Annotated in this window: 50 protein-coding genes and 2 pseudogenes (2 of these 52 only partly in view); 21 read left to right on the forward strand and 31 right to left on the reverse strand. The window is 72.1% G+C overall.

What is annotated here, in order from left to right:
* Positions 1–161, reverse strand: partial view of a sensor histidine kinase gene (locus tag OG276_RS33010; RefSeq protein WP_266910977.1) — the start only. 1,132 nt of this gene lie to the left of the window's left edge; 161 of the gene's 1,293 nt are visible here — the first part of the coding sequence; its start codon is at positions 159–161; its stop codon lies off the left edge, out of view.
* A 228-nt stretch (positions 162–389) separates the two neighbouring features.
* On the opposite strand from OG276_RS33010, the gene OG276_RS33015 reads away from it, so the two are divergent.
* A complete protein-coding gene (locus tag OG276_RS33015) occupies positions 390–1,082 on the forward strand; it encodes an ABC transporter ATP-binding protein (RefSeq protein WP_266910979.1) in 693 nt (230 codons plus the stop codon).
* Positions 1,083–1,159: 77 nt separating this feature from the next.
* Complete coding sequence (locus OG276_RS33020; protein WP_266910981.1) at positions 1,160–3,511, forward strand: ABC transporter permease; 2,352 nt, start codon at positions 1,160–1,162, stop codon at positions 3,509–3,511.
* Between the two features lie 68 nt (positions 3,512–3,579).
* Here OG276_RS33020 and OG276_RS33025 read toward each other — a convergent pair whose 3' ends face one another.
* A complete protein-coding gene (locus OG276_RS33025) occupies positions 3,580–4,524 on the reverse strand; it encodes a glycoside hydrolase family 16 protein (protein WP_266910983.1) in 945 nt (314 codons plus the stop codon).
* 346 nt (positions 4,525–4,870) lie between these two features.
* Positions 4,871–5,527, reverse strand: coding sequence for a hypothetical protein (locus tag OG276_RS33030; protein ID WP_266910985.1), 657 nt, complete (start codon positions 5,525–5,527; stop codon positions 4,871–4,873).
* A 74-nt stretch (positions 5,528–5,601) separates the two neighbouring features.
* On the opposite strand from OG276_RS33030, the gene OG276_RS33035 reads away from it, so the two are divergent.
* A complete protein-coding gene (locus OG276_RS33035; RefSeq protein WP_266913325.1) occupies positions 5,602–7,677 on the forward strand; it encodes a bifunctional polysaccharide deacetylase/glycosyltransferase family 2 protein in 2,076 nt (691 codons plus the stop codon).
* A gap of 2 nt (positions 7,678–7,679) precedes the next feature.
* The gene (locus tag OG276_RS33040; protein WP_266910987.1) at positions 7,680–8,942 is read left to right on the forward strand and encodes an acyltransferase; all 1,263 of its coding nucleotides are present in this window, start codon (positions 7,680–7,682) and stop codon (positions 8,940–8,942) included.
* Between the two features lie 90 nt (positions 8,943–9,032).
* Here OG276_RS33040 and OG276_RS33045 read toward each other — a convergent pair whose 3' ends face one another.
* Positions 9,033–10,082: a heme A synthase gene (locus OG276_RS33045; protein ID WP_266910989.1), complete on the reverse strand. Its 1,050-nt coding sequence runs from the start codon at positions 10,080–10,082 to the stop codon at positions 9,033–9,035.
* A 203-nt stretch (positions 10,083–10,285) separates the two neighbouring features.
* On the opposite strand from OG276_RS33045, the gene OG276_RS33050 reads away from it, so the two are divergent.
* Positions 10,286–11,323 carry a PP2C family protein-serine/threonine phosphatase gene (locus OG276_RS33050; RefSeq protein ID WP_266910991.1) on the forward strand — a complete coding sequence of 346 codons (1,038 nt, stop codon included), beginning with the start codon at positions 10,286–10,288 and terminating at the stop codon, positions 11,321–11,323.
* 23 nt (positions 11,324–11,346) lie between these two features.
* On the opposite strand, the gene OG276_RS33055 is transcribed toward OG276_RS33050, so the two are convergent.
* From OG276_RS33055 to OG276_RS33110, 12 genes are all read right to left on the reverse strand, one after another.
* Positions 11,347–11,979, reverse strand: coding sequence for a TIGR03086 family metal-binding protein (locus OG276_RS33055; protein WP_266910993.1), 633 nt, complete (start codon positions 11,977–11,979; stop codon positions 11,347–11,349).
* Between the two features lie 179 nt (positions 11,980–12,158).
* Positions 12,159–14,237 (reverse strand): calcium-binding protein, encoded by a 2,079-nt coding sequence (locus OG276_RS33060; RefSeq protein WP_266910995.1) that lies wholly within the window; start codon positions 14,235–14,237, stop codon positions 12,159–12,161.
* 220 nt (positions 14,238–14,457) lie between these two features.
* Complete coding sequence (locus OG276_RS33065; protein WP_323182386.1) at positions 14,458–14,835, reverse strand: FKBP-type peptidyl-prolyl cis-trans isomerase; 378 nt, start codon at positions 14,833–14,835, stop codon at positions 14,458–14,460.
* Positions 14,836–14,972: 137 nt separating this feature from the next.
* Positions 14,973–15,800, reverse strand: a complete 828-nt coding sequence (locus OG276_RS33070) for a siderophore-interacting protein (RefSeq protein WP_266910997.1) — start codon at positions 15,798–15,800, stop codon at positions 14,973–14,975.
* Between the two features lie 60 nt (positions 15,801–15,860).
* Positions 15,861–15,983: a hypothetical protein gene (locus tag OG276_RS33075; protein ID WP_266910999.1), complete on the reverse strand. Its 123-nt coding sequence runs from the start codon at positions 15,981–15,983 to the stop codon at positions 15,861–15,863.
* Between the two features lie 29 nt (positions 15,984–16,012).
* A complete protein-coding gene (locus tag OG276_RS33080) occupies positions 16,013–18,076 on the reverse strand; it encodes a SpoIIE family protein phosphatase (RefSeq protein WP_266911001.1) in 2,064 nt (687 codons plus the stop codon).
* A 169-nt stretch (positions 18,077–18,245) separates the two neighbouring features.
* Positions 18,246–18,752 carry a hypothetical protein gene (locus OG276_RS33085; RefSeq protein WP_266911003.1) on the reverse strand — a complete coding sequence of 169 codons (507 nt, stop codon included), beginning with the start codon at positions 18,750–18,752 and terminating at the stop codon, positions 18,246–18,248.
* 2 nt (positions 18,753–18,754) lie between these two features.
* On the reverse strand, positions 18,755–19,012 hold the full coding sequence (locus tag OG276_RS33090; protein WP_266911005.1) for a hypothetical protein: 258 nt from the start codon (positions 19,010–19,012) through the stop codon (positions 18,755–18,757).
* Complete coding sequence (locus OG276_RS33095; RefSeq protein WP_353963464.1) at positions 18,987–19,226, reverse strand: hypothetical protein; 240 nt, start codon at positions 19,224–19,226, stop codon at positions 18,987–18,989. The genes OG276_RS33090 and OG276_RS33095 overlap by 26 nt, the downstream gene beginning before the upstream one ends.
* A gap of 36 nt (positions 19,227–19,262) precedes the next feature.
* A complete protein-coding gene (locus OG276_RS33100) occupies positions 19,263–20,456 on the reverse strand; it encodes a zinc-binding dehydrogenase (protein ID WP_266911009.1) in 1,194 nt (397 codons plus the stop codon).
* Complete coding sequence (locus OG276_RS33105; protein ID WP_266911011.1) at positions 20,453–21,958, reverse strand: NAD(P)/FAD-dependent oxidoreductase; 1,506 nt, start codon at positions 21,956–21,958, stop codon at positions 20,453–20,455. The genes OG276_RS33100 and OG276_RS33105 overlap by 4 nt, the downstream gene beginning before the upstream one ends.
* A 47-nt stretch (positions 21,959–22,005) precedes the next feature.
* A complete protein-coding gene (locus OG276_RS33110; RefSeq protein ID WP_266911013.1) occupies positions 22,006–23,337 on the reverse strand; it encodes an MFS transporter in 1,332 nt (443 codons plus the stop codon).
* A gap of 171 nt (positions 23,338–23,508) precedes the next feature.
* On the opposite strand from OG276_RS33110, the gene OG276_RS33115 reads away from it, so the two are divergent.
* Positions 23,509–24,711 carry a CdaR family transcriptional regulator gene (locus OG276_RS33115; protein WP_266911015.1) on the forward strand — a complete coding sequence of 401 codons (1,203 nt, stop codon included), beginning with the start codon at positions 23,509–23,511 and terminating at the stop codon, positions 24,709–24,711.
* 515 nt (positions 24,712–25,226) lie between these two features.
* Here OG276_RS33115 and OG276_RS33125 read toward each other — a convergent pair.
* A pseudogene (locus tag OG276_RS33125) lies at positions 25,227–25,490 on the reverse strand (NAD-dependent epimerase/dehydratase family protein); the annotation flags it as partial.
* Between the two features lie 42 nt (positions 25,491–25,532).
* Here OG276_RS33125 and OG276_RS33130 point away from each other — a divergent pair.
* The 5 genes and pseudogenes from OG276_RS33130 to OG276_RS33150 form a co-directional block, all read left to right on the forward strand.
* The gene (locus tag OG276_RS33130; RefSeq protein ID WP_266911017.1) at positions 25,533–26,210 is read left to right on the forward strand and encodes a class I SAM-dependent methyltransferase; all 678 of its coding nucleotides are present in this window, start codon (positions 25,533–25,535) and stop codon (positions 26,208–26,210) included.
* Positions 26,211–26,316: 106 nt separating this feature from the next.
* On the forward strand, positions 26,317–26,748 hold the full coding sequence (locus OG276_RS33135; protein WP_266911019.1) for an NfeD family protein: 432 nt from the start codon (positions 26,317–26,319) through the stop codon (positions 26,746–26,748).
* A 3-nt stretch (positions 26,749–26,751) separates the two neighbouring features.
* The gene (locus OG276_RS33140) at positions 26,752–27,777 is read left to right on the forward strand and encodes an SPFH domain-containing protein (protein ID WP_266911021.1); all 1,026 of its coding nucleotides are present in this window, start codon (positions 26,752–26,754) and stop codon (positions 27,775–27,777) included.
* Between the two features lie 548 nt (positions 27,778–28,325).
* The gene (locus OG276_RS33145) at positions 28,326–28,928 is read left to right on the forward strand and encodes a DUF6529 family protein (RefSeq protein WP_266911023.1); all 603 of its coding nucleotides are present in this window, start codon (positions 28,326–28,328) and stop codon (positions 28,926–28,928) included.
* 90 nt (positions 28,929–29,018) lie between these two features.
* Positions 29,019–29,595, forward strand: a pseudogene (locus OG276_RS33150) (alpha-L-fucosidase); the annotation flags it as partial.
* 198 nt (positions 29,596–29,793) lie between these two features.
* Here OG276_RS33150 and OG276_RS33155 read toward each other — a convergent pair.
* The 4 genes from OG276_RS33155 to OG276_RS33170 all read right to left on the reverse strand — a co-directional run bounded on the left by OG276_RS33155 (position 29,794) and on the right by OG276_RS33170 (position 37,243).
* Positions 29,794–31,317, reverse strand: coding sequence for an aldehyde dehydrogenase family protein (locus OG276_RS33155; RefSeq protein WP_266911025.1), 1,524 nt, complete (start codon positions 31,315–31,317; stop codon positions 29,794–29,796).
* Positions 31,318–31,373: 56 nt separating this feature from the next.
* Positions 31,374–32,774, reverse strand: a complete 1,401-nt coding sequence (locus OG276_RS33160) for a GAF domain-containing protein (protein ID WP_266911027.1) — start codon at positions 32,772–32,774, stop codon at positions 31,374–31,376.
* A gap of 138 nt (positions 32,775–32,912) precedes the next feature.
* Positions 32,913–34,214, reverse strand: a complete 1,302-nt coding sequence (locus OG276_RS33165; RefSeq protein WP_266911029.1) for an SWF or SNF family helicase — start codon at positions 34,212–34,214, stop codon at positions 32,913–32,915.
* Positions 34,211–37,243: a DEAD/DEAH box helicase gene (locus tag OG276_RS33170; protein WP_266911031.1), complete on the reverse strand. Its 3,033-nt coding sequence runs from the start codon at positions 37,241–37,243 to the stop codon at positions 34,211–34,213. The genes OG276_RS33165 and OG276_RS33170 overlap by 4 nt, the downstream gene beginning before the upstream one ends.
* A gap of 268 nt (positions 37,244–37,511) precedes the next feature.
* On the opposite strand from OG276_RS33170, the gene OG276_RS33175 reads away from it, so the two are divergent.
* Both OG276_RS33175 and OG276_RS33180 read left to right on the forward strand, forming a co-directional pair.
* Positions 37,512–37,694, forward strand: a complete 183-nt coding sequence (locus OG276_RS33175; protein WP_266913329.1) for a hypothetical protein — start codon at positions 37,512–37,514, stop codon at positions 37,692–37,694.
* A 20-nt stretch (positions 37,695–37,714) separates the two neighbouring features.
* A complete protein-coding gene (locus tag OG276_RS33180) occupies positions 37,715–38,287 on the forward strand; it encodes an MOSC domain-containing protein (RefSeq protein WP_266911033.1) in 573 nt (190 codons plus the stop codon).
* Between the two features lie 149 nt (positions 38,288–38,436).
* On the opposite strand, the gene OG276_RS33185 is transcribed toward OG276_RS33180, so the two are convergent.
* From OG276_RS33185 to OG276_RS33200, 4 genes are all read right to left on the reverse strand, one after another.
* Positions 38,437–38,823 (reverse strand): hypothetical protein, encoded by a 387-nt coding sequence (locus tag OG276_RS33185; RefSeq protein ID WP_266911035.1) that lies wholly within the window; start codon positions 38,821–38,823, stop codon positions 38,437–38,439.
* Positions 38,824–38,985: 162 nt separating this feature from the next.
* Positions 38,986–39,465, reverse strand: coding sequence for an SAM-dependent methyltransferase (locus OG276_RS33190; protein WP_266911037.1), 480 nt, complete (start codon positions 39,463–39,465; stop codon positions 38,986–38,988).
* Positions 39,466–39,553: 88 nt separating this feature from the next.
* Positions 39,554–40,342, reverse strand: a complete 789-nt coding sequence (locus tag OG276_RS33195) for a hypothetical protein (protein WP_266911039.1) — start codon at positions 40,340–40,342, stop codon at positions 39,554–39,556.
* Positions 40,343–40,526: 184 nt separating this feature from the next.
* Entirely contained in the window at positions 40,527–41,222 is a 696-nt protein-coding gene (locus OG276_RS33200) for a class I SAM-dependent methyltransferase (protein WP_266911041.1), read from the reverse strand.
* Positions 41,223–41,389: 167 nt separating this feature from the next.
* Here OG276_RS33200 and OG276_RS33205 point away from each other — a divergent pair, with 167 nt between their 5' ends.
* The 5 genes from OG276_RS33205 (at position 41,390) to OG276_RS33225 (ending at position 46,468) form a co-directional block, all read left to right on the forward strand.
* Entirely contained in the window at positions 41,390–42,187 is a 798-nt protein-coding gene (locus OG276_RS33205; RefSeq protein ID WP_266911043.1) for an MHYT domain-containing protein, read from the forward strand.
* Between the two features lie 108 nt (positions 42,188–42,295).
* Positions 42,296–44,989 (forward strand): nitrate- and nitrite sensing domain-containing protein, encoded by a 2,694-nt coding sequence (locus tag OG276_RS33210; RefSeq protein WP_266911045.1) that lies wholly within the window; start codon positions 42,296–42,298, stop codon positions 44,987–44,989.
* Positions 44,989–45,432, forward strand: coding sequence for a roadblock/LC7 domain-containing protein (locus OG276_RS33215; protein ID WP_243340590.1), 444 nt, complete (start codon positions 44,989–44,991; stop codon positions 45,430–45,432). Before OG276_RS33210 ends, OG276_RS33215 begins: the two co-directional genes overlap by 1 nt.
* A gap of 71 nt (positions 45,433–45,503) precedes the next feature.
* Positions 45,504–45,830: a DUF742 domain-containing protein gene (locus tag OG276_RS33220; protein ID WP_254381858.1), complete on the forward strand. Its 327-nt coding sequence runs from the start codon at positions 45,504–45,506 to the stop codon at positions 45,828–45,830.
* A complete protein-coding gene (locus OG276_RS33225; protein ID WP_266913332.1) occupies positions 45,830–46,468 on the forward strand; it encodes an ATP/GTP-binding protein in 639 nt (212 codons plus the stop codon). The genes OG276_RS33220 and OG276_RS33225 overlap by 1 nt, the downstream gene beginning before the upstream one ends.
* A 59-nt stretch (positions 46,469–46,527) precedes the next feature.
* Here the strand turns inward: OG276_RS33225 and OG276_RS33230 are convergent, their stop codons facing one another.
* The gene (locus OG276_RS33230) at positions 46,528–46,956 is read right to left on the reverse strand and encodes a PPOX class F420-dependent oxidoreductase (RefSeq protein WP_266911049.1); all 429 of its coding nucleotides are present in this window, start codon (positions 46,954–46,956) and stop codon (positions 46,528–46,530) included.
* Between the two features lie 106 nt (positions 46,957–47,062).
* Between OG276_RS33230 and OG276_RS33235 the strand changes: the two genes are divergently transcribed.
* Together OG276_RS33235 and OG276_RS33240 are read left to right on the forward strand one after the other, a co-directional pair.
* The gene (locus tag OG276_RS33235) at positions 47,063–47,461 is read left to right on the forward strand and encodes a roadblock/LC7 domain-containing protein (RefSeq protein ID WP_243340556.1); all 399 of its coding nucleotides are present in this window, start codon (positions 47,063–47,065) and stop codon (positions 47,459–47,461) included.
* Positions 47,462–47,691: 230 nt separating this feature from the next.
* Complete coding sequence (locus tag OG276_RS33240) at positions 47,692–48,474, forward strand: DUF6397 family protein (protein WP_266911051.1); 783 nt, start codon at positions 47,692–47,694, stop codon at positions 48,472–48,474.
* On the opposite strand, the gene OG276_RS33245 is transcribed toward OG276_RS33240, so the two are convergent.
* The 3 genes from OG276_RS33245 to OG276_RS33255 form a co-directional block, all read right to left on the reverse strand.
* A complete protein-coding gene (locus tag OG276_RS33245) occupies positions 48,438–48,848 on the reverse strand; it encodes a YchJ family protein (protein WP_266911053.1) in 411 nt (136 codons plus the stop codon). The genes OG276_RS33240 and OG276_RS33245 overlap by 37 nt on opposite strands.
* A gap of 33 nt (positions 48,849–48,881) precedes the next feature.
* A complete protein-coding gene (locus OG276_RS33250; RefSeq protein WP_266911055.1) occupies positions 48,882–49,784 on the reverse strand; it encodes an acyl-CoA thioesterase II in 903 nt (300 codons plus the stop codon).
* 106 nt (positions 49,785–49,890) lie between these two features.
* Positions 49,891–52,413, reverse strand: a complete 2,523-nt coding sequence (locus OG276_RS33255) for an RNA helicase (protein ID WP_266911057.1) — start codon at positions 52,411–52,413, stop codon at positions 49,891–49,893.
* Between the two features lie 145 nt (positions 52,414–52,558).
* Between OG276_RS33255 and OG276_RS33260 the strand changes: the two genes are divergently transcribed.
* Positions 52,559–53,350, forward strand: coding sequence for a metal-dependent hydrolase (locus tag OG276_RS33260; RefSeq protein ID WP_266911059.1), 792 nt, complete (start codon positions 52,559–52,561; stop codon positions 53,348–53,350).
* Between the two features lie 207 nt (positions 53,351–53,557).
* Here the strand turns inward: OG276_RS33260 and OG276_RS33265 are convergent, their stop codons facing one another.
* Positions 53,558–55,339, reverse strand: a complete 1,782-nt coding sequence (locus OG276_RS33265; protein WP_266911061.1) for an ABC transporter ATP-binding protein — start codon at positions 55,337–55,339, stop codon at positions 53,558–53,560.
* On the reverse strand, positions 55,336–56,984 hold the 3' portion of the coding sequence (locus OG276_RS33270; protein ID WP_266911063.1) for an ABC transporter ATP-binding protein. 193 nt of this gene lie beyond the right edge of the window; 1,649 of the gene's 1,842 nt are visible here — the last part of the coding sequence; its start codon lies beyond the right edge, outside the window; its stop codon occupies positions 55,336–55,338. The genes OG276_RS33265 and OG276_RS33270 overlap by 4 nt, the downstream gene beginning before the upstream one ends.

The following is a 56,984-nucleotide window of genomic DNA, read 5'->3' on the forward strand; positions in this document are numbered from 1 at the left end:
GCCTCCACGTACGACCGGTTGAGGTCACCGATGACCGTGTACACCGCGAGCACCAGGGCGATGACCGAGTCGAACGCCCACGACGGGCGCGAGAGCCGCGGCGGCGCCCCGGCGGGTCGCAGGTCGCGGGCCCGGCGGACGAGGGCGTCTCTTGTGCGCATCGGACCAGTGTGCCCAGAGCCGGGCGGCCGCGGATCAGCCGCGGGTACCAGTGGCCTCCGCCTCCCGACTACATCGCGGGGATGACGCCGCGGGGCGTCGTCCGGACACGGTACGGAAGGTCCCCACCGGTGCCGACGCGGCGCCGGGAGCCCGGCTCCTAGCGTCGGGGCGGCGACCGGGCAGCGGATCCGGGCGCCGCCCGAGGACGCAGGAACCGTGGAGGATCCATGACCGACGACCACCTCATCGACGTGCGCGGGGTGAGCATGACGTACGGCGCCGGCCCGCCCGTGCTGGCCGGGATCAGCCTGCGGGTGCGGGAGGGGGAGGCGCTCGCCGTGCTCGGCCCCTCCGGCAGCGGCAAGTCCACGCTGCTCAACCTGATCGCGGGTCTGGACCGGCCCGGCGAGGGCAGCGTGAGCGTCGAGGGGGTGCGGGTGGACGGGCTGACCGAGACCGCGTCCGCGAAGTACCGGCGCTCCCGGATCGGCATGGTCTTCCAGTTCTTCAACCTCCTGGACGACCTCACCGTTCTGGACAACGTGCTGCTGCCCGCCCAGCTCTCCGGGATGCCCCGCACCGAGTCCGCGGCCCGGGCCGCCGAACTGCTGGCACACCTGGGCATCGACCGGCACGCCCGGGCCTTTCCCGGCCGGCTGTCGGGCGGCGAGCGGCAGCGCGTGGCCGTCGCACGGGCCCTGATGAACCGTCCGGCGCTGCTCCTCGCCGACGAGCCGACGGGCGCCCTGGACAGCGCGTCGGGCGCCGACGTACGCGACCTGCTGCGCGAGCTGAACGCGGCCGGCCAGACGATCGTGCTGGTCACGCACGACCTGGCGCTGGCCGAAGCGTGCGCGACCCGCACCATCGAACTCGTCGACGGGCGCATCGCGCGCGATGTCACGGCGGTACGGCGATGAGCCGGCCGGGGTACCGGCGACGCGGTGGACGGACGGTCCCCGGGAGCGGCCGGCGGCGCGGCGGAGCACTGGGACGGGTGGTGCGCGCCGGGGTGGGGCGGCGCCGCGCGCAGACGGCGGTGATGGTCCTCACGGCGCTCATCTCGGTCGCCGCGTCGGTCCTCGCCCTCGGATTGCTGGTCGCCTCCCGGGCACCCTTCGACCGGGCCTTCGACCGGCAGCAAGGGGCGCACCTCACCGTGCAGTTCGAGGGTTCCGCGGTGACCGCCGGGCAGGTGGCGGACACCGCCCGGATACCCGGGGTCGCAGATGCGGAGGGGCCGTTCGCCGTCACCTCCGTACGCTTGAGACCGACGGGCGACAGGCCGCCCGGCTTCCAGCCGCCGCCCCTGACCGTGGCGGGACGGGCGTCCGCCGGGGGCGGGGTGGACCGCGTCGCGCTGGTGGAGGGCCGGTGGGCCACCGCGCCCGGCGAGATCGTGCTGGAGGCCGGCTCGCGGCAGCCCGGAGTGCGGCCCGGGACGCGCCTGGAGACGGGAGGGACGGGGGACTCCGGCGGCTCCGGCGGTACGGTGCTCACGGTGGTCGGCGTCGCCGAGTCGGTGGGCGAGAGCGCCGACGCATGGGTTGTGCCCGCGCAACTGGGCGGCCTCGACGGGGGTCGGGCGGGCCGCCAGATGCTGTATCGGCTCACCGACGCCGGCACCGCCGCCGCCGTCGGGCGTGCCCGCGACGCGATCGCCGGGGCGCTGGCGCCGGGGGCCGTCACCGGATCCCAGTCCTACCTCGACGTGCGGCAGTCGGCCCAGGAGAACACGGCGGCCTACGTCCCCTTCGTGACCGCGTTCGCGGCGCTGGGCCTTTGCATGTCGGTGCTGGTGATCGGCATCGTGGTGAGCGGCGCGGTCGGCGCCGCGACCCGGCGCATCGGCATCCTGAAGTCGCTCGGCTTCACCCCGCTCCAAGTGGGCCGGGCGTACGTGGCCCAGGCGCTGATCCCCGCCGCCGCCGGAGCCGTGCCGGGCGTGCTGCTGGGCAACCTCCTTGCCGTCCCCCTGATGGCGGAGGTGGCGCAGTCGTACGGGACCGGGGCCGCGCTCATCCCGCTCTGGGTGAACCTCGCGGTGCCCGCCGGCGCCCTGGCCCTGGTGGCGCTCACGGCTTCGGTGCCCGCGCTGCGGGCGGCCCGGCTGCGCACCGCGCAGGTGCTCGCGATGGGCCGGGGCGCCGGGGGCGGGCGGGGGCGCCGGGTGCGGTACCTGCTCGGCCGGCTGCCGCTGCCGCGTGCGGTCGGCCTCGGGCTGGCGAGCCCGTTCGCCCGCCCGGCACGCTCGGCGACGATGGCGGCGGCCGTCGCGTTCGGCGCGCTCGCGGTGACCTTCGCGGTGGGGCTGGGCAGCACGCTCGTCGCGATCCAGCAGGACGGGGACCCGGACCGGGGCGGCGAGGTGACGGTCCGTTCGCTGGCCCGGCCCGGTGAGGGCCCGGCGAGCACGCCCCGGACGCCCGCCGACCCCGCGGCGATCTCCGCCGTGATCGGAGCCCGGCCCGGGACCGCGTCCTCGTACCGGACCGCCAGGACACAGGTGTCGGTGGCGGGGCTGAAGGGCGGCGCGCCCCTGGTGGCGTACGAGGGCGACGCCCCCGGCGCCGACCACACGATGGTGTCCGGCCGCTGGTTCGGCGGCCCGGGCGAGGCGGTCGCCGCGACCCGCTTCCTCCGGGCCACGGGCATTGAACTGGGCGGCACCGTGGTCCTGTCGGAGCAGGGCCGCACCGTCCGGCTGCGGATCGTCGGGGAGGTTTTCGACCTCGGCGACCAGGGGATGGCCCTGCGCACGGGCATGGACTCGGTCGCGGGGCTGGGGAGCCGGTACCTGCCGAGCGACTTCACCGTCCGGCTGACCTCCGGGACGGACACCGGGCGCTACGTCGAGTCCCTGAACGCCGCGCTGAAGCCGCTCGGCGCGGAAGCCGAGGCCGCCGGGCCGGGCAAGTCGAGCGTGATCCGCGCGATGCAGGCCCTGATCGGGATGCTCACGCTGATGCTGGTGGCCGTGGCCTGCCTGGGGGTGCTCAACACCGTGGTGCTGGACACCCGGGACCGGGTGCGCGACCTCGGGGTGTTCAAGGCGCTGGGGATGACGCCCCGGCAGACGGTCGTGCAGGTCCTCACCTCGGTGGGCGCGATCGGCCTCGCCGCAGGGGCGGTTGGCGTTCCGCTCGGGGTGGCCCTGCACGGCTGGGTGATGCCGGAGATGGGTCGGGCCGTCGGCACCACGATCCCGCCGGCGGACGTGGACGTCTACGGCCCCCTGCTGCTGGGGGCGTTGGCGCCGGCCGGGGCGCTGATCGCGGTGGCGGGAGCGCTGCTGCCGGCCGCGTGGGCGGCGCGGACGCGGACGGCGCGGGCGCTGCGGGCGGAGTGAGGTGCGGGCGGAGTGAGCCGGGCCGGCCGGGGGCGGCCCGGCCGGCCCGGCTCACTCCGGGCCGGGGGTCAGGACTTCGGCACGGTGTTGATGTGGTGGGTGCCGGCGCTGTAGAAACCGTCCACGGTGTTCTTGACATCGGCGTGGGAAACGGCCTCATCGGCCTTGTAATAGAACCAGTTGACCTTCATGTTCCACGTCCGTGAACCGCCGGTGAAGGGAAGGTCGATGAACCAGTTGCTGAAATGCATGTCCATCTTCTCGCGCGGGACGTATTTGCCGGAGCTGGTGAACAGATCCTTGCCGTCCAGCGAATAGGTGGCTTTCCCGTCCATGAAAGTGATCATCATGATGTGCCAGCCCTCAAGGCGCTGCTTCTTGAGCGCGCGGGTGACCCGGTCCGGCGGATCGGCCTTGAACCAACTCGTGGTGTCGAGTTGCGGACCCACCGAACCCCAGCCGCCGTTCGGCAGGTACTCGTAATCGAGCTCGCTGTAGTTCGGCGAGGAGTCCGAGGCGGAGATCGGGAAGAAGGTCTCGACGACGTGATCGCCGTTGCGGCCGCTGACGGGCTTGTCGCTCAGGTAGACCCGGGCGGCGAAGGTGCCGGTGAAGAGCGGGGTGCCGGTGGTCTGCACCTCGGCCTGCTTGGTGCCCTGCTTGGTGCCGTCGGTGGAGGACTGGAGCTGCAGTACCCGGCCGCCCTGAGCGGTCGGGTCGGTGGGGAAGCCGGCGCCGCCGCCGGACCAGGTGTCCTTGATCCCCGGGCCGCCCCCACCTGCACGGACCTCCCAGCCGTTGGCGGCGAGCGAGGGGTCTTCGGGACCGCTGTACCGGAAGTCGTCGAACAGGGTTCCGGGCGGTCCGGACGGGGTCGGCGAGGCGCTGGGGGTGCGCGACGCGGCGGCGTCACTGGTGGGACTGCCCGAACACGCCGCCAGTACGCACAGGAGGGCGGGCAGTGTGAGCGCGGTCCACGCGCGGTGTCGAGAGGTGCGGCGGGGCTGACTCACACGGGCTCCTTGGGGGTGGGCGTAGAGGCGGTACCTGGACACGCCCTGTGCATGAGGATCAATGACTGATCACATGAGGGGGTCATCTTAAGGTTCGCGGCGACCCGCGGAACCCCGGCCACCGGGTCCCGGCAATGGGGCCTCGGTGAAATGGTCTAGACGAATTTGGTGCGGCCGATCATGCTCCGGTCGGCTATCGGGGACCGTGCGTGGGAATCTACTGACTGGTACTGCCAATTGGCATTTCAATCCGATTACGGAGCCTGGTCAGAACGCTCCAAAAGCAGACATCGAGCCCAAGTCGATTCCGCCCGGTGCACTAGCGTTCGCCCTGCCATCCCGCGGTCTACGTACCCTGCCCTGAAAGGCCTCGCAAGGTGCGCTCAGTCATACCTTCCATTGAACGCGGGTCGGCACGGCAGGCACAGCCTGAAATGTCAGAGCCGGGCTTTGACGAGCCCGCACCCGCACCGGTTTTCGTCGACCAGTCGGGTCTGCGCGGCCGTCTGCTCCGGGGCCTCGGCTGGCCGGTCTCCGTGGTCGGCGCGATCCTGGCGATCGCCATGGGCAGCAGCCTGATCGGCATGCAGGCGGAAGCCCCGGCGATGGGCATACCCGTGCAACCCTCGCGGTCGCCCGCCTCGCCGGGCTCATCCGGGACCGCGCCGTCGCCCACCCTGTCGACCGCGCGATCCGCGCCGTCGGCGCCGTCCGGGTCATCTTCACCCGGGACGGCCACGCGGTCCGCCTCACCCCGGACGAAGCCCTCGCCCACTCCGTCGAAGACTCCGGTCACCAAACCGAAGCCGTCGGCCGCTTCGTCGGAGCCCTCGGCCGCCACCTCGAAGCCCCCGGCCACCAAGCCGAAACCCCCGGCCGCCACTCCCCGTCCGGTGGCGATCACACCGAACCCCACGGCCACCGCCCCGCCCGGGGCAGGCTCTTCGGACCGGCCGTCCGAGAACCCCTGATCGTCCGCACCACCCATCTCCAGGAGCGTCATTGTCCCGCCATCAGCGCCGCCGGCAGTCCCTGCTGAGGCCGCGCCGACTGGCCGCGCCGCCGCTGCGCTTCGTCATGCCGCTGTCGCTGTTGGCCTGCCTGCTCGCGCTTCTCGTCCTGCGCGGCCTCGCCACCAACGAGGCGTTCCACGACGATCGGATCGCGATCTCGGTCGACAAGACCACCGTGCCGAACGACCTGCTCAAGGGCGGTCCGGTCATCGACGCGCGCGGCAGCAAGAACGCGAAGCCCGTGAGCTATCACATCCCCGACCGCACCGCGGTCCTGAGCTTCGACGACGGTCCCTCGCCGCAGTGGACTCCGAAGATCCTGGACGTGCTCGCGGCCCGTGACGTCCGTGCGGACTTCTTCGTGACCGGCGCCATGACCACGCGCAACCCGGAGCTGATCCGGCAGATCGTCGCGGGCGGCCACGAACTCGGCGTCCACACCTTCACCCACCCCGACCTGGTGTACCAGTCCAAGACCCGGATCAGCTGGGAGCTGGCGCAGACACAGCTCGCGCTGGCCGGCGTCGCGGGCGTCCACAGCGCGCTGTTCCGCCCGCCGTACTCCTCCGACGCCACGGCGATGGACGACTGGAACTATCCGGTGATCAAGTACGTGGGTGCGCGCGGCTACCTCACCGCGTTCATCGACCGGGACACCGACGACTGGAAGCGGCCCGGAGTCGAGGAGATCGTCAAGGCGGCCATGCCGGCCAAGCCCGGTGCGGGCGCGCTGATCCTGCTGCACGACGCGGGTGGCGACCGTACCCAGACCATCGCCGCGCTCGAGCAGATCATCGACAAGCTGCAGGCCCAGGGCTACCGCTTCACCACCATCTCCGACGCACTCGGCGCCTCCAGCGCCACCGTGCCGGTGACCGGATACCAACTGTGGGCGGGCAAGGGCTACATCTGGGCCACCCAGTTCGCCGTGCAGACCCTGCCGGTGCTGGTCGGGCTGCTGGCCCTCGTCGGCTTCCTCAACTTCGGCCGGTTCGGGCTGATGCTCGTGCTCGCACCGCTCCACGCCCGCCGCGCCAAGAAGCGGGACGCCTGGGGACCGCCCGTCACCGGGCCGGTCACCGTGCTGGTCCCGGCCTACAACGAGCGCGAGTGCATAGCCAACACCCTCAACTCCCTTGCCGTCAGCGACCATCCGATCGAGGTGATCGTCATCGATGACGGCTCCTCGGACGGCACCGCCGACATCGTCGAAGCGATGGGCCTCCCGTTCGTCCGGCTGATCCGCAAGGTCAACGGCGGCAAGTCCAGCGCGCTCAACACCGGTATCGCGGCCGCCTCGTACGACATCATCGTGATGATGGACGGCGACACCGTCTTCGAGCCGTCCACCGTGCGCGAGCTGGTCCAGCCCTTCGGCGACCCGGAGATCGGCGCCGTCGCGGGCAATGCCAAGGTCGGCAACCGCGACAGCCTGATCGGCGCCTGGCAGCACATCGAGTACGTCCTCGGCCACAACCTGGACCGCCGGATGTACGACATGCTGAACGTCATCCAGACCATCCCCGGCGCGGTCGGCTCCTTCCGCAAGGAGGCGCTGCGACGGGTCGGCGGGATGAGCGACGACACCCTCGCCGAGGACACCGACATCACCATCGCGGTCCTCTGCGACGGCTGGCGGATCGTCTACGCCGAGAACGCCCGCGCCTGGACCGAGGCTCCCGCCAGCCTCCAGCAGCTCTGGTCCCAGCGGTACCGCTGGAGCTACGGCAGCATGCAGGCGATGTGGAAGCACCGCGGCGCGGTGACCTCCCGCGGGCCGGCCGGGCGCTTCGGCCGGGTCGGACTGCCGCTCGTCGTGCTGTTCGGCGTGATCGCCCCGCTGCTGGCGCCGCTGGTCGACCTGTTCCTGCTGTACGGCGTGCTCTTCGGGGACGCCGGGATCACCCTCACCAGCTGGGGCGGCTTCATCCTGCTCCAGGCCGTGCTGTCCTGGTACGCCTTCCACCTCGACCACGAGAAGCCCTGGTACCTGATCAGCCTGCCGATCCAGCAACTGGTCTACCGGCAGCTGATGTACATCGTCCTGCTGCAGTCCGCGATCACGGCGATGACCGGCGGCCGGCTGCGCTGGCAGAAGCTCCGGCGCACCGGCGAGGTCGCAGTACCGGTGGAGGCCTGATCATGACCGCATACACAGACCTCGGGCGTCATCAGGACACCGTCCAGCTGAGGATCCCCGCCGTCCTGCGCCAGCGGCAGGAGCCCGATCCGGAGCCGGAGCCGCAGGCGCCGTCCCCGCGCAAGGGCGGCCGCGACCGCTACCTCGACCTGCTGCGCGCGCTGGCCCTGGTCCGCGTGATGATCTACCACAACTTCGGATGGTTCTGGCTGCCCCTCGTCTTTCCGTCGATGGGCGTGATGTTCGCGCTGGCCGGCTCCCTGATGGCCCGCTCGCTCAGCCGTCCCGCGCTCGGAGTGATCCGCGGCCGACTGCGCCGCCTGCTGCCGCCGATGTGGCTGTTCGGCGCCGTCCTGATCACCCTCCAGATCATCGACGGCTGGGGCCCCGACTCCGACGGCCACCCCACCTGGTGGTGGACCAAGCTGGCGTTCTGGATCCTCCCGCTGAGCACTCCGCCGTACGCGGACGCCCTGCCCGGTTTCGGCCTGGTGGAAGGCGGCTGGGCCCTGCAGATCACCGTCCCGCTCTGGTACCTGCGGGCCTACCTCTGGTACGTGCTGCTCTCACCGCTGATGCTCTGGGCGCTGCGACGGCTTCCGTGGGTGACGCTGTTCAGCCCCCTGGCGCTGCTCATCGTCATGAACTCCTTCTTCGCCGACCAGGAGTTCATCTACGGCCGGGTCTGGGAGACCGCCAACGACTTCACCATGTTCGGCTCCTGCTGGATCCTCGGCATGGCCCACCAGGAAGGGCTGCTCAAGAGGATCCCGCAGTACGTCCTGCCGTCCATCGCCCCGCTGGTCATGGTGGCCGCCCTCTGGTACCTGCAGACCCGCCCGGTCGACCCGACCGTGCACACCGACATCGAGGCCTGGCCGATCGCGCAGGCCCTGTGGTCCCTGGGCTTCGTCGCCATCCTGCTCCACGTCAGCCCTTCCTGGGACCAGTGGCCCAGGCTGCTGGAACGCTGGAACGGCCTGGTCAGCCTGCTCAACTCGCGCGCGGTCAGCGTCTACCTGTGGCACCAGGTGGCACTGGTGGCCGCGATCCCGCTGATCGACCCCCTCTGGAGCGTCCCCTTCTTCTACGACAACCTCCAGTGGCTGCTGGCCAGCCAGTGGTTCACCCTGCTGGTGGCGATCCCGCTGGTCGGCCTCCTGGTCCTGACCTTCGGCTGGGTCGAGGACGTGGCCGCCAAACGCTCACCACGGCTCCTGCCGTACCCGCGCCGCCAACGGGGCAGGCGCCGCTCCACCGAGTGACGGGGGCCGCACCGGCATCCAGGGGCCGCTCCGGAGCGATCCGAAGCGGCCCCTCGGCCGTTCCCGGGACAGGGAACGGGACCCTGCTGATCAGGCGTGGGCCGCTGCGCCCCGCGCACGCGGCAGCGGTGTGCCGACCAGCGGACCCGAACGGCCGGAACCGGCCCTCTTGACCGTGAAGTGCACCTGGAGAACTCCGGTCCAAACGAGCGCCGCGCCCAGCAGGTGGAGCATCACGAGGAGCGAGGGCAGGGCCGTCACCGACTGGACCAGTCCCACGAGCCCCTGGCCCAGGAGTACGGCCAGGAAGACGGCCGTCTTGCGGCGCGCGGCGCCGAAGCCGTCCTCGGGCAGTGCGCGGAGCAGGGCTACGGCCAGGACCAGGACCGCCCCGGCCAGCATGCCGTGGACGATGGTCACGGCCGTCCAGTCGAAGGGCATCCGCGCCACGTCGGAAGAGTCGCCCGCGTGCGGACCGGAGCCGGTGGCGAGCGTGCCCACCACGACCAGCAGGGCCGTCACCGCGACCAAGGCCGCCGACAGCGACCGGATCCGCGCGGCGGAACGCGGCGCGAGGGGGACCGGCACGCCGGTCGGACCCTGGTCATCGCCGCCCCGCGCGCCGAGCCCGGCACCGCCGGCGGCATCGGCATCGGCATCGGCATCGGCGTACGCCGCATGCCAGGTGTACACCGCGGCGGTGAGCAGCAGCGTGGCGGCGAGGAAGTGTGCGGCAACGATGTACGGGCTCAGCCGCATCCATACGGTCACTCCACCGACGACCGCGTTGAGCACGACGATCCAGAACTGCGCCCAGCCTCCGCGCAGCACCGCGGGCATCGGCTTCTCCTGGAGCCGTGCGGTGATGATGACCCAGCCCACCACCGCGCACAGCGCCCCGGTCAGGAGCCGGTTCCCGAATTCGATGGCGCCGTGCACCCCCATCTCCGCGGTGGGGGCCAGCGTCTCTCCCGTACACATGGGCCAGTCCGTGCAGCCGAGACCGGAGCCGGTGACGCGGACGATCCCGCCGGTCACGATGATCGCGATGCTCGCCACGACCGAACCCAGTGCGGCGACTCTGACGCTTCTCGCTCCGAGCGAGTACCTGCCGGCAAGCCATGAGAAGGGAGTGCGCACGATCAGCCTTCCTCGAAGTCGCCGGGACGCGGCGCGGTGCGGGACCTCAGGGTACGCCGCGGGTCCGCCCGGTCCGGAGGGGCGTGCTTCCTGCCCTGCCGCTGCCCGTCGGAGCGCTTTATCCTGATTTCACCTATATTCTGGGAAACGTGATCGAGTCTGGACGGCCCCGGCTCCTCAGGCGCCCCGGCCAGGGATGGCTTGTGCGGCTGTCACCGGTCATCCTGACCGTCGTCATCGCCAGCTTCGCTTACACGACCCCGCCGGAAATGGCCTTCAGCCGTCTCCTGCCCGCTGCGCCGGCCCTCGCCGCCGCCATGTGGCCGGTGCTCCCCACCGTCCTGCTCGGGACGGTCTGCCTCCTCCTGATGATCGGCCTCAGCCTCGTCTTCCCCGACCTGGGGACGTGGTGGACGGCCTCCGGGATCATCGCGGTGACCGTGGCCGCCGCGTACGGAAGCCACGTCCGGCTCCAGCGGGAGCGCACGCTCCTCCAGGTGCGGCTCGTCGCCGACGCGGCGCAGCAGGTGGTGCTGAGCCCCATGCCGCACCGCATCGGCGGCATCGAGATCGAGTCGCTGTATCTGGCGGCCGCGGCGGAGGCCCGTATCGGCGGGGACTTCTACGAAGGCGTCGACACGCCCTACGGGGTCCGGCTCCTCATCGGTGACGTGCGGGGCAAGGGCCTTCCGGCGGTGGGGGCGGCCGCGGCGATCGTCAACGCCTTCCGGGAGGCGGCCTTCGGAGAGCGCTCCCTGATGAGCGTCGCACGCAGGCTGGACGCCAGCAGCACGCGGTACAACGCCGCCTTTCCCCCCGAGGGGCCGATGGAGCGCTTCGCCACCGCGCTCCTCGTCGAGATCCCGCACGAGGGCGGACGCATCGACATCCTCAACTGCGGGCACCCACCGCCGCTGATCCTGAACCGAGGGAAACTCCGTGTCCTGGACCCGGGCGACCCGTCCCCGCTCCTCAGCCTCGCGGAGCTGATCGGCGATCGGTACAGCGTCGACACCTTCGACTTCGCCCTCGGCGACGTACTGCTCCTGTACACCGACGGGATCGCCGAAGCCCGCGCCCGCGACGGCGAGTTCTTCCCGCTGACGACCTGGATGCGCCGGCAGCCGGCGGCCCCGCCCCGCGATCTGCTCACGGCTCTGCACCGTGATCTGCTCCGCTACAGCAGAGGGCGCCTCGACGACGACATCGCCGCCCTCGCCGTACGCCTGTGCGCGCCCTGAGGGCAGGCGCTGCCCCGGGGCGGTCAGCCGGCAGGCTGCCCCGCGCCTTGACCCGTACCGCCCGTACCGCCCGTCCAGCCCGGATCGCGTCCGCTCAGCCCGACCGCCCGGTCCAGCAGCGGTGCGTCGTCCGGTACGGGGACCACGGGGCCGAAGATGTCCCCGCCGTCGCCCTCTTCCCCCGCCGATTCCAGGAGGAACGCGTACGAGGTGTCCAGCGCGGCCCGATCGGGTGCGTACTCCTGGCCGGTGGCCCGGGCCAGGTCCCAGCCGTGGATCACCAGTTCGTCGACGGCCACCACACCCGCGATCTCGGCCGGCAGGTCCACGCCGCCCGCGCGGGTCATGCCGGTCCAGGCGGCCGGATCCCGCCAGGCCTCGGCCAGTTCGCCGAGGACCCGGGGCAGTTCCTCGCGCCAGCCGGCGGGGAGGGAGGGCACGGCCGTGTCGGGGGCCGTGTCCGTGGTGGAGCCCAGGTCCTTGCGGGCGGCGTCACGGAAGGCGGTGGCGAGGCCGGCGAGGTGGCCCAGCAGGTTGCCGACCGCGTACTCGGGGCAGGGCGTCGGGTCGGTGAGCCGGGCGTCCGGGACGCCCGCCGCGAGACGGGCCACGATCCGGGCTTGCGGTCCGAGGTCGAGAAGTGTCCTACCGGTCATCTGCCGCTCCTTCGGGGCCATGGGTCTGGAGGGTAGACCGGCGGCGGTGCCCGAACTCATCGCGACGCGAGCGGAAATCTCCCCCGGAGGGACGACTCGGCTCGGGAGGGGAACGAACCCCTCCCGAGCATCATGTGAGCCGGGGGGCGCCCAGGGGCCCTAGGTGCGCAGCGACACGCTCAGGGGCAGCTGATGCGGGTGTCGCCCGGGTCGGTGGTGCAGGTGTCGGAGCCCATGCCGCCGTCGGCGGTGTCGTTGGCGCCGACGCCGTCGGTGGTGGTCAGGCGGTCGTTGCCGTAGTAGCCCGTGAGGGTGTCGTTGCCCGGGCCTCCACTCAGCGTGTCGTCGCCGAAGCCCCCGTCGATGTTGTCGTTGCCGGGCCCGCCGTGGACGGTGTCGTTGCCGTAGCTCGCGCGGACGGTGTCGTTGCCGCTGAGGGCGCAGATGATGTCGTTGAAGTAGCCGCCGTTCAGGGTGTCCGTACCGCTGGTGCCGATGATCGTGCAGCCGCGGGAGTTGTTCACCGAGGTCGAGGCGCCGGCGCTGTTGTTGGCCGGGTTCGGGTCCTGGGGCGTGGCGGTGGCGGAGGCGGTGTTCGTCAGGGTGCCGGTGGCACGCGGTTCGGCCGTCACCGTGACCGTGGCGCTCGCGCCCGGTGCGAGGCTGCCGAGGACGCAGTTCGCGCTGGTCGCCGTGGTCGTGCAGGTGCCCTGGGAGGGGACGGCCGACAGGAGAGTGCCGCCGGCTCCCGAGAGGGTGTCGGTGAGCGTCACGCCCGTCGCGGTCGCGGTGGACGTCGAGGCGTTGGTGACCCGGACCGTGTACGAGGCCTGGTCACCGATGCTCACGGTCGTCGTGCCGGTCTTCGTCACCGACAGGTCGGCGGCCGGCGGGGGCGGGGTGCTGCCGCCGCCTTCGTAGCGGGCGATGCCGAAGGCGCCCAGCCCGGCCAGGCCCGCGGCCACGATCTTCCCGTCGGGCTGTACGAGCAGCCCCCGGATCTCCTCCCCGCCCAGCATGCCGGTGTACACCCGGCCGTCACCGCCGCCGAAGCCGGTGTCCAGGGTGCCGTTCGGCAGGTAGCGGGCGAGGGCGAAGTCGGAGGCCTCCTGGCTGTCCGGGTCGTCGGCCGTGCCGCCGACGAGGATCTTCCCGTCCTGCTGGAGCGTCATGTCGTACGCCACCGCCGTGCTGAGGGGCCAGACGGTGGTGACCCGGCCGCCGGTGCCGAAGGCGGGGTCGGGACTGCCGTCCGCGGTGAACCGGGCCAGTGCGAAGCCGGTGTTGGTCGTCCCGGCGGCGACGACCGCACCGTCGGACCGGACCGCCACGGCCCGGCCGAAGTCCGTACCGCCGAAGTCGGCGGTGGCCATGCCGTCGCCGCTGAAGGAGGTGTCGAGGCTGCCGTTGGACAGGTAGCGGGCCACTCCGAAGTCGAAGGCCGTGCTGCCCACGGAGCCCACCGCGACGAACCTGCCGTCCGGCTGGAGCGCCAAGCCGGTGGCCTGGCCGCCCGCGTCACCGGGGAAGGCAGGAGCGAAGCCCGCCACCACCGTGCCGTCCCCGCCGAAGGAAGGGTCGGGACTGCCGTCCGCGTTCAGGCGGGCGAGCGCGAAGCCCGCCCCGCCGCTGAGGCCCACCGCGAGGATCTTTCCGTCCGGCTGGACGACCAGGTCGGCGGCCCCCGAGGCATTCCCGAACGATTCGACGCGCACGAGGCCGGCGGTGCCGAAGTTCTGGTCGGGGGAGCCGTCGGTGTTGTAGCGGGCGAGGGAGAAGAAGCAGCAGCCGCCGCCCTCGTCCGCGACCTCCGTCCGGCCGGCGACCACGATCTTCCCGTCGGAGGGCTGTACCGCCACCGCCTCGGCCTGGTCGTCACCCCCGAAATCGCTGGTCACCCGGCCGTCACCGCCACCGAAGCCGGTATCGACGCTGCCGTTGGCGTTGTACCGGATCAGCGCCATGTCGAACGGGACGCCCGGCCCCGTGACGCGGCCGGCCACGACCAGCTTGCCGTCGCCCTGCCGGGCGACGTCCAGACCCTCGGCGTAGTCCCACGGGCCGCCGTCGTCGGGGAAGTACGTCTGGACCCTGCCGGAGTCGGCGAAGGAGGGGTCCAGGTCCCCAGGGGCCGCCAGCGCCGTACCGGGTAGTGCGAGGAGCAGCGTCAGGGCGGCTGCCGCCACCGTGGCCGCCCTTCCACCGGCGCGGGCGGGGCGGCGGCGCCCCTCGGGTGGCATGGGGTGTGCGTGGGTCATGGGCGTACGGACCTCCGAGTCGCGCCGGGCAGTGAGCAGGCAGCAGCTTCGTGCCGGACGCGCGCCCGACGGCCGAGGCGGGGGCCGGGCTAAGCCGCCTGAGGGAGGGGATCCACTCCCGTGGGCGAACTGGGCGAACTGGGAGAACCGGGCGAACCGGGAGGCAGGGGCGGCCGGGGTGAGCGGGGAGGGGCCGGCCTCCCCCGGACTCCGGCCCTCCTCAGACCACGGAGAGCAGGTCCACCACGAAGACGAGCGTCGAACCCGCCGGAATCAGCGGCGAGGGGGACTGGTTGCCGTAGCCGAGGCGCGGGGGAACGATGATCTCGCGCCGGCCGCCGACCTTCATCCCCCTGATTCCCCGGTCCCAGCCCTTGATGGCCCGTCCGCCACCCACGGCGAACTTGAACGGCTCCCCCCGGTCCCACGAGGCGTCGAACTCCTTTCCGGACGCGAAGGTGACCCCGACGTAGTGAACCCGGACGACCCTGCCCGGCTTCGCCTCGGGCCCGTCCCCGACGACGAGGTCGCGGACGGTCAGCTCCTGGGGAGCATCACCCTCCGGACGTTCGATCTCGGGCTTCGTCAGTTCGCTCATCGCAGCCTCATCGCTTCGTCGCCGCAGTCCCTCGTACGGACCGGCCGGGCGCATGGTCGGTCCATGCAGCAGACGATCACGCTACTCCGCATCACCGTCCGCGGCGGCACGGCATGGGCCGCGCTCGCCCCGGCCGGCTACGCCTCTTGTTCGGTCTCGACCTGCGCGTGCCAGTCCCGTTTGACGGCGCTCCACGCCTCGTCGCTCTGGCCCTGGCGCCAGTAGCCGGAGAGGGAAAGGTGTTCGCGCGGGACCTGCCGCTCCTGGCGGAGGTGGCGGCGAAGTTCCTTGACGAAGCCGGCCTCGCCGTGGACGAAGACGTCCGGGGTGCCGTCGGGGAAGGCGAACGAGGTGACCGCCTCCAGGAGCGCTTCGCCGATCGGGCGCTCGCCCCGGTGGAGCCATACCGGGACGACACCGTCCGGGGTCACGACCTTCTGTTCCTCCGCCGGGCCGGACACCTCGATGAAGGCGTGCACGGTGGCCCCCCGCGGCATCCGTTCCATGGCCACGGCGATGGCCGGAAGCGCGCTCTCGTCCCCGGCCAACAGGTGCCAGTCGGCCGTCGGTTCGGGTGCGTAGGAGCCACCGGGGCCGATGAAGTACACCCGCTCGCCCGGCTGGACCCGGGCCGCCCACGGACCGGCGAGGCCTTCCTCGCCGTGGACGACGAAGTCCACCGACAGCTCCAGCAGCTCCGGATCCCAAGCGCGCACGGTGTAGACCCGGTTGCGCGGCCACTCCTCGCGCGGGAACGCCGCTCGGATGTGCCCCATGTCCCAGGGCTCCGGGTAGGTGACGCCCTCGGCCGCGAAGAGGAGTTTGATGTAGTGGTCGGTGAAGCGGTCGGCCGCGAACCCGGCCAGTTCCTCACCGCCCAGGACCACCCGCACCATGTGCGGGGTCAGCTGCTCGGTGCGCACGACGCGTGCGGTCCCGGTCTTGCGCGCGGGCCGTTCGGCCACGACGCCTCCTCCACGTGAGAGTTCGGGTGATGAGGGCCTGGGGCCCCGGGAAGGCGCAGCCTACTGGGCGAGGGATTCCGGGGCCGTGACGCCCAGCTCCCGAGCGCGCTCCAGCAGGTCCTGCCGCACCTTCGGTGCCACCGGGATCCCCTGGCGCCGGCCGTCTTTACGATCGCTGGTCACGGCAGCCGTCTCGGCCGTCCGGTGGTGTTCTACGGGGCGCGGTGGACGCGGGCGAGGACGAGGACCGTGTCGTCGGTCGGCGGGGTGGGCAGCAGGCTCGCGAGGATGCCGTCCGCCGCCTGTTCCAACGGCCTTGGAGCTCCTTGCAGTTCGCTGCGCAGTGCTTCCAGACCGGCCTCGATGTCCCGGCCGCGTGCCTCGATGAGGCCGTCGGTGTACAGGGCGAGGGTCGCGTTCGCGGGGAGTTCGATCTCGGTCGTCCGGAAGGGGAAGCCGCCGACGCCGAGCGGAACTCCGAGGACTTCGTCGATGGTCTCCACCGTGCCGTCCGGTCGGAGCACCAGGGGCGGGGGATGGCCGGCGCTGGCGATGCGGGCGCGGCCGGTCTTCGGGTCGTAGACGATGTGCAGGCACGTCGCCAGCTCGATGCCGGCCTCCCGGGCGCACGCGTCGAGCTCGGTGAGCAGCTCGGCGGGCTCGCTGTCGTGCCTGGCCAGGGCCTTGGTGGTGATGCGCAGGCGCCCCATGGCCGCGGCGGCCGACACTCCGTGCCCCATCACGTCGCCCACCACGAGGACGACCCGGCCGTCGGGCAGGCTGATCACGTCGTACCAGTCGCCACCGACCTCGGTGATCCGGCTGCCGGGCACGTACCGGTGGGCCACGTCCACGTACGGGCTGGTCGCCAGCGCGCTGGGCAGCAGGGCCCGCTGCAGCGTGAGGGCGATGTCCTGGACGCGGCTGTACAGGCGGGCGTTGTCCAGGCAGATCGCGGCGCGTGAGGCGAGCTCGCCCGCAAGGCTGACGTCGTCCCGGGTGAAGGGCGGCCGGTCCCCGGACCGGCCGAACATGGCGATTCCCTGGACGGTGCCCCTGGCGATGAGCGGGGCGACGAGGACGCAGGCCAACCCGCTCTCGGCGAAGAGCCGCGCGCGTGACTCGATCAGGACGGTCCGGGCCAGGAACTCCTCGTTCACCACGGCGGAGATCGCCCGACCGGTGCGCAGCATGTCGTGGATGACGGAGCCGGGCGGATACCGCACCGTCTCCACCCCGCTCACGAGTTCGGTGGCCGGAGGGGGCAGGATCGTCCCGGAGGCGATCCTGCGGGTGATCAGCAATCTCGCCGGGTCGAAGACCTCGTCCTCGTCCATCCACTCCACGACCTCGACCACGGCGCCGTCGCAGAAGTCCGGCATCGACGCGTCGACCAGCTCCTGGGCGGTGATGTTCACGTCCAGGGTCGTCCCGATACGCGTGGAGGCCCCGTCCAGCAGGGCGAGGCGCCGACGGCTTGCGGTGGCTTCCAGGATGGCCTGTTCCCGGTCCGTCACGTCCACCATCAGCCCGCCCACTCCGGGGCGCGAGCCGACCGCCTGACTCAGGGGGAAGAAGCTCACCGACCGCACCTGGTCACGGTCCGGATGTCCGCGCGGGCGCAGACCGACCAGCGTCCCCACGACCGGCGCTCCGCCCAGCGCGACGTCCCGGAGCATGCGCTGGTACTCGCCGCCGTCGGACATGATCATGAACTCGTCCATGCGCCGCCCGAGGTGCGCCTCGATCGGCAGGCCGTCCATGTCGGCGAGCGCTTGGTTGAGGTGGACGTACCGCAGGTCCGGGTCGAGCATGACCAGACCGATGGGGCAGGTCTCGAAGAGTGCGTCGAGGAAGGCGAGGTTGGTCTTGACCCGGTCGAGCTCGTCACTGCGGCTCGCCAGGACCATCACCACCGAACGCCCTGCGGCTCCGGTCACGGAGAAGGCCCGGAAGCCGCACTCGAAGACGGTGGCGTCACGATGCCGCGCCGCCAGCCGCCCCCTCCAGTACCCGAGGGTCCGGCCCCGCTCCGTCAGCCGCGTACAGGATTCGGATCCGCTGCGAGACCCGTCGGCGAAGAGGACGGCGCCGGGCCCGGACAGGACCGAGGCGGAGTCGTACCCGAAGAGGTCCCGCGCGCCGGGCCCCCAGTAACAGACGCGGTCGCCGTCATCGATGCCGAGGACGGCCACGGGCACGTGCTCCAGCAGTGTCCCGGGCTCGGACCAGAACGGGCCGTGAGCCTCCTCGCCCCCCGGCAGAGCCGATGGCACGAGACGTCCCCTTCCACCCGCCGTTCCCTCCATTATGCGGGCCCCACGCGACGGTGCGCGGCGGGAAGCGTGCCGCGGCGGGCGCCGTGGTGGCCGCCCGAGGTCAGCCGGAAGCGGCAGCCATCGCCATCTGGCTCCGAGACCTCACCAAGGAGCCGTCAGGCACTGCCTAGTGCCACATTTCGCGGTCCTTCACGGTGAGCTCGACGACGGCCGCGTCCCGGACGTTCTCGATGTCCCGGATGTAGGGCGCCGCATTCGGGTCGTGCGTGCAGAAGGTGACGGTGGCAGTAAGGAGATCGTCGTCGACTCCGCCCATGGAGAGGATGAAGTAGGACCGGACTTCCTGGTCCCCGAATTTCCGCTCCGCCTCGCCGAGACATCCGAACGCATAGGCGAGGCACCTCCTGAGGAGGGGGCCCGTCCGCTCGGATTCCGCCGGCGGCAGATCGTAGTCGGTCATTCCCCGGCCGTTGATCGACGTTTCTTCCTGGAGCACGTCGAAGTACGAGGTGGTGATGTCCGGGATCAGTCCGGTCAGCACGCGTGCGCCGTTGGGGGTGTAGGACCAGCCTTCATCCTTGACCTCGAGGAACATGGGTGGGATGTCCGCGTCGGTGAGCCTCGTCGGGGGGTGTTCCGCCAGAAGCCGGGTCATCTTCTCGTTGATTTTCATGACTATCCCTCGCCGAGAGCGGAGAGGCCCTTTCTGATGGCTCCGATGAATCCTGGAGTATTGCCCACGGCCTTCTCGATGGAGCGTGGCAGCCCCTCGAATTTCCCCGTTTTGAAATCGTACTGGTACTTGGCGCCCTTGTTGCCCTGGTCCTGGAAGTGCAGCTGGCCTGCGCGCCCACCGGGATCCGGGTTCTCCACGTCGATGCGATACTGCCCGTGATTCCAGAGGGTCTTACTGGTGATCTGGGTCGCGCACACCGTCGTGGTCCCAGGTGATGGCCACCGGGTGGGGAAAGTCGGGCGTGGAAGTGACCTGTTCGCACAGGGTGGATCCGTCCCAGGTGAAGGTGACCTGCTCCCGGACCGTGGACCCGTCACCACTGAGCCGCTGCTTGGCGACGCGACGGCCGAGCGGGTCGTAGAGATATCGCCACACCGTGCCGTCCGGTCCGCGTCCACACCCCCGCTCCACGCGTCCGCGGTACGAGCCACCCCTGCTGAAAGGCCGTCACATCGGCCCGCCGGGTGTGCTCGTCGCCCGGATCCGTTCGGTGGCGAGGGCGGGATCGATGAGGATCTTGGCATGGGCTTCGGGGTTGCTCAAGGTGGTGAAAGCAGCCGGGACGCCCGCCAGTCCCACGTGCCCGGTGACGAGGTGGGCGGCGTCGAGGGTGCCGTTGGCGAGTGCGTGCAGAGTGTCCCGGAATTCCAGCGGTGTGTACCCGACGGCGAACCGAAGGTCGAGTTCCTTGTTCACCGCGAGCGAGGGGCGCAGGGTGTCGGGGCCCATGCAGACGCCGACGACCACGATGCGCGTGTGCAGGGGAGCGGCGGCAAGAATCCCGTCGATCATGCCCGGCGTTCCGACGCACTCGAACACCACGGGCCTGTCCGGTCGGGTCGCACCGGCCTTGTCCAACGCGCGCCAGGCGGTCCACCAGGGGACGGGCAGCCGGGTCAGGCTCTCGATGGCGTCGATGCCCGCGTTGTACTGGTCGGGCATCGACGTCATGAAGCGGCGCCCGGTGCCGGCCTGCGCCCACGGGGAGTCGACGGCCGGGTCGACCGCGAGGTCAGCGCCGCACCGCAGGGCGAGCGAGCGGCGGCCGGCGGAGTAGTCGCTGGCCACGACGGTGGCGACGCCACGGGCCTTGAGCACGGAGATGACCGCGAGGCCCACTGGGCCGCACCCGAGGACGATCGCGACGTCCTTCCGGGACACGCCTGCGCGGTTCACCGCGTGCCAGGCCACCGCCATGGGCTCGGTGAGCGCGGCGAGGTCCGCGGGGAGACCGTTCGGAACCGGCAAGGTCAGTGCCTCTTGGACGACGACGTACTCGGCGTACCCTCCCGGGGCGTGCGCGGACAGCCCGACACCGTCGACCTGCCGGCCGCGGCGCACCAGCGGGATGCTGACGACCGGTGTACCGGGCTTGATCCTCGCCGCGTTCCACGGGCCGTGCTCGACGACCCTGCCGAAGATCTCGTGGCCCAGCACCACGTTCTCGTCGGAGCGCAGGTAGCGGGGGTAGCCGCACAGCTCCAGGGACTGCGCCAACTCGTCGGCGTGCAGGCGGCAGTGCAGGTCGGAGCCGCAGATCCCGCAGCGCTCCACCTTGATCAGCAGCTGTCCCGCCGCGGGACGCGGGGTGGGCAGGTCGACGACTTTCAGCTGCCCCCGGGACAGGCTCACGGCCTTCACGAGGCGTCCCCGGTCGTGACCGGCTGCTCGGCCGCGGCGGGTTCGCGCACGGCCAGGTGGTAGGCCTCCGGCTTCCAGCGGGCCGCGTGCCGGCGGAAGGTGAAGGTCCAGTCCGGGTAGATGGTGGCGTTGCGGCCGTTGGCGTCCCGGTAGAAGGTGCGGCATCCGCCGAGCTCCCACACCGACTTCGCCAGTTTGCGGTCGAGGCCGGCGTTGTAGGCGTCGTGTGCCTGCGGGGTCACCTCGATGGATGTCGAGCCGGAGAGGTCGAGCGCGCGGATGGCCTTCTTCACGTGCTGCGCCTGGGCCTCGGCCATGTAGACCATGGAGCTGTGGCCCAGGCCGGAGTTGGGTCCGAGGAACATGAAGAAGTTCGGGAAGCCCGGAACGGACACGCCGAGGTACGCGCGCGGGGATCCCGCCCACACCACGTTCAGCGGCTTGCCCGCGCGGCCGCGCACCTTGTCCGCGAAGGGGATGTCGGTGACGTGGAACCCCGTGCCGAAGATGATCGTGTCGACCTCGCGTTCGACGCCGTCCGCGTCGATCACGCTGTGCTCGCGGATCTCGCTCAGCGCTCGGGGAACGAGTTCGACGTTCGGCTTCTGCAGGGCGGGGTACCACGCGTTCGACGGGAGGACGCGTTTGCAGCCGAGGGTGAAGTCCGGTGTCAGAGCCCGGCGCAAGGCCGGGTCCTTGACCTGGCCTTGCAGGTGTCGCAGGGCAACCCGCTCGATCAGGCGCATGAGCTGAGGACGCTTGGCGAAGCCCAGGACCAGCAGTTCCTTGGCGAGGTAGGTCTTGGCGCGCTCGACCCGCTGGAGCCCGGGGCGGGCCCGGAAGCGCTCGCGCTCCGCCTCGGTGATCGCCCGCTTGTCGTGGGGGGTGATCCACGGGGCGCTGCGCTGGAAGACGTGGAGCGAGCGGACGTGGTCGGCTATCTCCGGGACGTACTGGATCGCGGAGGCGCCGGTGCCGATCGACGCGACGCGTTCACCGGCGAGTTCGTGGCCGTGGTCCCAGCGCGCGGAGTGCATGATCTTCCCGCCGAAGCGGTCGATGCCCGGTACGTCGGGGAGCTTGGGTTCGGTCAGCGGGCCGACGGCGCTGACGAGCACCTGCGCCCTCCAGTCCCCGCTGTCCGTCGAGACGTGCCAGAGCTGCTCGTCCTCGTCCCACCGGGCGCCTTGTACCTCGACTCCCGTGCGCAGGTGCGGGCGCAGCCCGAACCGATCGAGGCAGCGGTTCAGGTAGGCCTGGATCTCCGGCTGCGGGGAGTACGTCGAGGTCCAGTCCGGGTTCGGGGCGAAGGAGAACGAGTAGAGGTGAGAGGGGACGTCGCACCGGCAGCCGGGATAGGTGTTCGAGTGCCAGACGCCTCCGGCCGCGGGTGCCCGCTCGAGGATGACGAAGTCGGTGAACCGGTCCTCTCTCAGGGCCCGCCCCAGCGCGATGCCGGAGAAGCCGCTGCCGACGATCAGGACCCGTACGTGCTGGATCATTCGGGACGCCCCTTCTTCGTTCGTGGATTCGGCGTGGTCCGGCCGTGTCATGTCGTCGTCCTTTGCGCGAGCATCGAGTCGCGGTCCGAGCGGAGGTATCGCGAGGCCAGGAGCATGCCGATCGCGGCGACCGCGAAAGCGAGGGGAACAGTGACCATCAGGGCTGTGCGCAGGCCGTGGGCCGATGCCCCGACGGCCGACGCGGAGCCTGCGGCCAGGGTGTCGGACAGGGCGCCGACGAAGACGGGTCCGCCCGCCCCGCCGATCAGGTAGCCGACGGCGAACAGGAGGCCCAGCGCACCGGAGCGCTGCTCGGGGCGGATGACGTCGGAGACCACCGGCACGGCCGCGGCCAGGTAGACGATGCCCAGCATGTAGCCCAGGCTCAGGAACACCACCAGCTGCCACGCCGCGCCACGGCCTGCGGCCAGGCCCGCGAAGGCGAACAGGGCGGCAAGGCCCAGGCACAGGGCCGCCACCCGCACCCTGGCCTCGGGGGATCTCCTCGCCGCGCGGTCGAGCACCCGACCGCCGGCGAGCAGGCCGATGAGGCCGGTGACCCCGACGACGACCCCGCCCACCAGGCCCGCGGTGACGAGGGACAGGCCGTAGTAGCGCTGCAGGACGGGAGTGAGGAAGGTCCCGATCGCGTACGCGGCGAAGTTGTACCCGGCGAACGCGAGGAGCATCCCGTACATCGAGCGGACCTTCATCAGCTGCAGGAGGGAGGTGCGCCGGTTCTCCCCGCTGGGGACGTGGTCGGGTTCGGCGGCGCCGCGCTCGGGTTCGCGCAGGCGCAGTACGAGGAAGGCCACGACGACCCCGGGTACGGCCGCGATCAGGAACGGAGCCCGCCAGCTGTCGAAAGCGACGGCCAGTGCGCCGGCGGTGACGAAGGCGAGCAGGGTGCCGATCGGGAAGCCGAGCATGAACAGGGACTGGGCACGCGAGCGGCGTTCGCTCGGGTAGAGGTCCGCCAGCAGGGATCCGGTGGCCGGTGCGTAGCTGGACTCTCCGACGCCCACTCCCACTCGTGTGGCGAAGAACCCCCAGAAGGAGGTCAGGACCCCGCCGGCCGCCGTGAAGGCGCTCCACACGAACAGCCCCCATCCGGCGACCGCCGTACGCGGGATCCGGTCCGCCAGACGCCCCAGCGGCACGCCGGCGAGCGCCGCGACGAGCACGAAGGCCGACGCGAGCATCCCGACTTGTGTGTCGTCGAGAGCGAACTCCTCCTTGATCGGCTCCAGAACGACGGAGGGCAACGCCCGGTCGTAGTAGTTGAGCAGATTGCCGACGAACAGCAGCCCGAGTACGTAGCCGGCCGACGACCGCGGCGCGGACGCACCGCTGGGCGACTTCGGGAATGAACGTGCCACAGGAGAGATCCCTTCGACGTGGAAGAGTGCTCGGCATGGCAGCCGGAACGAGGTCACCCGCGAGCTCCGCCACAGTGTTGCCGCGCCTGTCCCGGCAAGCTACGGAATCTCCGATAACCTCATCGCGCGAATTTTGTTCCCCGGAACAAACTCTGTGGCTAGGGTGCCGCCATGGACCACGAGAGCCCCACGGCCTGGCCCGCACGCCGGCGGATGCCGGACCTCAACACCCTGGACCCCTCGACCCACGCCACGGTCGCCGCCGTCGTCGCCCGCCTGCGCACGCGGCGCGAGGTCTTCGCGGACCGCTTCCTGAGCCTGGCGCGCAGGCACGTACCGGGCTACGCGGTGCTCTCGGACGAGGAGATCCAGACGTCCGCCCGCAGGTTCATGGACGTCCTCGTCTCGGAGCTCTCGTCCCTGCGCGTGCCCGACGCCGCCCTGCGCGAGATGCTCGGTGGCTACGCGGCTGAGCGCACCGCCCGGGGGATCTCCCTCGACGCGCTCACCATCGGCTACCGGCTCGGTTCCCGGGAGATGCTCGCCCTGCTGGACGAGATCGCCGCCGAGGTGAACCTGCCCCCTGACCTTCTTCTTGCGGTGCACGACAGCACCTGGGAGTTCTCCAACGAGGCATCGGCGGTGTTCGCCCGCGTCCAGCACGATCTCGCCCTGGAGCGCGCGCACTTCGACGCCGAACGCCGATCGGCCTTCGCGGCCGGCGTGCTCAGCGGGGCCTTTCCGGCCGAGCGGATCCACCAGGACGCCCACCTCTTCGGGCTCCGGCCGCAGGCACATCACGTGGCCCTCGCCGCACGGGCCACGAGCGCCGACGATGCCGACGCGCTGCGTCGTGCCATCGCCACGGCCCTGCGCGTTCCCGCCGACCGGTTGCCCCTCGCCGAGATCGGGGAAGTCCTCGGCTTCATCGCGCCGAGTGCACCCGAGGCCGTCGTCGGGCACTTGGTGGCGGTCGGTCCGCCGATGCCGCTCGATGAGCTCCACACCGGGTTCGGCGAGGCGGTGCTGGCGTTGGAGACCGCACGGTGCTTCGCCATGTCGGGCATCGTGCGCCTGCCCGACCTCGGTCCGCGGCCACTCGTCCTCGCCGAATCCCGCACCGCCGAATCCCTCACCGCACGCCACCTGGCGGCGCTCGACGCCGCTGGTCGTTCGAACAGGGAGATCGAGCGCACGGCGCGCGTCTACCTCGAATGCGACCAGGACGTGAGCAGGGTGGCGCGGGAACTCGCCGTGCACCCCAACACCGTGCGCTACCGGGTCAACCGGTTCCAGGAACTCACGGAACTGGACCTGCGTCGAACCGACGATCTGGTGACCACGTGGTGGCTGCTCAACCGTCGGCGAACCTGAGGTTCGCCGCCAGGCAAACGAACCCTGGAATCACGCGGCTTCGGTAGCCATCATGCCTTGGCGGTCGACGGCAGTGCTGGACCGTTCCGCGCCGCTAATGCCGTGCAGGAGGGGCGTCGTTGCTACCAGTTCACGTCGAGGCGTTGCGGTCTGCGGAGGGCGGTGTTGAAGTGCTAGTTCTCTGGTCTGGTGGCTGTCGGCGTCGGGCAGGACGTCACACAGCAGCCGCATCCGCGTCCGGTCCGTGGCACGCAGCCGTCCCGGATAGCCGGTGGTGTCGTTCAGCACGGCGACCGCGGCGTGTTGGATCGCTGCGAACGCCCCTGGGTCGGTATGGGTCTTGGCTGTCGGCGTGGCCAGCCGCGAAGCCCACCCGCCAGCCCGGCATGTTGTATGCCTTCGACAGCGAGTGGAACTCGATCCCGCACTCCACACCCCGGCGGCCCGGCGCGGCGGCTGGCATCGCATTCCCCATGGGAGTCGGTGGTGCCCAGTTGCCGCTGCAGCCGGTGCGTCCGATGGCACATGGCATCCACCCCGCGCAGTGCCGCCCGCACCGCCTTGGCGTCCCGGACGTCTCCCCGTAGGAACTCCGCGTCCGGCAGTTCAGGCTCTCCGGGGTGTGCCGCGGGCAGCAACGCGTACAGCACCAGTGGCTCGCGGCCCCGCTCGGCCAGCGCGCTCACGCCGTGCGAGCCGATGAAGCACGCTCCTCCTGTGGCAAGTACTCGCCTGCCGCGGGCGTCTGCGGAAGGCCGGGCGTCTGCGGGCGCTCCCATGCCCGGCCGTAAGACTTCGGTCGTCCACGGAAGGAGGGTGGCATGCGTCCAAGCCGCTCCGGTGCCATGCTGAAGCAGGAGGCGGAGGATGCGATGGGGCTCTATGCCGATCACGTGGTGCCGCGGATCGTGAACGTTGCCTGCGGGGCGAAGGCGGCGCAGCCGCTGCGGCGCCGGGTCTGCGAGGGCCTGAAGGGCGAAGTCGTCGAGATCGGCTTCGGTACGGGACACAACGTCCCCTTTTACCCGCCCGCCGTTACCGGCGTGGCCGCGGTCGAGCCCGCCGACGTCGGCTGGGAGCTGGCCGGCGACCGCGTCAGGGCGGCCCGCGTCCCCGTACGGCGGGCCGGCCTGGACGGTCAGTCGCTGCCCTTCGAGGACGACACCTTCGACTGCGCCCTGTCGACCTGGACGCTGTGCACCATCCCGGACGCCGAAGCCGCTCTGCACGAACTGCGCCGCGTTCTCAAACCCGGCGCGACGCTGCACTTCCTCGAACACGGTCTGGCCCCGGAAGGGGACGAGAAGGTACGCCGCTGGCAACGACGGCTCGAGCCGGTCACCAAGAGCATCTGCGGAGGGTGTCACCTCACCCGGCCGACCGTCGAAATGCTGAAGGCCGCAGGTTTCACGATCACGTCACTCGACGTCTTCTACGAGAAGAGCGCCCCGAAACCCATGGGTGCCGAGTCCCTCGGCACCGCTCTCTCCCTAGCGTAGGGATTTCGCCGGCAGCTTGGGATTTTGAGAGAAGGGTAAAATTACCCCATAGGTGTATTGGTTGCCTGAGGTGCCTTCGTCATGCCGTCGCGGCCAGGAGGGCGCAATGGATCCGTGGCTGATGTGGCTGATCGCCGCAGCGGTGTTGGCTGGAGCGGAGATCTTCACTCTCACTGCTGCGCTCGGAATGCTGGCTGGTGCCGCGCTGGTCACGGCGGGCTTCGCAGCAGCCGGAGTACCCCCGCTTGTGCAGTTCCTGGTGTTCACCGTCGTCGCTTCGCTCAGTGTGCTGTTCGTGCGCCCTATTGCGGTGCGCCATCTGCTCCAGCCTCAAGCGGAGCGGTTCGGCACGGACGCACTGGTCGGCAAGGCTGCCTATGTCGTCTCGGAGGTGACCGGGCTGGGCGGCCGGGTCCGCATCGGCGGCGAGGAATGGACGGCTCGCGCCTATGACGAGACGCTGGTGATTCCCCCCGGAACGACCGTCGACGTCGTGGAGATCAGCGGCGCCACCGCCCTCGTCTACCCCCGGGAGTGAGCCATGGAAGTCTCGGCGTTGCTGGTGGCCGGCGTGATCGTCGCGCTGATCGCAGTCTTCACCGTGGTGCGGGCGGTGCGCATCGTGCCCCAAGCGCGCGCACGCAACGTCGAACGTCTCGGCCGCTACCGCCGCACGCTGAAGCCCGGTCTCAGCCTTGTCATTCCGTACATCGACCGGGTCTATCCGGTGATCGACCTACGGGAGCAGGTCGTTTCGTTCAAGCCGCAGCCCGTCATCACCGAGGACAATCTCGTCGTCGAGATCGACACCGTCCTTTACTTCCAGGTCACGGATCCACGAGCGGCCGCCTATGAGATCGCGGATTTCCTCCAGGGCGTCGAACAGCTCACCGTCACCACCTTGCGCAACGTCGTGGGATCCATGGACCTGGAAAAGACGCTCACCTCGCGCGACACCATCAACAACCAGCTCAGGGGCGTACTGGACGAGGCCACCGGCAAGTGGGGCCTGAGAGTGAACCGGGTGGAGATCAAGGCCATCGACCCTCCGCAGTCCATCAAGGACGCGATGGAGAAGCAGATGCGTGCCGAGCGCGACAAGCGGGCGGCGATTCTCGGGGCGGAGGGGCAACGGCAGTCGCAGATTCTCACCGCCGAAGGCGACAAGCAGTCCGCAGTTCTGCGGGCGGAGGGCAGCCGTACCGCTGAGATCCTCAAGGCTGAGGGCCAGTCCCGGGCCATCGACGAGGTGTTCCAGGCCGTGCACCGCAACGACCCCGACCCCAAGCTGCTCGCCTACCAGTACCTGCAGATGCTGCCTCAGCTCGCCCAGGGACCCGGCAGTACCTTCTGGGTGATTCCCAGCGAGGTCACTGCCGCACTTCAGGGTGTGTCCCGCGCCTTCAGCGAGGTGCTGCCCCCGTCGCCGGCCACCCGTGAGACGTCCTCGGACGTGAGGGCCGCCCAGGCCGCCAGCGATGCGGTGCAGGCCGCGGAAGCAGCAGCCGAGGCCCTCGCTGACGCGGCCGAGGCCGACACCCACCCACCAGGTCCGGGCACGAAGTGAGGCGCGTCGTTGCTGCTGTGGTCCGGTTGCATCGAGGAGTTCTCGCCGGAGCTCGGTGGAGCCGGGGCGGTGCGGCGCATGCCGCTTCCAGGGTGTGCGCGTACTTCCTGAAGTACCGTTCGATGGCCTCCGGGGAGTTGGACGCGGGCATCAGAACGCCGGGGAGGAAAGCCGGTCGCCCCATCAGGAAGACCTCGCACGCAGAGCGCGCGTGGGCGGGCGGGCGGGCGGGCGGGCGACCCCCGCCTGGGCCGGACTGCGCGGAGGCACCGGACCCGCGTGATCCATGCGGGTCCGCAGGCGGTGCACTCGAAGGTCGCTTGGTTCTCGCGTGACTTCGGGCCCAAGTGCCCCCACAGGGCTCACCGATGACGCCTGGCGGGACAGGTGGCGTTCGTCGAGTTCGGCGCCTCCCACGCCGCGGGCCTCGGCCGCACCAACGAGGAATCGAGGTCGCTGCGGCCGCGTCGGCCGCCACCTGCCGCACCAGGCGAGTACAAGGGATGACAAACCGCCAACCCTCAGCGTTTTGAGACGAGGAGCAGCGCATGTTGCACGCCCGGCCCGCTCTGCGCCGCCCGGAAGCCAGGCTCGCTCTCGCACTGGCGTTCGCGGCTGCCGCCGCGGTCTTCGTCGCCGTCTTCCTGTTCGGCCGGGCGATCACACCGGACTACACCGCGACACTGTTCGGCCAGGCGGACGCCGATGCCGTGCGTCTCAAGGCACAGCTCGCCACCGGCGTCCTGGGGCTGGCCGCTCTCCAGCTGCTGCTTGCGCTGTGGATGTACCACCGGCTGCCCGGGGTGCGCCGGGTGCCGGGCCCGGTGCCGATCACCCACCGGATCGTCGGTGTGGTCCTGTTTGCCCTCACCGTCCCGATCACGGTGCACTGCGTCCGGGCGTATGGCGTGCAGCTGACCGGCTCGCGTGTGGCAGTGCACTCGATCGCGGGCTGCTTCTTCTACGGGGCGTTCGCCGCCAAGGTCCTGCTGGTGCGAAGCCGTCGCCTGCCGGGCTGGGCCCTGCCACTGGCCGGGGGTGCGCTGGTGGTCGTGGTGGTGGTCCTCTGGTACACGAGTGCGCTGTGGCACTTCAACGGAGACACCGTGCCGGCGCTGTCCTTCGGACACCATCACCTGCCACTGGGGTAGTTGTGACGAGCGGACGAGCACCGAAGACCAGGGCCCATCGGATGACGGCCCTCGGCAGCGGCTCCTCGGCGCGGTGGAGACCGCACGCAGCCGGTGGCCTGGGCGGCGCTGTTCGTGAAGGCGGGTGCGCGGTACGCGGTGCTGACCGCCAAGCACCACGACGGGGTGGCGCTCTGCGACACCCGGGCCACCGACCTCTCGGCGGCCCGGTCCACTCCGGCGGGTCGGGACCTGGTGGGTCCGTTCGCCGAGGCGATGCGACGTCAAGCCCGGTGGAGAACTTCCGGCCCGATCTGCTCCGGTTCGACGGCGCCTGGGAGCGCGACGAGCAGCAGTGGCGGATGGGCGAACTGCGCGAGCCGATCCTCGCGCTCAGTCCCGACACAATCCTCAACGGACGGATGGCGGATCACGGCGACTACGGGCCCCGGGGCTCGGCGTGCCGATCGGACCGCCCGAGGGGCCGTGGGAGCTCTGCTACACGATCGGCGACACCTGGTGCTACCAGCCCGGCGACAACCAGCACAAGTCGGTGCGCGAGCTGGTGCGCGTCTTCGCCGAGACCATCGGGCACGGCGGAAACCTGCTGCTGAACGCCGGGCCGAAGCAGGACGGCACGATCGTTCCCGAACACGTCCAACGCCTCGAAGGTCTGGGGCGGTGGATCCACTTCCGGAACCGCCTGACGCCCTCGCACCGGGAACGCGCCTGGCCACTCTGGTCCGTGCGTGGTCCGGAACTTCCTGTGAATTGGGTTACCGGAGAGAAACGACACTGGAATCGATCGGTTTCAATTGCCTCCCTGCTGCCGGAGGACGGTGCCCGACGGGGGTGTTTGTGCAGGTCAGGCACCGTTCTCAACTTCTTAGAAGAAGCCGAGCTTCTTCGGGGAGTAACTGACCAGGAGGTTCTTCGTCTGCTGGTAGTGCTCCAGCATCATCTTGTGGGTCTCGCGGCCGATGCCCGACTGCTTGTAGCCGCCGAAGGCCGCGTGGGCGGGGTAGGCGTGGTAGCAGTTCGTCCAGATCCGGCCCGCCTGGATCGCGCGGCCCGCGCGGTAGGCCGTGTTGATGTCGCGGGTCCAGACGCCGGCGCCCAGGCCGTACGCCGTGTCGTTCGCGATGCGCACGGCGTCGTCGAAGTCCTGGAACGAGGTCACCGACACCACCGGGCCGAAGATCTCCTCCTGGAAGATCCGCATGCGGTTGTCGCCCTCGAAGATGGTCGGCTGGACGTAGAAGCCGCCCGCCAGTTCACCGCCGTGCTCCACCCGCTGCCCGCCGGTCAGGATCTTCGCGCCCTCCTGCTGTCCGATCTCCACGTACGACAGCACCTTCTTCAGCTGCTCCGCCGAGGCCTGTGCGCCGATCATGGTGTCCGTGTCCAACGGGTGCCCCGGCACGATCAGTTCGGTGCGGGCCACGGCAGCGTCGAGGAAGTCGCCGTAGCGGCCGCGCTCGATCAGGGCGCGGGAGGGGCTGGTACAGACCTCGCCCTGGTTGAGGGCGAACATCGTGAAGCCTTCGAGGGCCTTGTCCCGCAGGTCGTCGTCGGCGGTCCAGATGTCGTCGAAGAAGAGGTTGGGGCTCTTGCCGCCCAACTCCAGCGTGACCGGCTTGAGGTGCTCCGCCGCGTACTGCATGATCAGCCGCCCGGTGGAGGTCTCCCCGGTGAAGGCCACCTTCGCCACGCGCGGGCTGGACGCGAGCGGCTTGCCCGCCTCCTCGCCGAAGCCGTTGACGATGTTCACCACGCCCGGCGGCAGCAGGTCGCCGATCAGGCTCATCAGGTAGTGCACCGACACCGGGGTCTGCTCGGCCGGTTTCAGCACCACCGTGTTGCCGGCGGCCAGGGCCGGAGCCAGTTTCCACACGGCCATCAGGATCGGGAAGTTCCACGGGATGATCTGGGCGACCACGCCCAGCGGCTCGTGGAAGTGATAGGCCACCGTGTCCTCGTCGATCTGGCTGAGGGCCCCCTCCTGGGCCCGCAACGCGCCCGCGAAGTAGCGGAACTGGTCGATGGCGAGCGGCATGTCGGCGGCCAGGGTCTCGCGGATCGGCTTGCCGTTCTCCCAGGTCTCCGCGACCGCGAGCGCCTCCAGGTGCTGCTCCATCCGGTCCGCGATGCGCAGCAGGATCGTGGAACGCTCGGTGATCGAGGTGCGTCCCCACGCGGGCGCGGCGGCGTGTGCCGCGTCCAGAGCGCGCTCGACGTCCTCGGCCGTACCGCGCGCGACCTCGGTGAAGGTCTCGCCGGTCACGGGGGAGGGGTTGGCGAAGTACCGTCCGAGGGCGGGCTCGACGTGCTCGCCCCCGATGAAGTGGCCGTAGCGGGACTCGTACGACATGAGCGCGCCTTCGGTACCGGGCGCAGCGTAACGGGCCATGGTTGGTCCTCCCCTTGCCGGGCGCCGGCCGCCGTTGGCCGGTGCTCGCCGTGAGGCTAGGGGCGGGCAGGTTGCCGGTACGTTGCACGGCCGCGCGGTGAACGGGCCGCGGGAGGTGGTGTGGTGGTTCGCTTCGGCCCCTCCGGCCCCTCCGGCCCCTCCGGCGGGGTGCGGCGCCGCGGTGCACCCGGTAAGTCGTCCGACTTCACGCCGAGTTCCGCGTCGAGGGCCCGTACGCGGGCCAGCGCGGCCGTCCGGCCGGCAGCCGGGAGCGCGGTCGCCAGGGCCCGCCAGACGTCGGCGTCCTCCGCGCCCCACGGGCTGCACACCCAGTCGGTGAGCAGCCCCGGGTCGGCCCGCGCGATCACGGCGGCCCGCGCCTGTTCCTCGATGCGGCGCCGGAGCCGGACGATGCCGGGCGCCGTGGAGGCGGGTAATAGCGGTCCCGGGTAGCGGGCCAGCGCCGCCGAGACGGCGCCCGAGGCCAGGTGGCGGGTGACGGCGGTGAAATCGGCCTCCAGCGGCGCGGCCGTGCGGTAGGGGCGGGAGAGCGGGGCCCGGGGCCCCAACAGGCCGCGCAGCCGTGACATTTCGGCGCGCAGGGTCACCGGTGACACCGACTCGTCCTCGTACAGGGCGATCGCCAGTTCCTCCCCCGACAGCCCCTCCGGGTGGTGCGCGAGCAGCGCCATGATCTCGCTGTGCCGCCGCCCGAGCCGGACCTCGCGGCCACCGCCCGTCAGCAGCGCCTCGTCGCGGCCGAGCGCGGTGAGGCAGTCCCCGGGGGCCGGGGGCGCCGGATCCAGCAACGCGAGCCGGGCCTCCGCCGCGCACGCCACCGCCCGCACGAAGGCCAGGGAGTGCGGATGGGCCAGCCAGTCGCCCCCGGTGACATCGATGGCGCCGAGCAGCCTTCCGGTGTGCGGATCGCGGACCGGAGCCGCCGCGCAGGTCCACGGGTGCACCCGACGGCTGAAGTGCTCGGCGCCGAAGACCTGGACCGGCTCGCCGACCGCCACCGCCGTGCCGGGGGCGTTGGTGCCCATCGCCGTCTCCGCCCAGCGGGCGCCGGGCACGAAGCCGAGGCCCTCCGCGCGCCGCATCGTGGCCGGTTCGCCCTCCACCCAGAGCAGGCTGCCCCGCGCGTCGCACACCGCCAGCAGATGGGCCCCGTCCGAGGCGAAGGCCCCCACGAGGTCCCGGAACAGCGGGAGCACCCGGGCCAGTGGGTGCTGCTCCCGGTACGACCGCAGTTCCGCCCCGGCCAGCTCCATCCGGGGCGCGCACTCAGGGCTGACCCGGGCCCGGGCGCAGCGGCGCCAGGACCTCGCGATGACCGCCCGCACCGGGGCCTCGACCCGCCCGTCCTGGGTGAACGCGGCGTGGGCCCGCCGTAGTTCCCGCGTCCGCTCGGCGGGGTCGGCCCCGCCCGGCAGAGCCACCGATGGATCGTCCATGTCGCCCTTTCGCGGTGCCTTGGTACCCGGAGCGCCCCATCGTCGTACCGGCCCGCCGCCCCGACAAGCGGTACGTCGGCCAGTGCGGGACGCGGGTCGGCCGGTCCCCGCCGGTGTGCCGCCCCCGGGCGGGTCCTCCTAGCCCTCCGGCTCCTCCGGCTCCAGCGCGGCCAGCGCCGCCGCCGGGTCCGGCGACGAGGGGCCCGCCGGGAGCCAGTGGTCCGCCGCGCGGCGGTACGGCCACCAGCGGCCGTCGCGGCCCAGGCGGAGCTGGCGGTCGCCGCCCGGCTGCGTCCAGCGGGCGCGGATCCGGCGCAGCACCGGGGCGGGGGCGTCAGCGTCGCCGTCGGTGTCGGCCTCCGCCCCGTCGGGCCGGGCCGCCGCCAGCGCGGCCCGGGCCCGGGCGAGCGACGCCCGGTCCGGGGTCCAGTCCTCCTCCAGCACCGCGACGGCCTGTGCCCCGCCGAAGCCCCAGGCGAGTACGGCCCGGTCCATGGCGGCCCGGTCCCTGTCGGAAGCCGCCGACAGGCGGGAGCGGACCCGAAGGTCGTGGGCCTGCGCCGTGAGCCGTACGGCGTCCTGCGCCGCCGTGAGCCCCGGCTGCGGGGCGCGCTCCGCGTGGGCCGGAGCGAGCGCTTCCGCGAGCAGCCGGTACGCCTGCGTCGCCGCCGCCTGCGCCAGGAACTCCACCCCGTCCACATCCAGGCCCGGCGGCTCCGTCCCCGACTCCGTGTCCAGCGTCGGAGGCTGGCCCGGCGCGTCCGGCAGCCGCGCCGGCGCGGGCAGCGGGGGCAGCGCGGCAGCCGCCGCGTAGACCTCGGAGGCGGCGACCCCGGCGTCATCGGGGCCCGACGGAGCCTCCGCTTCCGCCGTGCTGCGCTCTTCCAGCTCGGCCACCAGACCGGCCTCCGCGCGGCCGCGCAGCAGCAACAGCACGAAGGGGTCCTGGTCCAGCAGCCGCGCCACCTGGTAGCAGAGCGCCGCCGTGTGCGGGCAGTGGTCCCACTCGCCGCAGTCGCAGCGCGGGTCGAGATCGCCTATCCCGGGCAGCAGGTCCACCCCGGCCGCCGCCGCGTCCTCCACGAGCTCCGTCGGCACCTCCCGGTCGAGCAGCGCCGCGATGTGGCCGGACTCGGCGGCCGCCAGCCCGAGCAGCCGGTCCCATTGGGCTTCCGTGAACTCCTGCACCAGCACGTCGGTCCGGTGCGCCGTCCCGTCCGGGTCGCGCACCACGGCCGTCAGCCCGCCCGGCCGTACGGACACGGCCCCGACCGCGCCCGAACGCGCGTACCGCCGCCCCTGCTTGACCTGCTGCCCGTCCATCGCGCTGTCCTCCAGGGCGCGCAGCCAGGCATGGCCCCACCAGGTCTGGGCGAAGGCGCGGCCGGGGGCGGGCGGGAGCGGCGGGAAGGTCTTCTCGTACGGGTCCTTGTCGTTCATCCGTGTCGCTCCCCGGAGGTGGTCGGGCGCAGCGCGACGAGCTCGGCAAGCTCCGCGTCGCTCAGTTCGGTCAGCGCGGCCTCGCCGCCCGCGAGCACGGCATCGGCCAGCGCCCTTTTGCGTTGCAGGAGTTCGGCGATCCGGTCTTCGACGGTGCCTTCCGCGATGATGCGGTGGACCTGGACGGGCTGGGTCTGGCCGATGCGGTAGGCGCGGTCGGTGGCCTGTTCCTCGACGGCCGGGTTCCACCAGCGGTCGTAGTGGATGACGTGGCCGGCGCGGGTGAGGTTGAGGCCGGTGCCCGCGGCCTTGAGGGAGAGCAGGAACACCGGGAACTCGCCCGCCTGGAAGCGGTCCACGAGCTCTTCGCGGCGCGGAACGGGCGTGCCCCCGTGCAGCAGTTGAGAAGGGATGCCGCGCGCGAGGAGGTGGCGTTCGATGATGCGGGCCATCGCCACGTACTGGGTGAAGACCAGAGCCGAGCCGCCCTCGGCCAGGATCGTGTCGAGCAGCTCGTCGAGGAGTTCCAGCTTTCCGGACGCCGCCCCTGCGGCCTCCTTCGGGCCGTGGTGCTCCTTCGTGTACTGCGCGGGGTGGTTGCAGATCTGCTTGAGCGAGGTCAGCAGTTTCACGACGAGCCCGCGGCGCTCCATCCCGTCCGCTCCGGCGATCGCGGCGAGGGTCTCGCGGACGACCGCCTCGTACAGCCCGGCCTGTTCGCGGGTCAGGGACACGGCGTGGTCGGTCTCGGTCTTGGGCGGCAGTTCGGGTGCGATTCCGGGGTCGGACTTCTTGCGGCGGAGCAGGAACGGCCTGACGAGCGCCCCCAGCCGGGCCGCCGCACGCGGGTCGCGGCCGCTTTCGACCGGCTCGGCGTAGCGCGTGCGGAAGGTGCCGAGGCGGCCGAGGAGGCCCGGCGTGGTCCAGTCGAGGACGGCCCACAGCTCGGACAGGTTGTTCTCGACCGGGGTGCCGGTGAGGGCCACGCGGGCGGCCGAGGGGATGGTGCGCAGGGCCTTCGCGGTCGAGGAACGCGGGTTCTTGATGTGCTGGGCCTCGTCCGCGACGACCAGGCCCCAGTGCACGGCGGCGAGCCGGGGTGCGTCCAGGCGCATGGTTCCGTAGGTGGTGAGGACGAATCCGCCGGAGGGTTGGCCGGCCGGGCCTTCGAGGCTGCGGCCGGCGCCGTGGAAGCGGCGCACCGGAGTGCCGGGGGCGAACTTCTCGATCTCCCGCTGCCAGTTGCCCAGCAGCGAGGCCGGGCAGACCACCAGCGTCGGGCCCTCGTGCCCGTGCTCCTGGCGGTGCAGGTGGAGCGCGATCAGCGTGACGGTCTTGCCCAGGCCCATGTCGTCGGCGAGGCAGGCTCCGAAGCCGAGCCCGGTCAGGCGGGCGAGCCAGCGCAGGCCGCGGAGCTGGTAGTCGCGCAGGGTGGCGCGGAGGGCGGCCGGGGCCTGCACGTCGGCCGTCGCGGCGGCCCGCTCCGGGGCGGCGCGGCCGGGTTCCGCGGGCACGGGTTCTGCGTGCCCCGTATCCCTGTGCCGGGGATCCGCGTGCCCCGGATCCGTGCGCCCGGGACCTGCGGTCTCCGGGGCCGCGCGCTCGGGGTCGGTGGTGAGGATCGCGCGGAGCCGTTCCAGCGCCCCGGTGGCCTCTACGTCGTACCGCGTGCCGTCGAGCTCCGTCGAGCCGGTCAGTACGGCGGCCAGCGCGTCGGCGGCCGTCACCTCGCGGTCCTTGCGGGCGAGGGCACGGGCCCGGCGGGCCGCGGCCGGATCGATCAGGACCCACTGGTCGCGCAGCCGGACCAGGGGCCGCTTGGCCTCGGCGAGCCGGTCCAGCTCGTCGGCCGTCAGATCGCCCTGGCCGCCCAGGGCGTAACGCCAGCCGACGGGGTGCGCGGAGGTGGCGGAGAGCGGGCCGGACAGGCCCGGCAGGTCGGAGCCGGTGGCGGCCCGGCCCACGACGGCCCGCGCCGTGAGCGTACGGGCGAGCCCGCGCGGCCAGTGCACCTGCACCCCCTCGGCCGCCAGGGCGCCGGCGGCGTCCCCGAGCAGCTCCGCGACCTCCTCGTCGGCGAGGTCCACCGCGTCGGGGACGGCCGCGCCGAGCAGCGGGGCAAGCGGAGGCCACAGACGGGCGGCGCGGCGCACGGCGCGGAGCGCGTCCAGGCGGGCGCGGGGCGGGAAGGCGGCCGCGGCGGGCCCGGAGCCGGCCCAGACGTCGGCGGCGTCGGCGACGAGGGCGGCGTCCGCGAGGCCGTGCATCTGCAGCACGGCACGGAAGGCGGGGGGTTCGGCGTCCGGGTCCACCTCGATGCGGATCGAGACCCGCACTCCGGCGTCGTGCCCGGCCGCGACCTCCGCGGCCCAGTCGCGCAGCTCGGGGTGGAGCCGGGCCGGGCGGGCGGCGAAGGCGGGGCCGCCGGCGGCGGCGGGTGCGGCGGGGGAGCGGGGCAGGGTGTCGGCGACGGCGTCGAGGAAGGCGCGCAGCAGCGGCTCCGGGGCGGGCAGCCGTGGTGGGGCGCCGGGGTCGGGGTCTTCGCCGGGGCCTGCGGGGACGGCGGGGCCTGCGGGGCCTGTGGGGTCGACGGGTACGCAGTGCGCGTCGGGCGGCATGGCCGCCGCCAGCTCCCGGACCTCCTCCAGGTCGGCGGCGTCCAGCGGCCCGAGCCGCCAGGCGTCGTACCCGGCGGGGCTCAGTCCGGGCAACAGGAGCCCGCGGGCGGCGAAGCGCAGGGCCAGCAGGGTGGCGGCGCCCCAGAAGGGCGCGGCACCGGCCGAGGCGGTGGCCCGGACCCGGGTGAGCAGGGGCAGGGCTTCGGCGAGGGGCAGGACGAGGGCCGTCACCGTGGTGCGCCGTAGGTCGGGCGTGACCACGGTGAGCTGTTCGGAGGCGCCCTGGCCGTCCAGGTGGAGGCTGCCCTCGGCCGACTCCGCCCGCCAGAAGGCGATCCGGCCGTGGCGGGCCGGTTCGGCGGGGAGGAAGACGGCGGAGCAGGGGATGAGGCCGGAGATCGTCGGGAGCACGCATTCCTCAAACTTGACTACCGAATACAGGGTGGCCGAGACTAACCCACCCTCGGATGTGCCCGCCCATGGCGGCGCCGTGACCCGGGTCACTTCCCGGGACTTTCGCGGGGCTCTCCCGGGGCTCTCCCGGGGCTATCCCGGGGGCTTTCGCGCCACCGATCAGGCACGGACCCGGGCGCGCGAGCGGAAATGCGGGGGCGGGAACGCGGGGGCGGGAACGCGCGTTGTGTGGGGTAGTGGCCGACGGAGAAAGAGGGTGCCGCAGATGTCCACGAGCGGAAAGATCGCGGTTGCCGGTGTGGGGGCAGCCATCGTGCTGTTCTGGGCGGTCGGATTCTGGGCCGGACTGCTGGTTCTGATCGGTGTTCCCGTGGCCGCCTACCTGCTGTTGGACTCCTCCCAGCGTCGTAGGCTGCGGGGTATATCCAGGAAGCAGATCGGCCGCTGAAGGCGGCAGGGGGGTCAACCATGAGCACGGCGAGTCCGGCGAACCGGGCAGGTGTGGCGCAGGTCGCGGCGGTCAGCAGCAACGAGGTCTATTCGTTCACCAAGCCCACGCGCGAGAGCATCACGCTCCTCGAAGGGCTCGGAGTCGAGGGAGACGTCCACGCGGGGGTCACGGTCAAGCACCGTTCCCGCGTGGCCCAGGACCCCACGCAGCCGAACCTCCGGCAGGTGCACCTGATTCACCGGGAGCTCTTCGAGGAGGTGGCCGAGGCCGGCCACCAGGTCGAGCCGGGCCAGCTCGGGGAGAACGTCACCACCGCAGGCATAGACCTGCTCGCCCTGCCGACCGGCACCTTGCTGCGCCTCGGCGCGGATGCGGTGGTCGAGGTGACCGGCCTGCGCAATCCCTGCCTGCAGATCGACAACTTCCAGCACGGGCTGCTCAAGCGGGTGGTGAGCCGGGACGACGAGGGCAACCTGCTCCGCAAGGCCGGAATCATGGGCGTGGTCCACCGGGGCGGCACGATCCATCCCGGCGACACCATCGAGGTCACCCTCCCCCCGACCCCGCACGTCCCCCTCGACCGGGTCTGACCCGCCGAGCCGGCCACCTCCGCGCTCCGGTGCCTCGGCGCGCGGGCGCGGGGGCGGCCCCGGCTCGAACACCGGGTGGCGATCGGTGCGCTGACCGACGGTGCTGACCAGCAGCACTGACCGCCGACGCTGACCGGCCGGTCGCTCTCTCAGCCGATCCACGCACGGAGGCGCTCGCTGAGCACCACGTCATGGGGCAGCCGCTCCAGGTCGTGCGCGGGCACGTCCACCCCGTGTTGCCGGAGGATGCCGGCCAGGTAGCCCCAGTGCCCGGCCGCCATCTCTTCCCGCGTCATGCCGTCGAAAGGCTCGTCCGGACCGACCACCGACCGGGCCGTCTCCTCGATGTCCTCGGTGGAGGTCAGCTCGGCCATGCCCGACGGGCCCGAGGTGCTCCAGCCGCGATCGTCGAGCAGCACCACACTGCGGCCGTCCGCGAGTACGGCCTCCAGCCGTGCCGATACCGACAACTGCCGAGCGTTCGTAGCGCTGACGTGCAGATCGGTGTACGTGACCAAACGGGTCACCACGGTCATGCCGCACTCCTGTCGGCTCGCCCAACGCCCGGTCCTGTTCCCCGGCCCTCTACCCGGCCCTGTTCCCCGGCCCTGCTCCCCGGGCTTCCCGCCACGGCCTGCCGCAGGTGCTCGCGGAACCCCGGAGCCTACCCTCGGCGCCCCCGCCCCACCCCGCGCGACTCAGTAGTAGTCGCGCATCAGCTCCGTCGCCCACTCCGGCTGGCGGTGCTCGCCGCGCGGGCCGAACTCCGTCATGTACGGCTTGAGGTCGAGCACCGGAGTCCCCGCGACCGCGTCCAGCCCCTCCACGTGCAACTCGGGTCCGTCCGCCGCCAGCACGTCCACCTTCAGGACGCGACAGCGCGAGAGGCCCAGCCGGTTGGGGCGGTTCTTGCCGCGCTGGGCGAAGATGCCGACGAGCGGCCAGTCAGGATTGCCACGGGGGTGCCGTGCACCCGTCTCGATCTTGTCCTCCGGCACCCGGTCGAAGTGGAAGACCACTTCCACGTGCGAGAAGTCCTCCAGTCCGTACAGGGCTTGCGGACCGAACCGCTCCGGGGCCAGGCGGATCACCGCCGTCTCCCGCCCCCAGTCGTCGTCCACGACCGCCGAGCGGCCGCCCACCACCACGCCCACCGGGACCACTTCCACCGGATCCATCAGCGCATCCTCCCCCTCACGCCCGACTCGGGCACCGTACGCGCCTCGCACGTGCACCCTTTCCCGCCCCGGCAATCGCCGGCCCCGCTCAGGCCGGCCGTACAGCGACCCGGTCCAGCGCCGCGAGCAGCTCGGACAGTTCGGGAAGCTCCCCGTGCGCCTCGTGCGGTACGGCCAGCACCTCGCTCGGCTCATCGTCCAGCAGGACGAAGGCGGCCCCGCCGGTGCGGGCCACCAGCGACCACCCCGGCCCGTCGACGCGCAGCGTCCGCGCCTCGTCGCCCGCGAAGGACGACCGCACCCTGCCGGGCGGCGGCGGGCTCTGCGTGTACCCCAGCGCCTCCTCCAAGGCCCGCGCCAGCCCCGGGTGCGCGGCTGCGGCGGCCCCGCCGTCCGTGGCCACGCGCTCGCTCCAGTCGGCCCATTCCCGGGCTATCTGGTCGGCGCCCATCCGCCGCTGCACCGGACCCCAGGCCTCGGCCGACGGTGGGGTCAGCGGTACCCGCCCGGTGCCGTCCGCGCCCTGCTCGGGATCGTGCGGATCGGGGATTCCGGCCGTGGCCACCGAGAGGTCCAGCGGCCAGCCCGCCAGCGAGACCACGATGGACCGTTCGTCGGGGGACAGGTCGTACTCCATCCCGCAGTCCCACGAGGCGATGGCCATGGCTACGAGCGAGACGTCGTCGACCACGACCGTCCAGCGCGCGCCCTCCTCGTCCTGCCCCAGCACCAGGCCGTACCCGGCGGCCGCAGGCGGCACGCCCAGCAGCGAGCAGGCCTCGGGGTAGTCGTCACCCAGGATGCTCGGGAACTGTGCGGGGGTCAGCAGCACGGCTGTCAGCACGTACAGCGAACCGCCGTCCTCCTCGTCGGACACGTGGCCTCCCGGTCGTTCTCTCGTCGGCGCACCCTAACCAGCGAGTAACCACCGCGTCGAGAGCTGACGGGAGCGGATTTCCAAGCCCACCACCTGCAGGGAGGGCCGGATGCCCGCCACGGAACCGGCTCGCCGCCGGCGCCGCCGCGCCCGGGGTGACCCACGGGAGGCGCGTGCGGGGTCGTCAGGGGGTGCGGACCGCCAGCGCGAGGAAGCGGGTGTCCTCGTCGGCGTACGAAGTCAGCTGCCAGCCCGAACCGGCAAGGAGCGGGCCGAGGTTGTGCTCCGCGCGCATGTCGTCGGGGGTCAGCTCCCGGCCGTGGCGCGCCGCGAGGGCCGCCCTGCCGATGGGGTGGAACAGCGCGAGCCGGCCGCCCGGGCGGACCACGCGGGCGAGCTCGCGCAAGTTGGCCCCGGGGTCGGGCAGATGGGCGATGAGGCCGGCGGCGAACACGGCGTCCAGTACCCCGTCGCGCAGCGGCAGCGCGGCCACGTCCGCCAGCAGCAGGGCGCCCTGGGCATCCCGGCCCGCCTCGTGTGCGGCGGTCAGCATCTGCGGAGTGACATCGGCGCCGAGCACCGTTCCCGACGGGCCGACGGCCGCGCGGAGCGCGGTCAGCGCCCGCCCGGTGCCGCAGCCCGCGTCGAGCACCCGGTCCCCGGGCCGCAGTCCGAACTCGCCCACGGCGGTCGCGAAGGCGGGCTCGTCCCCGGGGAACTTGCGGTCCCAGCCGGCCGCGCGCGCCCCGAAGAACTCCTGGACGTGGCCGCGGTCCCGCGTCTGGTCCCGGGGCCGGCCCCGAGCGGGGTCCTGAGCCTGCTCCCGAGCCCGGTCCAGCGACCGGTTCCGGGTGTGGTCCTGTGTGCGGTCTTCGCTCATGTGCCCATGATCCCTCACCGGGGCTCCGGCACATGCCTGCGGAACGTGTGCAAGGTGGTACGCGGCGTGATCGAAGATGAACGTATCTCTGTCATATTCCAGCAGTTCCAGTGGCTTTCGAAATGCGGCCCGTGTTCGCTCCCTCACCCGGACTAGCTTCCGTGGCCATGGGACACCTGGACCACGCCGCCTACGGCTGGCTTACCCCCGCGCTGTCATACGTGATGGCTTCGATCGGCGCCGCCCTCGGCCTGCGCTGCACCGTTCGCGCGCTCGCCGCGACGACCGGAGCCTCCCGCCGCAACTGGCTCCTCACAGCGGCCTCGGCCATCGGCACCGGGATCTGGACGATGCACTTCGTCGCCATGCTCGGTTTCCACGTCACCGGGACCGAGATCCGCTACAACGTGCCGCTGACCATCCTCAGCCTGCTCGTCGCGATGATCGTCGTCGGCGCCGGAGTCTTCGCCGTCGGCTACGGGAAGGACCGCGGCCGGGCCCTCGTCCTCGGCGGCCTCACCACCGGCCTCGGCGTCGCCAGCATGCACTACCTCGGCATGGCGGCCCTGCGCCTGCACGGCTCGGTCTCCTACGAGCCGCTGACGGTCGGACTCTCCGTCGCCATCGCGGTCGTCGCGGCCACGGCCGCCCTGTGGGCGGCCCTCAACATCAAGTCCCCCGTGGCCGTCGCCGTCGCCTCGCTCGTCATGGGCGCCGCCGTCAGCAGCATGCACTACACCGGCATGCTCGCCGTCGCCGTCGAGGTCACCCCCTCGGACACGGCCCTGCCGGGCGCCACCGCCATGCAGTTCATCTTCCCGCTCGCCGTCGGCCTCGGCTCCTACCTCTTCATCACCTCCGCGTTCGTCGCCCTCTCGCCGACCGCCGACGAGCGGGAGGCCTCCGCGATGGCCTCCGCCGACCTCCGCCTGGGAGAGCGGGGCGCCACCGCCCCCGCGGGCTGAGGCGGCGCACGACGCAGGCCCCCGCCCAGGTCACCACCCCCACCAACACCACGCCACCGCCCCCGCGACCGTCACGTACACCTACGCACCGCCCGGAACGAGGAGCCCATGCGCAGACCCCGCAGAACACCGGAAGCAGCGGCGTCGCGGCCGCCCGCGCCCGCGCCGGCGGGTGGCCGCGGCAAGGGGCCGGGACGCCGGGCGCACGCCGGACCGCCCGCCGAGGAGCCGGCGGAGCGCGCTGCCTCCGACGTGTTCGCGGCGATACCCGGCGCGGCCGGGGGCGGTGCCCGCGGTCCGCGCCTGCGACTGCGCCCCGCCACCGTCCGGGCGAAGATCGTCTCGCTGCTGATGGTGCCGGTGGTCTCCCTGCTCGCCCTCTGGGCCTTCGCGACCGTCGACGCGGCCCAGGACGTCGCCCGCCTCAGCCGCGTTCAGCGCGTAGACCGGGAACTGCGGGCCCCGGTGGAGAACGCCATCGCCGCGCTGCAGGCCGAACGGCGCACGGCCGTACGGCTGCTGGCCGACCCCACTGCCGGCCAGGCGGCCGCCGCCCAGGCCCCCGGCCAGGCCGCAGCCCTGGACGAGCAGGCACGCCGCACCGACGGAGCCCTACGGTCGCTGCGGCTCGGCGACCGCAACACCGTGGCCGACTCCGGCGACTACCGCACCGACATCGTCGTCCGGCTGCGTGCCTTCGTCGCCGCCGCCGAGGGGCTGGGTCCGGCGCGCGAGGACGTCGCCGAGCACCGGGCGACCCCGGAAGCGGCGTACGAGACGTACACCCGGGTGATCGACACGGCGCTGGATGTGGGTGGCGCCCTCTCCGGAGGCGGCCAGGACGCCGAGCTGGGCGTCGACGCCCGGGTCCTGCTGGAGTTCGCGCGGGCCGGGGAGCAGCTGTCCCGGGAGGACGCCCTGCTGACGGCGTCGCGGCCGCGCACCGCCGAAACGCTTCGCCGCCTGACCGGAGCGATCGAGACCCGACGCGCCCTGACCGCCTCCGCCGCCCCGGACCTGCCCGCCGCCCAGCAGGACGCCTGGCAGTCCGTGGCCAAGAGCGCCGCCTACGCCGACCTCACCGGGGCCGAGGACCGGGCGCTCGCCGCCGCGGCCGGTGCCGGGGCGGCCGGCCCGCCCTCCGGCTGGGAGGCGGCCTACACCTCGGTCGCCGGCTCGATGCGGGAGATCGGGGACGCCGCCCACGCGGCCGCCGCGGACCGCGCCGACCCCTTCGGCGCGGGCGCGCTGAGTCCCGCCGGAGCCGCCGTCGCCCTGGGCCTGGCCGCGGTGGCCGCCTCGCTCGTCATCTCGGTCCGCATCGGCCGGGCCCTCGTGGTCGAGCTGGTCTCGCTGCGCAACACCGCGCTGGAGATCGCGCACCGCAAACTCCCGCAGGCCATGGACCGGTTGCGGGCCGGGCAGGACATCGACGTGGCCGCCGAAACCCCGCGGGGACCGGCCGCCGACGACGAGATCGCCCAGGTCGGCGAGGCACTGGCCACGGTCCACCGGGCCGCGCTCAGCGCCGCCGTCGAACGCGCGGAACTGGCCAGCGGCGTGAGCGGGGTCTTCGTCAACCTCGCCCGGCGCAGCCAGGTCCTGGTCCACAAGCAGCTCACCCTCCTCGACTCGATGGAGCGGCGCGCCGACGACCCGAACGAGCTCGGCGACCTCTTCCGCCTCGACCACCTCACCACCCGGATGCGGCGGCACGCCGAAAGCCTGATCATCCTCTCGGGCGCCGCCCCCGGCCGCGCCTGGCGGATGCCGATCCCGCTGACGAACGTCGTGCGGGCCGCCGTCTCCGAGATCGAGGACTACCCGCGCGTCGAGGTCCGCCAGCTCGCGGAGGCGGCCGTGGTCGGCGGAGCCGTCGCCGACCTCACCCATCTGCTCGCGGAACTCATCGAGAACGCCACCCAGTTCTCCCCGCCCCACACCAAGGTCAGGGTCAGCGGAGAACCCGTCGGCGCCGGCTACGTCCTGGAGGTCGAGGACCGGGGTCTCGGCATGGGCCGCGAATCCCTCCAGGAGGCCAACCGGCGCATCGAGCAGTCCGAGGCGCTCGACCTCTTCGACAGCGACCGGCTCGGGCTCTTCGTGGTCAGCCGTCTCTCGGCCCGCCACGGTGTGAAGGTACACCTGCGCATGTCACCGTACGGCGGCACCACCGCGGTGGTGCTGCTCCCGAACTCCCTGCTCCAGGGCGCCCTCACGGCCGCCGCACCGCAGCCCGAGGAGCAGGCGCGCGCGACCCCGGCTCCGGAGCCGGTCACCGAACCGGTCCGGGAGCGGGAGCGGCTGCGGGAGCCGTCCCAGGCCATCAGCGTCGTACGCGACGACGTGCGCGGGGTGCCGGTCCCGGACCGGAGCCCCGTACGGGAGGAGCCCCGGCCCTCCCCGGTGGCCCCGCTGCGGCCGCGCGGCTCCGCGGGCGCGGTTCCCCGTACGCCCGCCCCGGCTGTCACGGCGGCCCCCTCGGGCCCATCCGCCCCCTCGGGTCCGGCGGCCTCCGTCACCGAACTGCCGCGCCGGGTCCGGCAGGCGAGCCTCGTCCCGCAGCTGCGCGAGGCCCCCGCTCCGAAGGCCCCGGCCGGTGTCCGGGGGGCCGATGAACCGCGCGGCCGCAGCCCCGAGCAGGCGCGCGAGCGGATGGCGGCGTACCGGGCGGGCTGGGTGCGGGGCACGCAGGCGACCGGCGAGGCCGGCGCGGACGGCCCGGGCGGCGCGGGCAGTGCGGGGCCCACGGGTGGCACGGGCGGCACAGGCAGTACTGGCGAAGGCGAAGGAGCACGATGATGATCGAACATCAGAGGATCGACCTCGACGGCGTCCGCAGGTCGGGCGAGCTCGACTGGCTCCTGGACGACCTCGTGGTCCGGGTGCGCGAGGTCCGGCACGCCGTGGTCCTGTCCAACGACGGCCTGGCGGTGGGCGCTTCCAGCGCGCTCAGCCGGGAGGACGCCGAACACCTGGCGGCCGTGGCCTCCGGCTTCCACAGCCTGGCCAAGGGCGCAGGCCGGCACTTCCACGCCGGGGGCGTGCGCCAGACGATGGTGGAGATGGACGAGGGCTTCCTCTTCGTGGCGGCCGCCGGAGACGGCTCCTGCCTGGCCGTGCTCAGCGGCGCCGGCGCCGACATGGGGCTGATCGCCTACGAGATGGCCCGGCTGGTCAAGCGGGTCGGCGAGCACCTGTACACCCCGGCCCGGTTCGCGGCGCGGCCGCCGGCCGCCGGTTGAGGGCGGCGGCCTTGAGCACGAACGGCCGGTGGTACGACGCCGACGCGGGCCCGCTCGTCCGTCCGTACGCCATGACCGGCGGACGCACGAAGCCGGGACCCCACGGGGTCCGGTTCGACCTGATCGCACTGGTCGTCGTGGACCCGGCGGGGACCGACGAGGCGGCCGAGTCGCTGCTGGGGCCGGAGCACCGTGCGCTGCTCGGCCTGTGCCGGGACGAGACCCAGTCGGTGGCGGAGCTCGCGGCGGACGCGGACCTTCCCGTGGGCGTCGTGCGCGTACTGCTCGGGGACCTGCTGGAGGCCGGGCACGTCAAGGTCAGCAGACCGGTGCCACCCGCACAGCTGCCTGACGAGCGGATTCTGCGTGAAGTCATCGAGGGATTGCGAGCGCTGTGATGGGACTGCACGACAACGGGCCGGCGCCGTCCGCCGAGGGCGGAGAGGAACTGGCCTCGCTCGCGCTGAAGATACTCGTGGCGGGCGGCTTCGGCGTGGGGAAGACGACCCTGGTCGGCTCCGTCAGCGAGATCCGGCCGCTGCGGACGGAGGAACTCCTCAGCGAGGCCGGGGAACTGGTCGACGACACGGGCGGGGTCGACCAGAAGACGACGACCACCGTGGCCATGGACTTCGGGCGGATCACGATCAGGTCGGGGCTGTCCCTCTACCTGTTCGGAACCCCGGGGCAGGACCGCTTCTGGTTCCTGTGGGACGAGCTGTCGCAGGGGGCTCTGGGCGCGGTGGTCCTCGCCGACACGCGGCGGCTGGAGGACTGCTTCCCGGCGGTGGACTACTTCGAGCACCGCAAGATCCCGTTCGTGGTGGCCGTCAACTGCTTCGCGAACGCACGGCGGTACGCCTCGAACGAGGTCGCGCGGGCGCTGGACCTGGATCAGGGGACGCCGGTGGTGCTGTGCGACGCGCGGGACAAGGACTCGGGGAAGGAAGTGCTGATCCGGCTGGTGGAGTACGCGGGGCGGGTGCACACGGCGCGGCTGCTGGAGTCGGTGGAACCGCGGGCCGATTCGGTGTGAACCGGCCCGCGGTGAAGGGGTGTTGGGGTGGTGGTCCCGTCACGCGGACGGGGACGCCGTCAGTCGGCCACGCCTGCTGCCGAGATCACCTTGTCGATGTGGACGCGCACGAGCAGCTCGCCGGGGACGGCGTTGCGGCGCCCGAAGGCCTCGCCCTGGTCCGCTCCCATGTAGCGGGCGCCGATCCTGGTCGACCAGGGGAGCATCGCGTCCAGGTCCTCGCTGATCTCCGCCCGGCCCTGGAGGACGACGTAGGAGAAGGGCGGCCGGTCGTCGTCCACGCAGAGCGCGACGCGGCCGTCGCGGGCCAGATTGCGCCCCTTGACGGTGTCCTTCCCGGTGTTGAACACGAAGGAATCGCCGTCGAGAACGAACCAGATGGGAGCGATGTGAGGGCTTCCGTCCTCACGGACGGTGGACAGTTTCCCGGTGCGGGTGGAGCGGGAGACGAACTCCCGCCATTCCTCTTGAGTCATCTTCTTCACCATGGGTCCATCCTCCTTGCCGGAAAGGCCCTGGTGGGGAAGGCTGGCGGCACGAGTACGCGGGGTGGGGCGCGGCCGGTGCGGCCGCGTCGACGGGGAGGGACTGTATATGGCGCTGGACAAGCAGCTTGACTGGCTGCTGGACGACTTGACGCGGCGCGTGCAGCAGGTGCGGCACGCGGTGGTGCTGTCCAACGACGGCCTGGTGACGGGCGCGAGCGCGGGGCTGGCACGGGAGGACGCGGAGCACCTGGCGGCCGTCGCGGCGGGGCTGCAGAGCCTTGCGAAGGGCTCGGGGCGGCACTTCAGGGCGGGTGAGGTCCGACAGACCATGGTCGAGTACGACGACGGGGTCCTCTTCGTCATGGCCGCGGGTGCGGGCAGCTGCCTGTGCGTGCTGAGCGCCTCCGAGGCGGATATCGGGCACGTGGCGTACGAGATGACGCTGCTGGTCAACCGGGTGGGGGAGCACCTGGGTGTCGCGGAGCGGCGGATCACCGGCGGCTGAGAGCGGCGGGCGGCGCGGTTCGCCCTTTCGGAGTTGTCCACAGGCCCGGCGAGGTGCTGTCGCTCTGAGTTACGTTCTTCACACACAGTAATCACTCTGGTGGGGAGAGCGTGATGACACAGACGGTTCAGGCGCCGCGGGCACAGCGGACGCCGCAGGCGCTGCAGGCACTGCAAACACCGCAGGCACTACGGACGCCGCAGACACCGCAAGCGCCACAGACGACGGACATGCCGCACGTGGCGCAGGCCGCCGGGCTGATGGGCGGCGGGCGCGCCGCGGGGGAACTGGGCCTGAGCCGAAGCGAGTTCGCCCGCGCCGTCCAGCTGGGCATCGTGCGGACCGGCCCCCAAGGGGCCGCCGGGGCCGCGCGGTACACCCGGACCGAGCTCGACCGGGTCCGGTCGGCCGAGGGATTCCCGGACGCGCTGCGCGAGCGCGTGGAGACGGTCGCGGGAGCGGAGGCCGCGGCCGCCGTCCTCGGGGTCGGCCCGAGCCGGTTCACCCGGCTCGCACGCTGCGGACACCTCACTCCGGTCGGATACCGGATCAACCGCTACCGGGCGGTGGTGTGGCTCTATCTGACCGCGGAGCTACGGGACTTCGCGGCTCGGGAGCCCGGGATGCTCCGCGGGAGCGCGCCGCCGGGCGATCGGGAACTGATCGAGACCAGGGCCGACCTGCGGCCCCGCAGGTGGCGCGAGCGGCATGTCGGGCTGCTGCTGAGACGGACCGCCGACCCCTGGGAGCGGGCTGCCGTACTGGCCTCCGTGCTCCCGGAAGACGATGTGCGCGCGACCGTGCCCGACGAGGCGGAGCGGATCCTGCTCGGCGCACTCGCCCCGCCCCCGCCCTACGGGCACCCGCAGGTTCCGGCGGCCGCCGAGGTGGCGGCCCGGCTGCTGCGGGCCGGGCCACCGGACGAGATCGGCTGGTACCGCACCAGCCTCGACTTCGCCCTGACCGGAGCGAGGGGTCAGTCGAAGTCGACGGGGGAGAGGGGGCCGACGTAGACCCAGGCCCCGTTCTCCCGGGCGAAGGAACTGTGCTCGTGCAGCGAGCCGGTGTGCCGGCCCTCGCGGTAGTGCGCCCGGAACTCCACCGAGCCCTCCGTCTCGAACATCCCGCCGCGCTCGGTGGCCAGGATCTCCAGCCGTTCCCAGCGCTGCCCGGGATCCAGGTCGAGCGCGCCCGGCCGGGTCGAGGGGTGCCAGGAGCGCAGGAGGTAGGCGGTGTCGCCGACGGCGAAGGCGCTGAAGCGGGAGCGCATCAACAGCTCGGCGGTGGGCGCCTGCCGCCCGCCGGAGTGGAAGCGGCCGCAGCACTCCGGGTAGGCGGCGGGCAGCCCGCAGGGACAGGGCAGGGCTGGAGTGGCGGGCGTGGGCATGGGACTCGCTCAGTTCTTCGGGGACGGAGGTGACTACTGGGGCGATACGGCCGGCTTGGAGGCCTTGGCGCCGTAGGGACGGAAGAGCCCCTCCTGGACCACCGATACCAGCAGCCTGCCTTCGAGGTCGTAGATGCGGCCGCGGGCCAGGCCCCGGCCGCCGTGCGCGATGGGCGATTCCTGGTCGTACAGGAACCACTCGTCGGTCCGGAAAGGCCGGTGGAACCACATGGCGTGGTCGAGGGAGGCCATGTCGAAACCGCGCATGCCCCACAGCGGTTCCACGGGGATGCGCACGGCATCGAGGAGGGTCATGTCACTGGCGTAGGTGAGGGCGCAGGTGTGCACGAGCGGGTCGTCGCCCAGCGGGCCGACGGCGCGCATCCACACCGCGCTGCGCGGATCGGCGTCCTTGAGCTCCTCGGGGGTCCAGCGGAGCCGGTCCACGTAGCGGATGTCGAAGGGCTGGCGGCGGGCCATCCGCTCCAGCGCCTCCGGCAGCGTGCCCAGGTGCTCGCGGATCTCGTCCACGACCTTCGGGAGGGTGTCCGGGTGCGGGAAGTCGAGGCGGGGAGGCAGCTGGTGCTCGATGCTGCCCTCCTCCGGCTGATGGAAGGAGGCGGTCAGATTGAAGATGGTCTTGCCCTGCTGGACCGCGGTGACCCGGCGGGTGGTGAAGGAGCGCCCGTCGCGCACCCGCTCCACCTGGTACACGATCGGCACTCCGGGGATGCCAGGGCGCAGGAAGTACGAGTGGAGGGAATGGACGGGCCGGTCGCCCTCCGTGGTGCGGCCGGCCGCCACCAGCGCCTGGCCGGCGACCTGGCCGCCGAAGACGCGCTGGAGGGACTCCTGGGGGCTGGCGCCCCGGAAGATGTTGACCTCGATCTGCTCCAGGTCGAGCAGATCGACCAGCCTCTCGGCGGGGTTCGTCATCAGAGGATCTCCACTGTCGGGCCCGGCGGCCGTGACGGCGCCGGTCGGTTGCGGGTCGGGGGTCGGTTGCCGGGCGGGTGCCCGCCCGGGCGGAGCCGGGAGGAGGTCAGAGCTGGCCGAGTTCGCCGACCGAGGTGACGCGCAGGACCGCACGGCCCTCCTCGTCGGAGGCGGCGAGGTCCACCTCGGCGCTGATGCCCCAGCCATGGTCCCCGTTGGGGTCGGCGAAGGTCTGCCGGACGCGCCACAGGCCGTGCGCCGCGTCCTCCTCGATCTGGAGCAGCTTGGGGCCGCGCGCGTCGGGGCCCGTACCCAGGTCGTCGTACTCGTCCCAGTAGCCGTCCATGGCCTCGCCCCAGGCGTCGGCGTCCCAGCCGGAGTCGCCGTCGAGCTCGCCCAGCACGTTGACGTGGTCCAGGGCCGCCAGCTCCACCCGGCGGAACATGGCGTTGCGGACCAGGACGCGGAAGGCGCGGGCGTTCGCGGTGACCGGCTTGACCTGGTCGGCCTTCTCCTGGGCCTGCTCCGCCGTCTCCACCTCGGGGTTCGCCAGCTGCTCCCACTCGTCGAGCAGGCTGGAGTCGACCTGGCGGACCAGCTCGCCGAGCCACTCGATCAGGTCCTGGAGGTCCTCGGACTTGAGGTCGTCGGGGATGGTGTGGTCCAGAGCCTTGAAGGCGCTCGCCAGGTAGCGCAGCACGATGCCCTCGGTGCGCGCCAGTTCGTAGTACGAGGTGAACTCGGTGAAGGTCATCGCGCGTTCGTACATGTCGCGGATGATCGACTTCGGGGAGACGGGGTGGTCGCGGACCCACGGGTGGCTCTTGCTGTACACGTCGTAGGCGTGCAGGAGCAGCTCTTCGAGGGGCTTGGGATAGGTGATCTCCTGGAGCCGCTCCATCCGCTCCTCGTACTCGACCCCGTCGGCCTTCATCGCGCCCACGGCCATGCCGCGTTCCTTGTTCTGCTGGGCGGCGAGGATCTGGCGCGGGTCGTCCAGCGTGGACTCCACCACCGAGACCATGTCCAGCGCGTAGGAAGGGGACTCCGGGTCCAGCAGGTCGAAGGAGGCCAGTGCGAAGGTGGACAGCGGCTGGTTCAGCGCGAAGTCCTGCTGGAGGTCGACGGTCAGCCGGATCGTGCGGCCCTCGGCGTCCGGGGTGTCGAGCTTCTCGACGACACCGCCGTCCAGCAGGGAGCGGTAGATGGCGATGGCCCGGCGGATGTGGCGCAGCTGGGCCTTGCGCGGCTCGTGGTTGTCCTCCAGCAGGTGGCGCATCGCCTTGAAGGCGTCGCCGGGCCGGGCGATGACCGACAGGAGCATGATGTTGGTGACCTTGAAGCGCGAGGTCAGCGCCTCCGGGTCGGCGCCGATGAGCTTTTCGAAGGTGATGTCCGACCAGGCCACGAAGCCTTCGGGGGCCTTCTTGCGGACCACCTTGCGGCGCTTCTTCGGGTCGTCGCCCGCCTTGGCGAGGGCCTTCTCGTTCTCGATGACGTGCTCGGGCGCCTGGGCCACCACATAGCCGGCGGTGTCGAAGCCGGCCCGGCCGGCGCGGCCGGCGATCTGGTGGAACTCGCGGGCGCGCAGCGTGCGGACCCGGGTGCCGTCGTACTTCGTCAGTGCCGTGAACAGCACGGTGCGGATCGGGACGTTGACGCCGACGCCGAGGGTGTCGGTGCCGCAGATGACCTTCAGCAGACCGGCCTGGGCCAGCTTCTCCACCAGGCGCCGGTACTTGGGCAGCATGCCCGCGTGGTGCACGCCGATGCCGTGGCGGACGTAGCGCGAGAGGTTCTGGCCGAACTTGGTGGTGAAGCGGAAGTTGCCGATCAGCTCGGCGATCTTGTCCTTCTCCTCGCGGGTGCACATGTTGATGCTCATCAGCGACTGTGCCCGCTCGACCGCCTGGGCCTGGGTGAAGTGCACGATGTAGACCGGCGCCTGCCGGGTCTCCAGCAGCTCGGTGATGGTGTCGGTGATCGGCGTCGTGACGTACTCGTACGACAGCGGGACGGGCCGGGTCGCGGAGCGGACCACCGAGGTGGGCCGGCCGGTGCGCCGGGTCAGGTCCTCCTCGAACCGCTTCATGTCGCCGAGCGTCGCCGACATCAGGATGAACTGCGCCTGCGGCAGCTCCAGGATCGGGATCTGCCAGGCCCAGCCGCGGTCCGGTTCCGCGTAGAAGTGGAACTCGTCCATCACGACCTGGCCGATGTCGGCGTACTTGCCGTCGCGCAGGGCGATCGAGGCCAGCACCTCGGCGGTGCAGCAGATCACCGGCGCGTCCGAGTTCACGGAGGCGTCGCCGGTCAGCATGCCGACGTTCTCGGTGCCGAAGAGCTTGCACAGGTCGAAGAACTTCTCCGAGACCAGCGCCTTGATCGGCGCGGTGTAGAAGGTGACCTTGTCCTGGGCCAGGGCCGTGAAGTGCGCGCCGGCCGCCACCAGGCTCTTGCCGGAGCCGGTCGGGGTGGACAGGACGACGTTCGCGCCGGTGACCACCTCCATCAGCGCCTCCTCCTGAGCCGGGTACAGGGTGATGCCCTGGTCCTCCGCCCACGAGGAGAAAGCCTCGAAGAGTGCGTCGGGGTCGGCGTTCGGCGGGAGCTGATCAATGAGGGTCACACCCCCCATCTTGCCTGGCTTCCCCCCGGATCAGGGAACCGGCGGACAGAAGGAAGATCATCGACGGTACGCTGTGCCGTCGATGCGGCCCGAACGACACCGTCAACAGGGCCCGACCAGCACACCACCGGGGCGGGGAACGACCATGATGGGTCCGGCGCACTCACTGTCCGGGGCAGCGGCCTGGCTGGGGGTGGGCGCCGCGGCGGCCGCTTACGGACACCCGATGCCCTGGCCCGTCCTCGTCGTCGGCGCGCTCATCTGCGCCGGAGCCGCCCTCGCCCCCGACCTGGACCACAAGTCGGCGACGATCTCCCGCGCCTTCGGCCCGCTCTCCCGGGTCCTGTGCGAGGTGGTCGACAAGATCTCCTACGGGGTCTACAAGGCCACCCGGTCCCCGCGCGACGCCCGCCGCACCGGAGGCCACCGCACCCTGACCCACACGTGGGTCTGGGCCGTCCTGATCGGCGCCGGCTCCTCCGCGATCGCCGTCACCACGGACCGGTGGGGCGTCCTCGCCCTCCTCTTCATCCACCTGGTCCTCGCCGTCGAAGGCCTGCTGTGGCGGGCCGCCCGCATGTCCAGCGACGTCCTGGTCTGGCTGCTCGGCGCAACCAGCGCCTGGATACTGGCCGGCGTCCTCGACCAGCCCGGCAACGGCTCCGACTGGCTCTTCACCGCCCCCGGCCAGGAATACCTGTGGCTCGGCATCCCGATCGTGCTGGGCGCCCTGGTCCACGACATCGGCGACGCCCTGACCGTCTCCGGCTGCCCGGTCCTGTGGCCCCTGCCCATCGCGGGCAAGCGCTGGTACCCGATCGGCCCGCCGAAGATGATGCGCTTCCGTGCCGGCAGCTGGGTGGAGCTGAAGGTCCTGATGCCCGTCTTCATGCTCCTCGGCGGAGTCGGCGGAGCCTCGGCCCTCGGCTTCTTCTGAGGCCGGCCGAAGGCGGCCATCGCCATCGGCGCCGTCACCCCAGTCCGGTTCCGCGACTTCGACAACCTCCACGTCCGCGCGGGCCGGCTCGGGGACGCGCACGCCCTCTAGGCCTGGTCGAAGCGCTGCTCCGTGACTCCGAGATCGAGGCCGTCCGCCTGCCCTGGACCACGTAGACGGGTCCAGGGCCAGGCGGCGCGGCGCCGGTCAGCCGTGCCAGGAGCGCCACAGGGCGGCGTACGCGCCGTCGGCCTCGACCAGGGCGTCGTGCGAGCCGAGCTCCGTGATGCGGCCTGCCTCGACCACGGCGATCACGTCAGCGTCGTGCGCGGTGTGCAACCGGTGCGCGATCGCGATCACCGTGCGGCCGTCCAGCACCCGGGCCAGCGAGCGCTCCAAGTGCCGGGCCGCGCGCGGGTCCAGCAACGAGGTGGCCTCGTCCAGGACGAGCGTGTGCGGATCGGCCAGCACCAGCCGGGCCAGCGCGATCTGCTGCGCCTGCGCCGGAGTCAGCGCCGCGGCGCCCGAGCCGACCTCGGTGTCCAGACCGGCGTCCAGCGCCCGCGCCCAGTCCTCCGCGTCGACCGCGCCGAGCGCCGCCCACAGCTCGGCGTCAGCGGCCTCCGTGCGCGCCAGGCGCAGGTTGTCACGCAGGGAGCCCACGAACACGTGGTGTTCCTGGTTGACCAGGGCCACGTGCTCGCGCACCCGCTCCGCCGGCATCTGCGACAGCCGCGCCCCGCCGAGGGTGATCTCACCGGTTCGCGGCGCGTAGATGCCCGCCAGGAGCCGGCCCAGCGTGGACTTGCCGGCGCCCGAGGGCCCGACCAGGGCCATCCGGGTGCCCGGCGGCACCGACATCGACACCTGGTGCAGTACGTCGACGCCCTCGCGGTACCCGAAGTGCACCTGGTCCGCCCGGACGGCCCTGCCGTCCGGGGCGACGCCCGCGTCGCCCGCGTCCGGCTCGATCTCCCGTACGCCGACCAGCCGGGCCAGCGAGACCTGCGCGATCTGCAGTTCGTCGTACCAGCGCAGGATCAGGCCGATCGGATCGACCATCATCTGCGCGAGCAGGGCGCCCGTGGTCAGCTGCCCCACCGACATCCAGCCCTGGATCACGCAGTACCCGCCGATCATCAGCACCGAGCCGAGGATCGTCACGTAGGTGACGTTGACGACGGGGAAGAGGACCGTCCGCAGGAACAGCGTGTACCGCTCCCACGCCGTCCACTCCTTGATCCGCCGCTCCGACAGCTCGATCCGGCGCCCGCCGAGGCGGTGCGCCTCGACGGTGCGGCCCGCGTCCACCGTCTCGGTGAGCACGGCGGCGACCGCCGCGTACCCGGCCGCTTCGGAACGGTAGGCCCGGGGCGCCCGCTTGAAGTACCAGCGGCAGCCGATCACCAGCACCGGCAGCGCCACCAGCGCGGCCAGCGCCAGCGGCGGCGCGGTCACGGCGAGCGCCCCGTAGAGCAGTCCCGCCCAGACCACGCCGATGGCCAGCTGCGGCACGGCCTCGCGCATCGCGTTGGCCAGCCGGTCGATGTCGGTGGTGATCCGCGACAGCAGGTCACCGGTTCCGGCGCGCTCCAGCACGCCCGGCGGCAGGCCGACCGACCGGACGAGGAAGTCCTCGCGCAGATCGGCCAGCATCTCCTCGCCGAGCATCGCCCCGCGCAGCCGGACGAGCCGCACGAACACGGTCTGGATGCCGAGCGCCAGGGCGAACAGCAGGCCCACCCGGCCCAGATGGAGTTCGCGGGCCCCTTCCGAGAGCCGGTCCACGACCTGGCCCAGCAGGTACGGGCCGACCATGGAGGCGATCACCGCGACCGTGTTGACCCCCACCAGGACCAGGAAGGCCCGCCGGTGGCGGCGGAACAGGCCGCGCACGTAGCCCCGTACGGTCGCGGAGCTGCCCACGGGCAGGGTCGCGGCCGTTTCCGGGGCGGCCGGATCGTATTGCGGCGGTGCCACGCCGATCATGCGGATTCCTCGATCTCGGTCAGTACGGATTCCAGCCGCGGGAGCCGCTGTTCTTCCTCGGTCTCGCGGGTGACGACCGCCCGGTAGCGCGGGTCGCCGTGCAGCAGCTCCCGGTGCGTGCCGCTCGCCACCGCCTTGCCCTCGTGGATCAGGACGACCCGGTCGGCGCGGTCCAGCAGCAGCGGCGAGGACGCCAGTACCACCGTCGTGCGACCGGCGCGCAGGGCCGAGATCCCGTCCGCGATCCGGGCTTCGGTGTGTGAGTCCACCGCCGAGGTCGGCTCGTCCAGCACCAGCACCTCGGGATCGGTGACCAGGGACCGCGCCAGCGCCAGCCGCTGGCGCTGCCCGCCGGACAGAGAGCGGCCGCGTTCGGTGATCCTGGCGTCCATCGGGTCGTCCACGCCGTCCGGGGCGGACTGCAGCAGGGCGTCCAGTACGTCCGTGCACTGGGCCGCGGCGAGCGCCGCCGGCGCCTGGACCGCCCCGGACGCCGGTACGTCGAACAGCTCCCGCAGCGTCCCCGAGAGCAGGACCGGATCCTTGTCCTGTACGAGGACCAGCGTGCGCGCGGTGTCCAGCGCGAGCTCGTCCAGCGCGACCCCGCCCAGCAGGACGGAGGGCCCGGCCGCGGCGTCCATCGGATGCCCGCCCAGGCGCTCCGCGAGCCGGCCCGCCAGGTCGGGGTCCCCGCACACCACGGCGGTGAGCCGGCCCGCCGGGACCAGCAGCCCGGTCTCCGGGTCGTACAGGTCCGCGCCGGGGGCCGGGGGACGGGGGACTCCGGTGGAGACCACGGTCTCCGCGGCCTGCGCACCGGCATCCGCCTCCGGCTTCGCGTCGGTCCGCGTCAGCGACAGCACCCGCGCCGCCCGCTTGGCGGAGGGGCGCGAGAAGGAGTACGCCATCGCGATCTCCTCGAAGTGCCGTAGCGGGTAGAGCATGGTCGCCACCGCGCTGAAGGCGGCGACGAGTTCGCCGACGTCCAGCCGGCCGTCCAGTACGAGCGCGGCCCCGTACCAGACCACCGTGACCAGCAGCGCTCCCGGCAGCAGCACCTGGATCGCGGAGATCAGGGCCCACATTCGGGCACTGTGCACGGCCGCTTCGCGGACCTGCTGCGAGGCCTCGCGGTAGCGGCCGAGGAAGAGTTCCTCGCCGCCGATGCCGCGCAGGACCCGCAGCCCCGCCACGGTGTCGGAGGCCAGTTCGGTGGCCTTGCCCGCCTTCTCCCGCTGGAGGTCGGCGCGCTGGGTGGCGCGCGGCAGCAGCGGCAGGACGGCCAGGGCCAGCACCGGCATGCCGAGGGCCACGACCACGCCGATGGTGGGCGCGTAGAACAGCAGGACGACACAGCCGATGACCAGGGTCAGGGCTGCGGCCAGGAAGCGGGAGACCGCCTCGACGAACCAGCCGATCTTCTCCACATCGCCCGTGGAGACGGCCACCACCTCACCCGCCGCGACCCGCCGGGTCAGGGCGGAGCCCAGCTCGGCGGTCTTGCGGGCGAGCAGCTGCTGGACCCGCGCGGCGGCGGTGATCCAGTTGGTGACGGCCGTGCGGTGCAGCATCGCGTCGCCGAGCGAGATCGCGATGCCGAGCAGCGCGATCAGACCGCCGACCCACAGGAGCCGGTCGCCGTCGC

The sequence above is a fragment of the Streptomyces sp. NBC_00086 genome, assembly GCF_026343255.1.
In the GTDB taxonomy this organism is placed as follows: domain Bacteria; phylum Actinomycetota; class Actinomycetes; order Streptomycetales; family Streptomycetaceae; genus Streptomyces.

Bases quoted from the DNA above. Each gene is read 5' to 3' on its own strand.
- OG276_RS33200 (WP_266911041.1), bottom strand. From the start codon at position 41,222: ATGAGCGAAGACCGCACACAGGACCACACCCGGAACCGGTCGCTGGAC.
- OG276_RS33230 (WP_266911049.1), bottom strand. From the start codon at position 46,956: ATGGTGAAGAAGATGACTCAAGAGGAATGGCGGGAGTTCGTCTCCCGC.
- OG276_RS33055 (WP_266910993.1), bottom strand. From the start codon at position 11,979: ATGACCGGTAGGACACTTCTCGACCTCGGACCGCAAGCCCGGATCGTG.
- OG276_RS33060 (WP_266910995.1), bottom strand. From the start codon at position 14,237: ATGACCCACGCACACCCCATGCCACCCGAGGGGCGCCGCCGCCCCGCC.
- OG276_RS33210 (WP_266911045.1), top strand. From the start codon at position 42,296: ATGCGCAGACCCCGCAGAACACCGGAAGCAGCGGCGTCGCGGCCGCCC.
- OG276_RS33105 (WP_266911011.1), bottom strand. From the start codon at position 21,958: ATGATCCAGCACGTACGGGTCCTGATCGTCGGCAGCGGCTTCTCCGGC.
- OG276_RS33165 (WP_266911029.1), bottom strand. From the start codon at position 34,214: ATGAACGACAAGGACCCGTACGAGAAGACCTTCCCGCCGCTCCCGCCC.
- OG276_RS33085 (WP_266911003.1), bottom strand. From the start codon at position 18,752: ATGAAAATCAACGAGAAGATGACCCGGCTTCTGGCGGAACACCCCCCG.
- OG276_RS33140 (WP_266911021.1), top strand. From the start codon at position 26,752: ATGGAAGTCTCGGCGTTGCTGGTGGCCGGCGTGATCGTCGCGCTGATC.
- OG276_RS33145 (WP_266911023.1), top strand. From the start codon at position 28,326: ATGTTGCACGCCCGGCCCGCTCTGCGCCGCCCGGAAGCCAGGCTCGCT.
- OG276_RS33215 (WP_243340590.1), top strand. From the start codon at position 44,989: ATGATCGAACATCAGAGGATCGACCTCGACGGCGTCCGCAGGTCGGGC.
- OG276_RS33030 (WP_266910985.1), bottom strand. From the start codon at position 5,527: ATGACGCTCCTGGAGATGGGTGGTGCGGACGATCAGGGGTTCTCGGAC.
- OG276_RS33260 (WP_266911059.1), top strand. From the start codon at position 52,559: ATGATGGGTCCGGCGCACTCACTGTCCGGGGCAGCGGCCTGGCTGGGG.
- OG276_RS33190 (WP_266911037.1), bottom strand. From the start codon at position 39,465: ATGGATCCGGTGGAAGTGGTCCCGGTGGGCGTGGTGGTGGGCGGCCGC.
- OG276_RS33220 (WP_254381858.1), top strand. From the start codon at position 45,504: ATGACCGGCGGACGCACGAAGCCGGGACCCCACGGGGTCCGGTTCGAC.
- OG276_RS33040 (WP_266910987.1), top strand. From the start codon at position 7,680: ATGACCGCATACACAGACCTCGGGCGTCATCAGGACACCGTCCAGCTG.
- OG276_RS33235 (WP_243340556.1), top strand. From the start codon at position 47,063: ATGGCGCTGGACAAGCAGCTTGACTGGCTGCTGGACGACTTGACGCGG.
- OG276_RS33115 (WP_266911015.1), top strand. From the start codon at position 23,509: ATGGACCACGAGAGCCCCACGGCCTGGCCCGCACGCCGGCGGATGCCG.
- OG276_RS33180 (WP_266911033.1), top strand. From the start codon at position 37,715: ATGAGCACGGCGAGTCCGGCGAACCGGGCAGGTGTGGCGCAGGTCGCG.
- OG276_RS33135 (WP_266911019.1), top strand. From the start codon at position 26,317: ATGGATCCGTGGCTGATGTGGCTGATCGCCGCAGCGGTGTTGGCTGGA.
- OG276_RS33265 (WP_266911061.1), bottom strand. From the start codon at position 55,339: ATGATCGGCGTGGCACCGCCGCAATACGATCCGGCCGCCCCGGAAACG.
- OG276_RS33250 (WP_266911055.1), bottom strand. From the start codon at position 49,784: ATGACGAACCCCGCCGAGAGGCTGGTCGATCTGCTCGACCTGGAGCAG.
- OG276_RS33015 (WP_266910979.1), top strand. From the start codon at position 390: ATGACCGACGACCACCTCATCGACGTGCGCGGGGTGAGCATGACGTAC.
- OG276_RS33175 (WP_266913329.1), top strand. From the start codon at position 37,512: ATGTCCACGAGCGGAAAGATCGCGGTTGCCGGTGTGGGGGCAGCCATC.
- OG276_RS33155 (WP_266911025.1), bottom strand. From the start codon at position 31,317: ATGGCCCGTTACGCTGCGCCCGGTACCGAAGGCGCGCTCATGTCGTAC.
- OG276_RS33225 (WP_266913332.1), top strand. From the start codon at position 45,830: ATGGGACTGCACGACAACGGGCCGGCGCCGTCCGCCGAGGGCGGAGAG.
- OG276_RS33245 (WP_266911053.1), bottom strand. From the start codon at position 48,848: ATGCCCACGCCCGCCACTCCAGCCCTGCCCTGTCCCTGCGGGCTGCCC.
- OG276_RS33065 (WP_323182386.1), bottom strand. From the start codon at position 14,835: ATGAGCGAACTGACGAAGCCCGAGATCGAACGTCCGGAGGGTGATGCT.
- OG276_RS33240 (WP_266911051.1), top strand. From the start codon at position 47,692: ATGCCGCACGTGGCGCAGGCCGCCGGGCTGATGGGCGGCGGGCGCGCC.
- OG276_RS33130 (WP_266911017.1), top strand. From the start codon at position 25,533: ATGCGTCCAAGCCGCTCCGGTGCCATGCTGAAGCAGGAGGCGGAGGAT.
- OG276_RS33185 (WP_266911035.1), bottom strand. From the start codon at position 38,823: ATGACCGTGGTGACCCGTTTGGTCACGTACACCGATCTGCACGTCAGC.
- OG276_RS33160 (WP_266911027.1), bottom strand. From the start codon at position 32,774: ATGGACGATCCATCGGTGGCTCTGCCGGGCGGGGCCGACCCCGCCGAG.
- OG276_RS33035 (WP_266913325.1), top strand. From the start codon at position 5,602: ATGCCGCTGTCGCTGTTGGCCTGCCTGCTCGCGCTTCTCGTCCTGCGC.
- OG276_RS33205 (WP_266911043.1), top strand. From the start codon at position 41,390: ATGGGACACCTGGACCACGCCGCCTACGGCTGGCTTACCCCCGCGCTG.